This is a genomic window from Nocardioides fonticola, assembly GCF_039536805.1.
Taxonomy (GTDB): Bacteria; Actinomycetota; Actinomycetes; order Propionibacteriales; family Nocardioidaceae; genus Nocardioides; species Nocardioides fonticola.
The window spans coordinates 115,344-171,792 of sequence record NZ_BAAAZH010000036.1; the positions used below are offsets into that span (position 1 = coordinate 115,344).

The 56,449-nt window shown below is 73.2% G+C and carries 53 protein-coding genes and 1 tRNA gene (2 of these 54 only partly in view); 39 read left to right on the forward strand and 15 right to left on the reverse strand.

Annotated elements, in window-relative coordinates; all coding sequences use genetic code 11:
- On the forward strand, positions 1-493 hold the end of the coding sequence (locus tag ABD671_RS21570) for an immune inhibitor A domain-containing protein (protein ID WP_344735577.1). It extends 3,269 nt beyond the left edge of the window; only the last 493 of its 3,762 coding nucleotides appear in the window; its start codon lies beyond the left edge, outside the window; it ends in the stop codon at positions 491-493.
- A 233-nt stretch (positions 494-726) separates the two neighbouring features.
- Positions 727-4,182 carry a GH116 family glycosyl hydrolase gene (locus tag ABD671_RS21575; protein WP_344735578.1) on the forward strand — a complete coding sequence of 1,152 codons (3,456 nt, stop codon included), beginning with the start codon at positions 727-729 and terminating at the stop codon, positions 4,180-4,182.
- 107 nt (positions 4,183-4,289) lie between these two features.
- Here the strand turns inward: ABD671_RS21575 and ABD671_RS21580 are convergent, their stop codons facing one another.
- The 5 genes from ABD671_RS21580 to ABD671_RS21600 form a co-directional block, all read right to left on the reverse strand.
- Positions 4,290-4,985, reverse strand: a complete 696-nt coding sequence (locus tag ABD671_RS21580; RefSeq protein WP_344735579.1) for a helical backbone metal receptor — start codon at positions 4,983-4,985, stop codon at positions 4,290-4,292.
- Positions 4,986-5,034: 49 nt separating this feature from the next.
- The gene (locus ABD671_RS21585) at positions 5,035-5,613 is read right to left on the reverse strand and encodes a dihydrofolate reductase family protein (RefSeq protein ID WP_344735580.1); all 579 of its coding nucleotides are present in this window, start codon (positions 5,611-5,613) and stop codon (positions 5,035-5,037) included.
- Positions 5,614-5,714: 101 nt separating this feature from the next.
- Entirely contained in the window at positions 5,715-6,215 is a 501-nt protein-coding gene (locus ABD671_RS21590) for a thioesterase family protein (RefSeq protein ID WP_344735581.1), read from the reverse strand.
- A gap of 18 nt (positions 6,216-6,233) precedes the next feature.
- A complete protein-coding gene (gene icmF / locus ABD671_RS21595) occupies positions 6,234-9,365 on the reverse strand; it encodes a fused isobutyryl-CoA mutase/GTPase IcmF (RefSeq protein WP_344735582.1) in 3,132 nt (1,043 codons plus the stop codon).
- A 194-nt stretch (positions 9,366-9,559) separates the two neighbouring features.
- The gene (locus ABD671_RS21600; RefSeq protein WP_344735583.1) at positions 9,560-10,069 is read right to left on the reverse strand and encodes a MarR family winged helix-turn-helix transcriptional regulator; all 510 of its coding nucleotides are present in this window, start codon (positions 10,067-10,069) and stop codon (positions 9,560-9,562) included.
- Positions 10,070-10,196: 127 nt separating this feature from the next.
- Between ABD671_RS21600 and ABD671_RS21605 the strand changes: the two genes are divergently transcribed.
- Positions 10,197-12,332 (forward strand): acyltransferase family protein, encoded by a 2,136-nt coding sequence (locus ABD671_RS21605; RefSeq protein ID WP_344735585.1) that lies wholly within the window; start codon positions 10,197-10,199, stop codon positions 12,330-12,332.
- On the opposite strand, the gene ABD671_RS21610 is transcribed toward ABD671_RS21605, so the two are convergent.
- Entirely contained in the window at positions 12,320-13,102 is a 783-nt protein-coding gene (locus ABD671_RS21610) for a putative protein N(5)-glutamine methyltransferase (RefSeq protein ID WP_344735587.1), read from the reverse strand. The genes ABD671_RS21605 and ABD671_RS21610 overlap by 13 nt on opposite strands.
- A gap of 62 nt (positions 13,103-13,164) precedes the next feature.
- Here ABD671_RS21610 and ABD671_RS21615 point away from each other — a divergent pair, with 62 nt between their 5' ends.
- From ABD671_RS21615 to ABD671_RS21635, 5 genes are all read left to right on the forward strand, one after another.
- Positions 13,165-14,388: an NADH:flavin oxidoreductase gene (locus tag ABD671_RS21615; protein ID WP_344735589.1), complete on the forward strand. Its 1,224-nt coding sequence runs from the start codon at positions 13,165-13,167 to the stop codon at positions 14,386-14,388.
- 137 nt (positions 14,389-14,525) lie between these two features.
- The gene (locus ABD671_RS21620) at positions 14,526-15,635 is read left to right on the forward strand and encodes an NAD(P)H-dependent amine dehydrogenase family protein (RefSeq protein WP_344735590.1); all 1,110 of its coding nucleotides are present in this window, start codon (positions 14,526-14,528) and stop codon (positions 15,633-15,635) included.
- Positions 15,632-16,453: an SDR family oxidoreductase gene (locus ABD671_RS21625; RefSeq protein WP_344735592.1), complete on the forward strand. Its 822-nt coding sequence runs from the start codon at positions 15,632-15,634 to the stop codon at positions 16,451-16,453. Before ABD671_RS21620 ends, ABD671_RS21625 begins: the two co-directional genes overlap by 4 nt.
- A gap of 10 nt (positions 16,454-16,463) precedes the next feature.
- On the forward strand, positions 16,464-17,558 hold the full coding sequence (locus ABD671_RS21630; protein WP_344735593.1) for an MBL fold metallo-hydrolase: 1,095 nt from the start codon (positions 16,464-16,466) through the stop codon (positions 17,556-17,558).
- A 77-nt stretch (positions 17,559-17,635) separates the two neighbouring features.
- Complete coding sequence (locus tag ABD671_RS21635; protein ID WP_344735594.1) at positions 17,636-18,751, forward strand: glycoside hydrolase family 6 protein; 1,116 nt, start codon at positions 17,636-17,638, stop codon at positions 18,749-18,751.
- Positions 18,752-18,776: 25 nt separating this feature from the next.
- Here the strand turns inward: ABD671_RS21635 and ABD671_RS21640 are convergent, their stop codons facing one another.
- Complete coding sequence (locus ABD671_RS21640) at positions 18,777-19,688, reverse strand: alpha/beta hydrolase fold domain-containing protein (RefSeq protein ID WP_344735595.1); 912 nt, start codon at positions 19,686-19,688, stop codon at positions 18,777-18,779.
- Positions 19,689-19,720: 32 nt separating this feature from the next.
- On the opposite strand from ABD671_RS21640, the gene ABD671_RS21645 reads away from it, so the two are divergent.
- From ABD671_RS21645 to ABD671_RS21670, 6 genes are read left to right on the forward strand one after another with little or no spacing between them, the layout of a single operon-like run.
- Entirely contained in the window at positions 19,721-20,260 is a 540-nt protein-coding gene (locus ABD671_RS21645; protein WP_344735596.1) for a gluconokinase, read from the forward strand.
- A gap of 9 nt (positions 20,261-20,269) precedes the next feature.
- Positions 20,270-20,926, forward strand: coding sequence for a TetR/AcrR family transcriptional regulator (locus ABD671_RS21650; RefSeq protein ID WP_344735597.1), 657 nt, complete (start codon positions 20,270-20,272; stop codon positions 20,924-20,926).
- Positions 20,927-20,981: 55 nt separating this feature from the next.
- On the forward strand, positions 20,982-22,202 hold the full coding sequence (locus ABD671_RS21655; protein ID WP_344735598.1) for an acyl-CoA dehydrogenase family protein: 1,221 nt from the start codon (positions 20,982-20,984) through the stop codon (positions 22,200-22,202).
- Positions 22,202-23,245: a phosphotransferase family protein gene (locus ABD671_RS21660; RefSeq protein WP_344735599.1), complete on the forward strand. Its 1,044-nt coding sequence runs from the start codon at positions 22,202-22,204 to the stop codon at positions 23,243-23,245. The genes ABD671_RS21655 and ABD671_RS21660 overlap by 1 nt, the downstream gene beginning before the upstream one ends.
- 58 nt (positions 23,246-23,303) lie before the next feature.
- Positions 23,304-24,074, forward strand: coding sequence for a crotonase/enoyl-CoA hydratase family protein (locus tag ABD671_RS21665; protein ID WP_344735600.1), 771 nt, complete (start codon positions 23,304-23,306; stop codon positions 24,072-24,074).
- Positions 24,075-24,078: 4 nt separating this feature from the next.
- A complete protein-coding gene (locus tag ABD671_RS21670; RefSeq protein ID WP_344735601.1) occupies positions 24,079-24,549 on the forward strand; it encodes a DUF4334 domain-containing protein in 471 nt (156 codons plus the stop codon).
- Positions 24,550-24,697: 148 nt separating this feature from the next.
- Here ABD671_RS21670 and ABD671_RS21675 read toward each other — a convergent pair whose 3' ends face one another.
- On the reverse strand, positions 24,698-26,050 hold the full coding sequence (locus ABD671_RS21675) for an MFS transporter (protein WP_344735602.1): 1,353 nt from the start codon (positions 26,048-26,050) through the stop codon (positions 24,698-24,700).
- Between the two features lie 82 nt (positions 26,051-26,132).
- On the opposite strand from ABD671_RS21675, the gene ABD671_RS21680 reads away from it, so the two are divergent.
- Complete coding sequence (locus ABD671_RS21680) at positions 26,133-26,897, forward strand: enoyl-CoA hydratase/isomerase family protein (protein ID WP_344735603.1); 765 nt, start codon at positions 26,133-26,135, stop codon at positions 26,895-26,897.
- Between the two features lie 78 nt (positions 26,898-26,975).
- Here ABD671_RS21680 and ABD671_RS21685 read toward each other — a convergent pair.
- Together ABD671_RS21685 and ABD671_RS21690 are read right to left on the reverse strand one after the other, a co-directional pair.
- Positions 26,976-27,048, reverse strand: a tRNA-Lys gene (locus tag ABD671_RS21685).
- A 9-nt stretch (positions 27,049-27,057) separates the two neighbouring features.
- Entirely contained in the window at positions 27,058-27,726 is a 669-nt protein-coding gene (locus ABD671_RS21690) for a winged helix-turn-helix transcriptional regulator (protein WP_344735604.1), read from the reverse strand.
- A gap of 77 nt (positions 27,727-27,803) precedes the next feature.
- Between ABD671_RS21690 and ABD671_RS21695 the strand changes: the two genes are divergently transcribed.
- The 8 genes from ABD671_RS21695 to ABD671_RS21730 all read left to right on the forward strand — a co-directional run bounded on the left by ABD671_RS21695 (position 27,804) and on the right by ABD671_RS21730 (position 35,235).
- On the forward strand, positions 27,804-29,189 hold the full coding sequence (locus tag ABD671_RS21695; protein WP_344735606.1) for an MFS transporter: 1,386 nt from the start codon (positions 27,804-27,806) through the stop codon (positions 29,187-29,189).
- Positions 29,186-29,986 carry a thioesterase family protein gene (locus tag ABD671_RS21700; RefSeq protein WP_344735607.1) on the forward strand — a complete coding sequence of 267 codons (801 nt, stop codon included), beginning with the start codon at positions 29,186-29,188 and terminating at the stop codon, positions 29,984-29,986. Before ABD671_RS21695 ends, ABD671_RS21700 begins: the two co-directional genes overlap by 4 nt.
- Before the next feature lie 41 nt (positions 29,987-30,027).
- Positions 30,028-31,248, forward strand: a complete 1,221-nt coding sequence (gene lhgO, locus ABD671_RS21705; protein WP_344735608.1) for an L-2-hydroxyglutarate oxidase — start codon at positions 30,028-30,030, stop codon at positions 31,246-31,248.
- A 198-nt stretch (positions 31,249-31,446) separates the two neighbouring features.
- Complete coding sequence (locus tag ABD671_RS21710; protein WP_344735609.1) at positions 31,447-31,650, forward strand: cold-shock protein; 204 nt, start codon at positions 31,447-31,449, stop codon at positions 31,648-31,650.
- A 218-nt stretch (positions 31,651-31,868) separates the two neighbouring features.
- Positions 31,869-32,063 carry a hypothetical protein gene (locus tag ABD671_RS21715; protein ID WP_344735610.1) on the forward strand — a complete coding sequence of 65 codons (195 nt, stop codon included), beginning with the start codon at positions 31,869-31,871 and terminating at the stop codon, positions 32,061-32,063.
- A gap of 213 nt (positions 32,064-32,276) precedes the next feature.
- Positions 32,277-32,678, forward strand: coding sequence for a metal-sensitive transcriptional regulator (locus tag ABD671_RS21720; RefSeq protein WP_425574946.1), 402 nt, complete (start codon positions 32,277-32,279; stop codon positions 32,676-32,678).
- A gap of 55 nt (positions 32,679-32,733) precedes the next feature.
- Positions 32,734-32,934 (forward strand): heavy-metal-associated domain-containing protein, encoded by a 201-nt coding sequence (locus ABD671_RS21725; RefSeq protein ID WP_344735612.1) that lies wholly within the window; start codon positions 32,734-32,736, stop codon positions 32,932-32,934.
- A 3-nt stretch (positions 32,935-32,937) separates the two neighbouring features.
- The gene (locus ABD671_RS21730; RefSeq protein WP_344735613.1) at positions 32,938-35,235 is read left to right on the forward strand and encodes a heavy metal translocating P-type ATPase; all 2,298 of its coding nucleotides are present in this window, start codon (positions 32,938-32,940) and stop codon (positions 35,233-35,235) included.
- A 101-nt stretch (positions 35,236-35,336) separates the two neighbouring features.
- On the opposite strand, the gene ABD671_RS21735 is transcribed toward ABD671_RS21730, so the two are convergent.
- Entirely contained in the window at positions 35,337-36,431 is a 1,095-nt protein-coding gene (locus ABD671_RS21735) for a hypothetical protein (protein WP_344735614.1), read from the reverse strand.
- A 62-nt stretch (positions 36,432-36,493) separates the two neighbouring features.
- Here ABD671_RS21735 and ABD671_RS21740 point away from each other — a divergent pair, with 62 nt between their 5' ends.
- From ABD671_RS21740 to proC, 7 genes are all read left to right on the forward strand, one after another.
- Complete coding sequence (locus tag ABD671_RS21740) at positions 36,494-37,390, forward strand: NUDIX hydrolase (RefSeq protein ID WP_344735615.1); 897 nt, start codon at positions 36,494-36,496, stop codon at positions 37,388-37,390.
- Between the two features lie 231 nt (positions 37,391-37,621).
- Positions 37,622-38,722 carry a phosphate ABC transporter substrate-binding protein PstS gene (gene pstS, locus ABD671_RS21745; protein ID WP_344735616.1) on the forward strand — a complete coding sequence of 367 codons (1,101 nt, stop codon included), beginning with the start codon at positions 37,622-37,624 and terminating at the stop codon, positions 38,720-38,722.
- A 127-nt stretch (positions 38,723-38,849) separates the two neighbouring features.
- A complete protein-coding gene (pstC, locus tag ABD671_RS21750; protein WP_344735618.1) occupies positions 38,850-39,812 on the forward strand; it encodes a phosphate ABC transporter permease subunit PstC in 963 nt (320 codons plus the stop codon).
- Positions 39,809-40,861, forward strand: a complete 1,053-nt coding sequence (pstA, locus tag ABD671_RS21755) for a phosphate ABC transporter permease PstA (RefSeq protein WP_344735619.1) — start codon at positions 39,809-39,811, stop codon at positions 40,859-40,861. Before pstC ends, pstA begins: the two co-directional genes overlap by 4 nt.
- A gap of 32 nt (positions 40,862-40,893) precedes the next feature.
- Positions 40,894-41,673 (forward strand): phosphate ABC transporter ATP-binding protein PstB, encoded by a 780-nt coding sequence (pstB, locus tag ABD671_RS21760; protein ID WP_344735620.1) that lies wholly within the window; start codon positions 40,894-40,896, stop codon positions 41,671-41,673.
- Positions 41,674-41,744: 71 nt separating this feature from the next.
- Positions 41,745-42,680: a proline dehydrogenase family protein gene (locus ABD671_RS21765; RefSeq protein ID WP_425574947.1), complete on the forward strand. Its 936-nt coding sequence runs from the start codon at positions 41,745-41,747 to the stop codon at positions 42,678-42,680.
- Positions 42,681-42,689: 9 nt separating this feature from the next.
- Positions 42,690-43,499 (forward strand): pyrroline-5-carboxylate reductase, encoded by an 810-nt coding sequence (proC, locus tag ABD671_RS21770; protein WP_344735621.1) that lies wholly within the window; start codon positions 42,690-42,692, stop codon positions 43,497-43,499.
- 30 nt (positions 43,500-43,529) lie between these two features.
- On the opposite strand, the gene trpS is transcribed toward proC, so the two are convergent.
- Positions 43,530-44,510: a tryptophan--tRNA ligase gene (trpS, locus tag ABD671_RS21775; RefSeq protein WP_344735622.1), complete on the reverse strand. Its 981-nt coding sequence runs from the start codon at positions 44,508-44,510 to the stop codon at positions 43,530-43,532.
- 176 nt (positions 44,511-44,686) lie between these two features.
- Between trpS and ABD671_RS21780 the strand changes: the two genes are divergently transcribed.
- From ABD671_RS21780 to ABD671_RS21800, 5 genes are all read left to right on the forward strand, one after another.
- Complete coding sequence (locus ABD671_RS21780; protein WP_344735623.1) at positions 44,687-45,874, forward strand: acetoin utilization protein AcuC; 1,188 nt, start codon at positions 44,687-44,689, stop codon at positions 45,872-45,874.
- 210 nt (positions 45,875-46,084) lie between these two features.
- Positions 46,085-46,288, forward strand: a complete 204-nt coding sequence (locus ABD671_RS21785; RefSeq protein WP_344735624.1) for a helix-turn-helix domain-containing protein — start codon at positions 46,085-46,087, stop codon at positions 46,286-46,288.
- A 131-nt stretch (positions 46,289-46,419) separates the two neighbouring features.
- A complete protein-coding gene (locus ABD671_RS21790; protein ID WP_008356322.1) occupies positions 46,420-46,521 on the forward strand; it encodes a 30S ribosomal protein bS22 in 102 nt (33 codons plus the stop codon).
- Between the two features lie 42 nt (positions 46,522-46,563).
- Complete coding sequence (locus ABD671_RS21795) at positions 46,564-47,652, forward strand: NAD-dependent epimerase/dehydratase family protein (RefSeq protein ID WP_344735625.1); 1,089 nt, start codon at positions 46,564-46,566, stop codon at positions 47,650-47,652.
- A complete protein-coding gene (locus ABD671_RS21800) occupies positions 47,645-48,916 on the forward strand; it encodes a lysophospholipid acyltransferase family protein (protein ID WP_344735627.1) in 1,272 nt (423 codons plus the stop codon). The genes ABD671_RS21795 and ABD671_RS21800 overlap by 8 nt, the downstream gene beginning before the upstream one ends.
- An 82-nt stretch (positions 48,917-48,998) precedes the next feature.
- On the opposite strand, the gene ABD671_RS21805 is transcribed toward ABD671_RS21800, so the two are convergent.
- The 3 genes from ABD671_RS21805 to ABD671_RS21815 form a co-directional block, all read right to left on the reverse strand.
- On the reverse strand, positions 48,999-50,177 hold the full coding sequence (locus tag ABD671_RS21805; protein ID WP_344735628.1) for a DUF5667 domain-containing protein: 1,179 nt from the start codon (positions 50,175-50,177) through the stop codon (positions 48,999-49,001).
- Between the two features lie 121 nt (positions 50,178-50,298).
- On the reverse strand, positions 50,299-51,123 hold the full coding sequence (locus ABD671_RS21810) for a sigma-70 family RNA polymerase sigma factor (protein ID WP_344735630.1): 825 nt from the start codon (positions 51,121-51,123) through the stop codon (positions 50,299-50,301).
- 232 nt (positions 51,124-51,355) lie between these two features.
- On the reverse strand, positions 51,356-52,237 hold the full coding sequence (locus ABD671_RS21815) for an HAD family hydrolase (RefSeq protein WP_344735631.1): 882 nt from the start codon (positions 52,235-52,237) through the stop codon (positions 51,356-51,358).
- Between the two features lie 241 nt (positions 52,238-52,478).
- Between ABD671_RS21815 and ABD671_RS21820 the strand changes: the two genes are divergently transcribed.
- From ABD671_RS21820 to ABD671_RS21835, 4 genes are all read left to right on the forward strand, one after another.
- On the forward strand, positions 52,479-54,083 hold the full coding sequence (locus ABD671_RS21820) for a class I adenylate-forming enzyme family protein (protein WP_344735632.1): 1,605 nt from the start codon (positions 52,479-52,481) through the stop codon (positions 54,081-54,083).
- Between the two features lie 2 nt (positions 54,084-54,085).
- A complete protein-coding gene (locus ABD671_RS21825; protein ID WP_344735633.1) occupies positions 54,086-54,337 on the forward strand; it encodes a glutaredoxin family protein in 252 nt (83 codons plus the stop codon).
- Between the two features lie 254 nt (positions 54,338-54,591).
- The gene (locus tag ABD671_RS21830) at positions 54,592-55,290 is read left to right on the forward strand and encodes a redox-sensing transcriptional repressor Rex (RefSeq protein WP_344735634.1); all 699 of its coding nucleotides are present in this window, start codon (positions 54,592-54,594) and stop codon (positions 55,288-55,290) included.
- Positions 55,287-56,449: the 5' portion of a glutamyl-tRNA reductase gene (locus ABD671_RS21835; RefSeq protein ID WP_344735635.1), read on the forward strand. 121 nt of this gene lie beyond the right edge of the window; the window shows 1,163 of its 1,284 coding nt (coding positions 1-1,163); its start codon is at positions 55,287-55,289; its stop codon lies beyond the right edge, outside the window. Before ABD671_RS21830 ends, ABD671_RS21835 begins: the two co-directional genes overlap by 4 nt.

Here is a 56,449-nt window from a genome sequence, read left to right on the forward strand (position 1 = left end):
CGTCGTCCCGGCCGCCGACCAGCCCTACGTGGGCGTCGCGGTGACCGGCGACCGCAAGCACCGGTCGTTCCGCTCGCTCACGCTCGGCTGGAACCTCGGGGACGGCGCCCGCGCCGACCAGACCGTCGCCCTGCTCGGCAAGGCGATGCGGTTCTTCGGCGTACCCACCGGCCGCTACCGGGTCTCCTCGCGGACGCCGATCGTCTACACCGCCGCGGTGCGCGACGACGTCGCCGGCCGGGCCATCCCGGTGACCGCGGTCGTGCTCGGCGGCCGCTCGGCCGGACCGGTCGTGCTGCGCTACGCCGTCCACGGTCGCGCGTTCCGCTCGGTGCGCATGACCCCGACCGGCAACGGCACCTACCGCGCCGTCATCCCGGGTCGCTACGCCACCTTCCGCGGCGTCGACTACGCGATCGTCGCCGGCGGCGTCTCCGACCTGGCCGGCTACCCCGGGGCGCTCTACCACGGGGTCGGGATCGCGATCGGGTGATCGTCTGACGCCACGACGGCCCGCTCCCTGTCGGGGGCGGGCCGTCGGTCGTGGGGGGCGTCAGGAGTCACCGGGCGCCCGGTGACTCCTGCCATTGGTCAGCTCAAATTGAGCTGACCAACCGACAGACTCACCTGACCAATCCCCGCCAGTCGTGGTACGAGATAGTCAGATTCGTACCATTTCGGCCTGCTGAGGAGTAGCGTCCGGGCGACCTGCTCCCTGGAGGCGCCATGCTCCGCTCCCACCCCGCGCTCCTCCGCCGGCTCCTCGCGAGCCTGACGGCGTCGGTCGTCCTGCTCGCCACCGGCACCGCCCCGGCCTCGGCGGACGCCGTCGTCCCGGCGAAGTCCGCGCCGCGCGCCGCGGCCCTGACCGGCCCGATCCACTGGAGCTTCGAGGACGGCACCGACGGCTGGCGGGTCGCGGGCCTCTCGCTCCTCGGCACCTGGCGCACCACCCGTCCGCACTTCCACCTGCACACCTCGGTGCCGGTGAACCGCGAGGGCCGCGCGAGCATCACGACACTGGAGGGCCCGGCCGCCGACCTCTACACCGGCCTGCTCCCGGCCAACACCCGCGGCATGGACCTGCGGGCCACGCTGGGCCCCGGACCCTCGCCCTACCTCGGCCGCCTGCGCTCGCCCGACTTCGTGCTCGAACGGCCGGTGATCTCCGCCCTGGTGGCCGGCGGCGGCGACGGGACGTCGTCCTACCTCGGCGTGTACGACGCCGCCGACCACCTGCTCGCCACGCTCGTCGGCGGCGAGAGCGAGTGGTTCAGACGGCGCACCGTCGACCTCCGAGCGCATCTGGGCGAGGTGCTGCACCTCCAGGCCGTCGACGGCGGCGTGCTCGGCGCGTGGAACTGGATCGCGGTCGACGACGTGCGCGTCAACCTCCCGGCGATGCCGGAGAACACCACAGCACGCCGCGGCCCCGGCGGCGTCACCGTGAGCTGGGACGCCGTCCGCGAACCCGGGGTGCGCTACGTGGTCTCGCGCTCGCGCGACCCCGAGGCGATCGGGCGGGTGCTGGGTCGCACCGACGCGACGACGTGGCTCGACCCCGACCTTCCCGACGACGCCGACACCTACTATCGCGTGCGCGCGATCGCGCCCGGCGGCACCGTCTCGGAGTCGGGGCGCACCTTCCTGCGGCACGTGCTCGACCTGCGCTCGCGCGGCCGCACACCGGTCTACCGCGGCCGGCACGCGACCGCGATCGAGTTCCCGGTCGGGCCCATCGGCTCCGGCGGCATCCGCCTGTTCGGCGACGGCACCCGCAACCTGTCGTGGATCTTCAACATCGACGGCGAGTTCACGACCTTCTACCCCGACCGCCGCGAGGGCATGGTGCCCGACAGCTTCCTGGCCCTGCGGACGCAATCGGACGGCGGCCGGCCCGTCGTCCGCGCCCTGCAATCCACCCCGGTCGCGGGGTTCACCCCGATGCGCGACGTCGCCTTCCGCGGCGAGTTCCCGCTGGCCCGCTACGACTTCGACGACCCGGCGTTGCCGGTGCAGGTGCACGAGGAGGTGTTCTCCCCGACGATCCCCGGCGACCTCGAGAACTCCTCGATCCCGACGGCGATCACCACCGTCGTCGTCCGCAACCCCTCCGAGAGGCCGGTGCGGGTCTCGCTGCTGGCGAGCCAGCAGAACGCCGTGGGCCTCGACGGCCGCACCACGCCGTCCGGTCGCACGGCGCTGGGCTACGGCACCAACCGCAACGTGGTCACGCGCGACGCGAGCGGGGCGCACCTGGCGATGACCGGGTGCCTGGACGGCGTCCCGCTGCAGCTGCAGGTGCTGGTGCGCTGCCAGGGCGGCCTCCAGCTCTCCCTGCTGCGCCCCTCGGCCACCGGGACGGCGAGCTGGGTCGGCGCCGACGGCCTGCGGGAGCGCTTCATGGCCGACGGCACGGTGGCCGGACCGTCGCAGGCGAGCAGTCCGCTGCCGCTCACGACGGTGGACGGCGCGCTGGCCGACACGGTGCGGCTCGGGCCGGGGGAGACCGTGCGGTTCCCGATGACGTTCTCGTGGTGGCTGCCGAGCAGCGGTCCGCGGGAGTTCGGCGGCCAGGGCGAGTTCTACACGACCCGGTGGCCGAGCGCGGCCGCCGTCGACGCCGACGTCGTCGCGCACCTGCCCGCGCTCACGAGGGCGACCCGCCTCTTCCACGACACGATGTACGACTCCACGCTGCCCCAGTACGTGCTCGATCGGGTGACCGCGCCGCTGGGGATGCTGCGCTCGCCGACCGTCTTCTGGGCGCACAACGGGTTCTTCGGCGGCTGGGAGGGCACCGGCTGCTGCACCGGCATGCCGACCCACGTCTGGCAGTACGCCCAATCGGGACCGCGGCTGTGGCCCGAGGTCGGCCGGATGTGGCTCGACCAGTGGTTCCGCGCCCAGCAGGGCGACGGCACGATCCCCTACCGCTACACGGTGCCGACCTACTCCACCGACGGGCAGACCGGCGTCGTGCTGAGCGCCTACCGGCACCTGCTCGTCACCGGCGATCGCGGGTGGGCGCGCACGTCGTGGCCGTCGGTGGCCGCCGCCATGGACAACATCATCAGCCGCAACGACCCCGACGAGGACGGCCTGCTCACCGGCGACCAACCGACCACCGTCGACGAGGGCCTCACGACGACCAGCTCGTGGCTGGGCAGCATGTACATCGCGGCACTGCGGGCCTCCTCCCGGTTCGCCGACGCGGTGGGGGACGACGCTGCGTCGCGCCGCTACGCCCGGATCGCCGCGACGGCGTCCCGACGACAGAACAGGGTGCTCTGGAACGGCGACTACTTCGCCCAGGAGCCTTCCTCGGCGAGCAGCGGCGTGGCCTACGGGCAGGCGACCGCAGCCGACATGCTGCTCGGGCAGTGGTGGTCGGGGCAGCTCGACCTCGGGCGCGTCTACGACGAGGACCGCATGCGCTCCTCGCTGCGGGCGCTGTGGCGGTACAACTTCCACGAGGATCTCACCGGCGACGACCCCTTCGGTGTCGCCTCGGAGTGGCGGCGCGAGGTGGAACCCGAGGACGCCGGCCTCCAGATGTTCGCCTGGCCGCGCGGTGGCCGCCCCAGCAACGAGCCCCGCTACGTCGATGAGATGTGGACCGGGATCCAGTACGAGGTGGCCGCCACCTACCTGCAACGCGGGATGCTCGAGGAGGGTCTGCGCCTCGTGCACGCCGTCTCCGACACCGTCGACGGACGGCTGCGACGCGAGGTCTTCCTCGGCGGATGCGGCATGGGCGACGGCGGCGGCAACCCCTTCGGCGACGGCGAGTGCGGCACCTTCTACGCCCGCTCGATGGGCAGCTGGTCGATCCTGCTGGCGCTCCAAGGGTTCTCCTACGACGCCACTCAAGGCCGCATCGGCTTCGCCCCGCGCCTCACGCCGGACGACCATCGCTCGTTCTTCAGTGCGGGCTCGGCCTGGGGCACGTTCGCGCAACGCCGCACCGGCGGCTCGCAGGTCGACGAGCTGATCGTGCGCCACGGCCGACTTGCCCTGCGCCGCCTCGATCTCGCGACGCCGTCCGGCTACCGGCTCGTCGAGGTGCTCCTGGACGGCGTCCCGGTGCCGGCCCGTGGGTCCGGTGCCGGCGGCGTCGTCCTGGTGCGGCGGGTGGAGGTGGCCGCGGGGTCGCGGATCGTGGTGCGGTTCGGGGGGTGAGGGGGGCGTCAGGAGTCACCGGGCGCCCGGTGACTCCTGCCATTGGTCAGCTCAGATTGAGCTGACCAACCGACAGACTCACCTGACCAATCTGGCCGAACGGGCTGTCACCCGGCCAGGCCGGCGGCCTCCAGCAGACTCGGCCCGTACCACGTGAGCAGCCGCCCGCTCACGTGCTCGGTCGGCACACCGAAGGCCTCCGGGCCGTCGTCGGGGGTGAAGACGTAGGGCTCGTCGGGCAGCAGGACGACGTCGGGCCGGCGGGCCTCGATCTCGGCCACCTCGACCCGCGGGTAGCGCTCGGCGTCGGCGAACACGTTGGCCCAGCCGAGTCGGCGGCACAGGTCGGAGGTGAAGGTGTCGCCGCCGACGACCATCCACGGATCACGCCAGATCGGGATCGCCACCGTGCGGGTCACCGGCGGCAGCTCGCCGCACCAGAGCTCAGCCGCCCGCCCCAGCCAGGCGGGCCGCTCCACCCCGAGCACCGTGTCGCACAGCGACTCGTAGGTCGTGATCGCGTCGGGCACGGTCGCGATGTCGGTGACCTCGACCCGCACGCCGTCCGCGCGCAGGCGGCGCACGTCGAGCTCGCGGTTCTCCTCCTTGTTCGCGATCACCACATCGGGCGCGAGAGCGCGGATCGCCGCGAGGTCGGGGTTCTTCGTCCCCCGCACGCGGACGACGCCCCGCGCGTCGAGGTCGGCCGGGTGGGTGCACCAGTCGGTGGCCCCGACCAGCGCGACGCCCGGCAGATCGGCCAGCGCCTCGGTGATGGAGGGGACCAGGCTGACGACGCGCACACGACGACCGTAGTCGAGGGTCGAGGGTCGAGGGCCGAGGGCCGAGGGCTCAGGCCGCCACCAGGCGTTGCCGGACGACGCCGTCGTCGAACCGCTCGGACTCCGCCAGCTTCCACGCCCGCGCCTCGGCGATCGAGGGGTCGGGGCCGAAGAGCGGGATGCCCCGCCCGAACACGATCGGATTGATCTTGAGCACCAGCTCGTCGATCGCGGGCAGCAAGGCCCCGGCCAATCGCCCGCCCCCGCAGAGCCAGATGCCCGTGCCGGGCCCCGCCTTCAGGTCGCGGACGACGTCGAGCGGGTCGGCGTCGACGACCTCGACGCCGGCGCCCGCGTCGGCGGCGGCACGGGTGCGGGAGAAGACGATCTGCCGCAGATGCGGGTAGGGGGAGCGGGTGACGGCGAAGCCCGCCGCGTAGGTCGACCACCCCATGAGCACGGTGTCGAACTCCGCGCCGGTCGGCTCGATGCCGAGCACGCCGTGGGCGAACGCCGGGATCGTGTCGGGATGGTCGCGCACGTGGGCCGCGACGGAGTCGCCGTCGACCGGGAACGCTGAGAAATCACCGTCCGGTGCGGCGATGAAGCCGTCGAGACTGGTGGCGACGAGATAGGTCAGGGTGCGCACGAGACGACCTCCCGAGTCGGGTCCGTGGATGCCCCGACCCTAGGCGGCGGAGGGTGGGAGAGGCGAACGGGTTGCTCGGCCCGCCCGCTCCCCGACGGACCTCAGCGCAGCGCCAGGGCGCCCGAGGTGACCGGCTCCCAGGGCAGCGCGGCGTGCTCGGCGATGCGCTCGTCGATCGCCGCGGCGACCTCGGCGGGCCACGGGGCGGTGCGGCGGTCGCTGAGGTCGATGTGCAGGAAGATCTCCTCGAAGACGCACGCCACCCGCTCGTGGGTCTCGTCGAGGATGTAGACCAGCGCGTGCGCGGCCCGCTCCGAACGGCCCAGCAGCCGCACGCGCACCGACATGCGGTCGCCGGTGCGCAGCTCGGCGAGGTACCAGACGTGGTGCTCGGCGGAGAAGCACGCGTGCCCGGCGACCAGCGGCCAGTTCTGCGGGATGCCCAGGCTCACGAGCGACTCGTCGAGGCCCTCGCTGCCGATACCGAGGTAGTGGCGCACGTTGAGGTGGCCGTTGTTGTCCTCGAAGGCCACGGGCACGGGCTGCTGGGCGTAGGCGGGCAGGTCGACGAGCTGCTCGAAGCTCGGGTGCTGGTTCGTCACGGGGGTGACCTTAGGGGGTCAGACGTTGCGCCGGTAGGCGCCCCCGACCTCGAAGAACGCCTCGGTGACCTGACCCAGCGAGCACACCCGCGCGGCGTCCATGAGGACGGCGAAGACGTTCTCGCCCGAGGTGGCCGCGGCCTTGAGCCGGGCCAGCGCGGCCTCGGCGTCCTGGCGGTGGGTCTCCTGGAACGCCCGCACCCGACGCAGCTGCGAGGCCTTCTCCTCCTCGGTGGCGCGCGCGAGCTCGAGCTGCGCGGGGACGGCGTCGTCCGCATGCGGGTTGCGGAAGGTGTTGACGCCGATGATCGGCAGCGAGCCGTCGTGCTTGCGGTGCTCGTAGAGCATCGACTCGTCCTGGATGCGACCGCGCTGGTAGCCGGTCTCCATCGCCCCGAGGACGCCGCCGCGCTCGTTGATGCGCTCGAACTCCGCCAGCACCGCCTCCTCGACCAGGTCGGTGAGCTCGTCGATGATGAACGAGCCCTGGAGCGGGTTCTCGTTCATCGCCAGACCCCACTCGCGGTTGATGATGAGCTGGATCGCCAGCGCCCGCCGCACGGACTCCTCGGTCGGGGTGGTGACGGCCTCGTCGTAGGCGTTGGTGTGCAGGCTGTTGGCGTTGTCGTAGATCGCGATGAGCGCCTGGAGCGTGGTGCGGATGTCGTTGAAGTCCATCTCCTGGGCGTGCAGCGACCGGCCGCTGGTCTGCACGTGGTACTTCAGCTTCTGGCTGCGCTCGTTGGCGCCGTACTTCTCCTTCATCGCCACCGCCCAGATGCGCCGGGCCACCCGGCCGATGACGGAGTACTCGGGGTCCATGCCGTTGGAGAAGAAGAACGACAGGTTGGGCGCGAAGTCGTCGATGTCCATGCCGCGCGCCAGGTAGGACTCCACGTAGGTGAAGCCGTTGGCGAGGGTGAAGGCGAGCTGGCTGATGGGGTTCGCCCCGGCCTCGGCGATGTGATAGCCCGAGATCGAGACCGAGTAGAAGTTGCGGACGTCGTGCTCGATGAACCACTGCTGGATGTCGGCCATGCAGCGCAGCGAGAACTCGGTGGAGAACAGGCAGGTGTTCTGGCCCTGGTCCTCCTTGAGGATGTCGGCCTGCACGGTGCCGCGCACCGTGCGCAGCGCCTCGGCGGGCTCGATGCCGCGTTCGCGGGCCTGGTCGAGCACGGTGTTGAGGAAGAAGGCCAGGACGGTCGGCGCGGGGCCGTTGATCGTCATCGAGACGCTCGTCGTGGGCGCCAGCAGGTCGAAGCCGTCGTAGAGCTCCTTCATGTCGTCCAAGGTGGCGACGCTGACGCCGGAGGTGCCGACCTTGCCGTAGATGTCGGGCCGCTCGTCGGGGTCGCGGCCGTAGAGGGTGACGGAGTCGAAGGCCGTGGAGAGCCGGGTGGCCGGCTGGCCCTCGGAGAGCACCTTGAAGCGGCGGTTGGTGCGGGCCGGGTCGCCCTCGCCGGCGAACATGCGGGCGGGGTCCTCGCCCTCGCGCTTGAAGGGGAAGACGCCGGCGGTGAAGGGGTAGCGGCCGGGCACGTTCTCGGCGCGCCAGAACCGCACGAGCTCGCCGTGGTCCTCGTAGCGGGGCAGCGACACCTTCGGGATCAGCGAGCCCGAGAGCGATTCCCGCTTGGGGGCCGCGGCGTACTCGGCGACCAGCGCGGGCCAGCCGTCGATCTGGTCGCGGATCTCGCGGGGCAGGTCGGCGCGGGCGTCGGCCAGCAGGGCGTCGATCTCCTCGCGGGAGGTGAGCTCCTCGGCCACCGCCGCCAGGCGCTGCACGCGCCGGGCCGCGGCGGCGAGCTCCGCCGTCCGCGCGTGGTAGCCGCGCACGGTGTCGGCGATCTCGGCCAGGTAGCGCACGCGGGACGACGGCACGAGCTGGCGGATGCGGGTGGAGGTCTTGTGGCCGACCGGCGCCAGCGTGCCCTCGCCCGCGGGCAGGCCCTTCTCGACGAGCAGGTCGCGCAGGTGCTGGTAGAGCGCGGTGACGCCGTCGTCGTCGAAGGTGGCCGCCGAGGTGCCGAAGACCGGCATGTCGGAGGGCTGCTGGCCGAACGCCTCGCGGTTGCGCACGAGCTGGCGGCCGACGTCGCGCAGGGCGTCCTCGGAGCCGCGGCGCTCGAACTTGTTGATCGCCACCGCGTCGGCGAAGTCGAGCATGTCGATCTTCTCCAGCTGCGAGGCGGCGCCGAACTCCGGCGTCATCACGTAGAGCGAGGTGTCGACGAACGGCACGATCGCGGCGTCGCCCTGGCCGATGCCGGGCGTCTCGACGATCACCAGGTCGAAGCCGGCGGCCCGCATCACGGTGAGGACGTCGTCGAGGTGGTCGGGCAGCTCGTGCGCGCCGCGGGTGGCCAGCGAGCGGAAGAACACGCGGTCGCCGTCGAGGCTGTTCATGCGGATGCGGTCGCCGAGCAGGGCGCCGCCGCCGCGGCGGCGGGTGGGGTCGACGGCGATGACCGCCACGCGCAGCTTGTCCTGCTGGTCGACGCGCAGCCGCCGCACGAGCTCGTCGGTGAGCGAGGACTTGCCCGAGCCGCCGGTGCCGGTGATGCCGAGCACCGGCCGGTGGCCGCGTGCGGCGCGCAGGGTCTCGAGCATGGACGCCGGCAGGGTGCCGGCCTCCGCACCGGTGATGGCGCGGGCGATCGCGACGCGGTCGCCGGCGAGCACGCGGTCGGCGTCGACCGGGCCGAGCTCCCACAGGTCGGCGTCGCAGTCGCGGACGACGGTGTTGACCATGCCCGCGAGGCCCAGGCGCTGGCCGTCCTCGGGGGAGAAGATCGTGACGCCGGACTCGCGCAGCCGGGCGATCTCCTCGGGCACGATGACCCCGCCCCCGCCGCCGACCACCTTCACGTGGCCCGCGCCGGCCTCGCGCAGCCGCTGCACGAGGTACTCGAAGTACTCCACGTGGCCGCCCTGGTAGGAGCTGACCGCCACCCCGTGCACGTCCTCCTCGAGCGCGGCGTCGACGACTTCCTGCACCGAGCGGTTGTGACCGAGGTGGATCACCTCCGCGCCCTGGCTCTGGAAGATGCGCCGCATGATGTTGATCGAGGCGTCGTGCCCGTCGAACAGGCTGGAGGCCGTGACCAGGCGCAGCGGGTGACGCGGGACGTACAGGGACTCGCTCATGGGGCTCCGTAGCTCGACTTACGTGGATGTCCAACCATCGGATACTAGGACGTCCAGGTATTCCGGGGGAAGGGGCCGTCCGCGGACGCCGTCCCGCGTGGTGTGACGTTCTGCAGGTGATCGGGGCCGATTCGCCTGCAGAACGTCACACCGGCGGCCAGTTTCACCGGCCGGCCGGTGAAACTGGCCCCCGGTCAGTCCACCAGATCCCCGCCCGCCGCCCGCAGATCCTGGAGCAGGGCGGTGAGGGCGACGACCTCGCCGGCGGGCAGGCCGGGGGCGCCGAAGACGTCGCGGTTGAGGCCGGCGGTGGCCTCGGCGACGATCGCGCGGCCGGCCTCGGTGATCGAGGCGAGGACGACGCGGCGGTCCTCCTCGCCGCGCAGCCGCTCGACGAAGCCCTGGCGTTCGAGGCGGTCGACGGCGCTGGTGACCGAGGTCGGGTGCACCTGCAGCAGCGAGCCGAGCCGCATCATCGGCATCCGCCCGGCTGAGGAGAACGAGAGCAGCTGGAGGATCTCGTAGCGGGCGAAGGAGAGGTCGAGCGGACGCAGGACGGCGTCGATGCGCTCCATGAGCAGCTGCTGCACCCGCACGACCGAGGTCACCATGGCCATGCCGTCGGCGGCGTCGTCCCAGCCGTGGGCCACCCACTGGCGGTGCGCCTCGCGGATCGGGTCGCGGCGTCGCTTCGATGCACTCATCGCGGCCCAGTCTGGCCCACCGGGCTGCCCGATAGGCGTCCGGCCGGCCCGGGACGCCGGGACACCTGTCCCGCAGAACGGACGGATACCCCTGCTGGTAGCGGTATCGAGGCCCTATCGTTCGCCCATGCCCTCCCTCCTCGAGCGGGCGACGGCCCCCCTCCGTCGCTCGGGCACCTCTGGTCGCGCCGACATCCAGGGCCTGCGCGCCCTGGCGGTCCTCGCCGTCCTCGCCGACCACGCCTGGGGCCGACCTGTGGGCGGCTTCGTGGGTGTCGACGTCTTCTTCGTGCTCTCCGGGTTCCTCATCACCGGCCTGCTGGTCGCCGAGCGCGACCGGAAGGGGCGCATCAGCTACCTCGCGTTCTACCGGCGCCGCGTGCGCCGGCTGCTGCCCGCCGCCTGTCTCGTGCTCGCCGCCACGATCGTGGCCAGTGCGCTGGTCTACCCGGCCGGGCGGGCCCGCACGATCACCGCGGACGCCGTGTGGGCGTTCTTCTTCGCCTCGAACTGGCACTTCGCCGCGGTCGGTACCGACTACTTCGCCACCGACGGCGTCACCTCGCCGCTCCAGCACTTCTGGTCGCTGGCCGTGGAGGAGCAGTTCTACCTGGTGTGGCCGACGCTGATCGTGCTGACGGTCGCCGCCTTCCGCCGCGAGCGCCGGGTCGCGTTGATCGCGCTCACCTCGGTGATCACCCTCGGCTCCTTCGCGTACTCGCTGCACCACACCTCGACCTCGCCGACCTGGGCCTACTTCTCGACCTTCGACCGCGCCTGGGAGCTCGGCGTCGGTGCGCTGCTGGCGCTGCTGACGCCGCAGCTGAAGCAGATCCCGATGAGCGTGCGCCCCGTCCTCGGATGGGCCGGCCTGATCGGCATCCTCGCCTCGCTCGTCGTCGTCAGCGACGGCCCCGGATTCCCCGCGCCGTGGGCAGCGCTGCCGGTGCTCAGCACGGCCGCGGTGCTCGCCGCCGGCACCGGCTCCGACCAGCCGTGGCTGGTACCGCTGACCAACCGGGTCGCCGGCTACGTGGGCGACATCTCCTACTCGCTCTACCTGTGGCACTTCCCGGTGATCATCCTGCTGGCCGAGAAGCTCGACCCGGGGTCGATCGCCTACGACGTCCTCGCGCCGCTGATCGCCCTGGTGTTCGCCATGCTCGGCTATCACCTGCTCGAGGACCCGATCCGTCGCTCCACCTGGCTCGAGCCCCGGTGGAAGCAGGCGCTGCGCGACGGCTGGCTGGACGCCGGCTCCCTCACCTCGCGCTGGCTGGCGATCGGCACCGTGGTGGCCGCCGCGATCGTGACGATCGCCCTCCAGCCCCGCGGCTCGGCGCCCGGCGAGGACCTGCTCCAGCCGATGGTGCCGGCGGCGAACAGCCGCAGCGAGACGCCCCAGGCCGACTACCTCGCGCGCCGCATCGACCAGTCGCTCGGACTCAAGCGGTTCCCGAGCCTGAGCCCCTCGGTCGACCAGCTCGGCATCGCCAACTTCTACGCCGCGATGGTGCGCCAGGGCTGCGCGTCGGTGACGCCGGACGACGCCGCGCGCTGCCGGTTCGGGCCGGCCGACGCCCGACGCACCGCCGTCGTGTTCGGCGACTCCTACGCCATGGCCTACATGCCCGCCGTCCGGGCCGCTCTCGACGGCCGCGGCTACCGCATCCACCAGCTCACGCTCCAGGACTGCCCCGCGTGGGCCTACGACCGCACCAAGTCCGACGGCAGCCTCTACCCCGAGTGCACGGCCTACCGGAAGTGGGCGATCGGCACGATCCGCGACCTGCGCCCCGACCTGCTGATCCTCGCCACCTCCGACAAGGACGCCGCCACGCTCGTCTCCGGCGCCACCGGTGCCGCCCAGGCGGCGGAGGTCGAGGCCGGGGTGAAGGCCACGCTCGACGCCGTGCAGGGCCTGGCCAAGCGCACCGTGGTGCTGGCGCCGCCCCCCGGCACCGGCAACCTCACGACCTGCGCCGGCCCCGGCGCGGCGCCGTCCGAGTGCGTGGGGCAGATCAGCTCCTACTGGTTCGCGACCCGCGATATCGAGCAGCGTCAGGCCACCCAGCACGGCGACGACTACCTCGACACCCAGGCGTGGTTCTGCCGCGGCAGCAGCTGCCCGGCGTTCGTCGGCGACACCCCGGTGGCCTACGAGGGCAACCACATCACCTACCGCTACTCCACCGAGCTCGGCCCGGTGCTGGCCGAGGCGCTCTTCGGCAAGGCGAAGGGCGGTGGCGGTCAGGCGGGCTGACCGCCGCTGACGACGACCGTGCCGTCGGCCTCGCTGTCGGCCTCGCTGTCGGCCTCGTGCCGACCGGGCACCAGCCCCGCCTCGTCGACGAGCGCGAGGAGTGTCGCGGCCTGGGTGTCGGCGCACTCGAACAGCAGGACGCCGTCCGATCGCAGCCACCCACCCGCCTCAGCGAGCACCCGGCGGTGCACCTCGTGACCGTCGGCGCCGCCGTCGAGGGCGTGCCGGGCCTCGTGGTCGCGGGCCTCCGGCGGCATGGCGCCGATCGCCGCGGTCGGCACGTAGGGGGCGTTGCAGATCAGCACCCCGACCCGGCTCCGCAGGTCGGGCGGCAGCGGCGCGAAGAGGTCGCCGTGCAGCACCCGCTCGGGCGGCAGGTGTCGGCGGGCGCAGGCCACGGCCGCGGCATCGAGGTCTGCGGCCCACACCTCGACATCGGGACGCCGTCCGCTCACCGCGGCCGCCAACGCCCCGGTGCCGCAGCACAGGTCGAGGACGACGTCGCCGGGCCGCGCGAGGGTCGCGGCGACCTCCACGAGCAGCAGCGAGCGGCGCCGCGGCACGAACACCCCGGGCGCCACCGGCACCCGCAGGCCGTCGAACCCGGCCCAGCCCAGCACGACCTCCAGGGGCTCGCCCGCCACCCGGCGGGCGAGCCGGGCATCGAGGTCGGCGGGGTCGCGGCACTCGGCCCGCAGCAGCGCGGCCTCCTCCTCGGCGAACACGCAGCCCGCCGACCGCAGCGCGGCGGTGAGCGGGTCGTCGTCCATGCCCGGCATCCTCTCGCGCGGACGGCTAGAACAGGTTCTCGTTTCGGTCTACCCTGCGGAGCGTGACCGCTCCCGACGCCGACTCCGCCCGCGCCGTCCCGGATGTCTTCGCCCCTGCGCACCTCGGCCCGGTGCCCGTGCGCAACCGCACCGTCAAGGCCGCGACCTTCGAGGGCGCCACGCCCGAGGGGCAGGTGACCCAGCAGCTCATCGACTACCACCTCGCCGTGGCGCGCGGCGGCATCGGCATCACGACGGTGGCTTACCTCGCCGTCGCACCCGAGGGCCGCACCCACCGCGAGGTGATCGTGCTCGGCGAGGACACCCTGCCCGGCCTGGCCCGCATGGCCGAGGCGATCCATGAGACCGGCGCCCGGATCGCCGGCCAGGTCGGCCACGCCGGACCTGTCGCCAACGGCCGCTCCAACGGCGTCAAGGCGATCGCGGCCTCGCGGATGCCGAGTCCGCTGTCGATGCAGATGATCCGCTCGGCCACCGAGGCCGACCTCGCCCGCGTCACCCGCGCCTACGTCGACGGCGCGCGGGTGCTCGTGCGCGCCGGGTTCGACGTCCTCGAGCTGCACATGGCGCACAGCTACCTCATCTCCTCCTTCCTGGCGCCGGGCCTCAACCGCCGCAAGGACGGTTGGGGCGGGCCGCTGGAGAACCGCGCGAAGCTCGCGCGCCAGGTCGCCCGCGCCGTCCGCGAGGAGGTGGGGGACGCCGTCGCCGTCACCGCGAAGGTCTCGCTCTCCGACGGCTTCAAGGGCGGGGTGACCACGGCCGAGGCGGTGGAGTTCGCCCAGATGCTGGAGTCCGACGGCACGCTCGACGCCCTCCAGCTCAGCGGCGGCTCGTCGCTGATGAACCCGATGTACCTCTTCCGCGGCGAGGCGCCGGTCAAGGAGTTCGCGGCCTCGATGCCGTGGCTGGTGCGCACCGGCATGAAGACCCCGGTCGGCCGCTCGTTCCTCAAGGTCTATCCCTACGAGGAGGCCTACTTCCTGGAGAAGGCCCAGCAGGTGCGGGCCGCGGTGTCGATGCCGCTCATGCTGCTCGGCGGCATCACCACCACCGAGACGATGGAGCGGGCGATGGAGCTCGGCTTCGACTTCGTGGCGATGGGCCGCGCGGTGCTGCGCGAGCCCGACCTGGTCAACAAGCTCGCCGCCGGCCGCGCGACGTCCGGGGTGTGCGTGCACTGCAACCGCTGCATGCCCACCATCTACTCCGACCGCGGCACCCACTGCCCGGTGATCGCCGGGCCGGATCTGGCCGTGCGCTGACCCGCTCGCTTGTAACGCGGGGTTACCCACCACTACCCGACCCTTACAAGGGGTGCCTAGAGGTGGGTAACCCCGCGTTACAAGCCCCGGGCGCCCGCACCCTGGCGCATTTCTAGAACGTGTTCTAGGTTGTCGCCATGTCCCAGGTCGTCCCCCAGAAGCCCCTGCGCGTCGTCGTCTGGTCCACCGGAACCATCGGTCGGCACGCCATCGCCGGCGTCGACGCCCACCCCGATCTCGAACTGGTCGGCGTGTGGGTCTCCAACCCCGACAAGCACGGCAAGGACGCCGGCGTGCTGGCCGAGCTGGGCCGCGAGCTCGGCATCGCGGCCACCACCGACCGCGACGAGCTGATCGCCCTGCGCCCCGACGCGATCATCCACACCGCGATGACCGACGACCGTCCGTTCGAGGCCATCGAGGACCTCATCTGGATGATCGAGAGCGGCGTCGACGTCGTCAGCTCCGGCCCGGTGCTGCTCCAGTGGCCCGAGAAGATCCTCCCGCCGGAGATGCTCGAGCGCATCGAGGACGCCGGCCGCCGCGGCAACGCCTCGCTGCACGTCAACGGCATCGATCCCGGCTTCGCCAACGACATCCTGCCGCTGGTGATGACCAGCCTCTCCCAGCGCATCGACGAGGTGCGCGTCATGGAGATCTGCGACTACTCCACCTACTACCAGCCGGTCGTCATGGGCGACCTGTTCGGCTTCGGCAAGCCGATGGACTTCGTCGGCATGCTCTGGCAGCCCGGCATCCTCACCATGGCGTGGGGCAGCGTCGTGCGCCAGATCGCCGCCGGCCTCGGCGTCACCCTCGACGAGCCGCTCATCGAGGACGTCGAGCGGCGCCCCGCCGAGCGCGACACCCCCAGCGTGTCGGGCGACGTCGCCGCCGGCACCATGGGCGCGGTCCGCTTCCAGCTCATCGGCACCGTGGACGGCGTCCCGCGCGTCGTCCTCGAGCACATCACCCGCACCGACGCCGAGGCCCACCCCGACTGGGAGAAGCCGCCCGCCGGCACCGACGGCTGCTACCGCGTCAAGATCACCGGCGAGCCGATGATGCAGGTCGACTTCACCCACCACGGCGAGTTCGGCGACCACAACGTCAGCGGCATGATCACCACCGCCCAGCGCCTGGTGAACGCCCTGCCCGCTGTCGTCGCCGCCAAGCCCGGTCTGGTCACCGCCATCGACCTGCCGCTGGTCACCGGCCGCGGCCTCGTGACGGGGAGCCGCGCATGAGCATCCTCGACCGGTTCACCCTCACCGACCACGTCGCTGTCGTGACCGGCGCCGGACGTGGCATCGGCGCCGCCACCGCCGTCGCCCTGGCCCAGGCCGGCGCCGACGTGCTCATCTCCAGCCGCACCGAGAAGCAGCTGCTCAAGGTCGCCGAAGCCATCGAGGCCACCGGACGCCGCGCGCTCGTCGTCCCCGCCGACCTCGCCGACACCGACGCCGTGGCCGGTCTCGCGCAGGCCGCCTTCGACGCCTTCGGTCGCCTCGACACGGTGGTCAACAACGTCGGCGGCACGATCCCGAACACGTTCCTCGACACCGACGTCGCCTACCTCGAGGAGGCGTTCCACTTCAACGTCTCCACCGCCCACGCGCTCAGTCGCGCCGCCGTCCCGCTCATGCTGGCCGCGGCGCCGGAGGGCTCGAAATCGATCGTCGGGATCTCCTCGATGATGGGCCGCGCGGCCGGTCGCGGCTACCTCGCCTACGGCACGGCGAAGGCCGCGCTCGCGCACTGGACCCGGCTCGCCGCCGAGGATCTCGCCCCCCGCATCCGCGTCAACGGCATCTACGTCGGCTCGGTGATGACCTCCGCGCTGGAGTTCGTCGCCGGCGTCCCGGAGATGATGGACCAGATGGAGACCAAGACCCCGCTGGGTCGGGTCGGGGAGGCCGAGGACATCGCCGCCGGCGTCCTCTACCTCGCCAGTCGGGCCGGGCAGTACGTCACCGGCAAGCTGCTCGAGATCGACGGCGGCATCCAGCAGCCCAACCTCGACCTGGCGCTGCCCGACGTCCAGCCCGCAGGCGCCCCCTCGTAGGGTCGCCAGCGTGATCCCGGACAACCAGCAGTCCTTCCGCACCACCCCCACCTCGGTCGCGGTCTCGCCCGACTCGGGGCGGCACTGGAGCGAGGAGGGCGCGTGGGAGGTCGAGCCGGGCATCCACCGCATCCCACTGCCGTTGCCGATGGACGGCCTGAAGGCCATCAACGTCTACGTCATCGAGACCGACGAGGGCCTCACCCTCGTCGATGGCGGCTGGGCGATCCCGCAGGCCCGCGAGCTGCTCGACCGCTGCCTGCGCGACATCGGTGCCGGCTTCGGCGACATCCGCCGCTTCCTGGTCACCCACATCCACCGCGACCACTACACGATGGCGCGGGTGCTCGGCACCGAGCTCGGCGTCGACGTCGCGCTGGGCCGCGATGAGGAGCCCGGGCTGCACCTGCTCAACCACGTCGACGACCTCACCGAGAACCCCTTCGCGCGCGTGCTCATCTCGGCCGGCGCCTACGACCTCGCCGAGATGTGGTCGCGCATGGACGACGACCGCGAGCCGCCCGACCCGATGCTGTGGGCCTACCCCGACACCTGGCTCGCGGGCGACCAGCGCATCGCGGTCGGCGCCCGCACCCTCGACGCCGTGCACACCCCGGGCCACACGCCGGGCCACTACGTCTTCGCCGAGCAGGACGCCGGGCTGCTGTTCTCCGGCGACCACGTGCTGCCCACCATCACGCCGTCCATCGGGTTCACGGTGCCGCCCGTCGAGCAGCCCCTCGGCGACTTCCTGGCCTCGCTGGCCCGCGTGCGCGACCTGCCCGACCTGCGCATCCTGCCCGCCCACGGTCCGGTCGCGCCGTCGTCCCATGCCCGCGTCGACGAACTGCTGACCCACCACGAGAGCCGCCTGGAGCAGAGCCTCGCCGCCCTCGGCGCCCAGGGGCACCGGCTCACCAGCCAGGACGTCGCCGTCCAGCTCGGGTGGACCCGCCACGAGACCCCCTTCGACGAGCTCGACCCCTTCGCCCAGGGCATGGCCGCCATGGAGACCAAGGCGCACCTCGACCTGCTGGTCGCGCGCGGCCAGGTCGGCCGCGACGCGAGCGGCGACGCCGTGGAGTACTGGGCGATCCCCGGCTGATCCCCGGCTGATCCCCGGCCGACCGCTCAGGTCCGGCCGCGCGCGGCCGTTGCCAGGGGACGACGGAAGGACGTCCCGTGGCTCTCGGATCCCGGCGGCTCGCCGCCCTCGTGCTGGCCCTCGTGCTGGCCCTCGCCCTCGCGGCGGGGACGACCGCGCCCTCGCGCTCGGCGCCGGCGGAGTCTGCCGCGCGCGCCGGCGGCAACCCCTTCACGACCTACCGCTGGGGTACCTACGCCGGTCCGCTCGACTTCACCTGGCTGCCTTACCAGCACGCGAGCGGACGACGCCGCGCGATCCTGCAGTACCTGATCGACCAGCCGAAGGCGAAGTGGTTCGGGCACTGGATGCCTGACGGCGTCCTGGCCCGCAAGGTGGCGGACTACATCGCCGGCACCCAGCAGGGCGACCCCGACCGGCTCGTGCAGTTCACGCTCTTCCGCATGGTGCCGTGGGAGCAGGACGCCTGCCGCCGGCTGCCGACCGCCGCCGAGCAGCGCGCCTACCGCCGCTGGATCGGCATCTTCGCCGACGCCGTCGGCGACACCCCGGCCGCGATCGTGCTCCAGCCCGACGGGCCCTTCGCCCAGTGCGCGCCGGGCGGCTCCTCGGTGCTCTCCGACCTCCTCGCCTGGACGACGCGCCGCCTCGGCGCCCTGCCGCGCACCAGCGTCTACCTCGAGGCCGGCGCCTCCGATTGGCCCGCGCCCGGCCAGGGCGGCGTCGAGCGCGCCGCCGACCTGCTGATCGCCGGCGGTGTGGCCGACGCCCGCGGCTTCGCGCTCAACGGCACCCACTACGCCTCGACCGCCGACCAGGTGCGCCGGGCCGCGGCGATCGCCGCCGAGCTCGCCCGTCGTGGCGTGCCGGGCAAGCGCGCGGTCGTCAACACCTCCGGCAACGGCCACCCCTTCGACTTCGGCGACTACCGCGGGCCGGACCCGCTCAACGCCCAGGTGTGCCGGACGCCGTCCGACTCCCGCACCTGCATCAGCCTCGGCATCCCGCCGACCGCCGACGTCGGCGCCGCCCGCTGGGGCCTGCCGGACGACGTCGCACGCCAGGCGCGGCGGGTGGTCGACGCCTACGTGTGGTTCGGCCGCCCGTGGCTCTACCGGCAGAACGAGCCGTTCATGATGAGCCGCGCGCTGCCGTTGGTGACGAGCTCGCCGTTCTGGCCGGGCCTGGACTGAGCGCCGGGCTCCGGGCGAGCCGCCGTCAGCCGAACGACCGGCCCAGGAACCCCTCGGTCGTGCGCCAGGCCCGCGCCGCCTCGGGGATCGCCGGCAGCAGCGGGTAGACGTGGATGAGGCCGGGCTCCTCGACGTATCGCAGCGGCCAACCGGCCTCGGCCGCCCGGCCGGCGAGCAGGCGGCAGCCGGGCAGCAGGAGGTCGCGGGTGCCGCAGAACATCAGCGCCGGCGGCAGACCGGCGAGGTCGGCGAGGGCGGGGGAGACCTCCGGCCGCGCGAGGTCCTCGGGCGAGCCGGCCCACCACTCGGCGTAGGCCTTCAGCTTGCCCAGGTGCAGCCAGGGGTCGCGGGCGTTGAACCACGCCGTCGACGGCGTCGAGGTGGTCAGATCGACCCACGGAGCGAGCAGCAGCATCCCGGTGGCCTGCTCGTGCCCGCGGTCGCGCAGGCTCTGGGCCACGGCCACCGCGATGCCGCCGCCGGCGGAGTCGCCGCCGAGCAGGGTGGGGCCGGACGCCGTCCACCGGGCGGTGATCTCGACCAACGCGTCATGGGAGTCGGCCCAGGTGTGCTCGGGAGCCAGCGGGTAGTCGGGCAGGACGACGCGGGCGCGCAGCTGCTGGGCGAGCCGGTCGGCGTACCGCACGTGGAAGGCGTCGATCGGGGCGACGAAACCGCCGCCGTGCATCCACACGACGGTGGCCTCGACATCGTGCGTGCGCGGGGTCAGCACGTGCGTCGGGAAGTCGCCGGTGCGGTCGACCTCGACCTCGTAGCGCTGGTGGAGGTGGCGCACGAGCCGCGTCGGCAGCGACCGGTCGAGCCCGGAGTGCCAGCGCTCCAGGCGCCCGCGCTCCCGCTCGGCGTCGTCGAGCTCGCGCGAGCGGCGCACGCGAGGGACGGCGTAGGCGAGGAGTTCGTGGCGCAGGCTCGGCATGCCTCGCATCCTCTCAGGGCGATGATGGTGGGGTGTCCCAGCCCGGTGGTCCCGCGTCGGTGGTCGTCATGGGTGTCGCCGGCTCCGGCAAGTCGACCGTCGGCGCGGCGCTCGCCGACCGGCTCGGCCTGCCCTATCTCGACGGCGACGACCTGCATCCGCCGGCGAACCTCGCCCGCATGCGCGCCGGGCTGCCGCTGCGCGACGACGACCGTTGGCCCTGGCTGGACGCCGTCGGCGCCTGGCTCGCCGGACGCAGCGGGGGAGGTGTCGTCGCCTGCTCGGCCCTGCGCCGCCGCTACCGCGACCGCCTGCGCGCCGTCGTCCCGGACCTCGTGATCGTGCACCTGCACACGACCGACCCCGACCTGCTGCGCCGGCGCCTGGCCGCCCGCCGCGGCCACTTCCTCCCGCCCGCGCTGCTCGACTCCCAGCTCGCGACGCTCGAGCCCCTCGAGGCCGACGAGCGGGGCGTCGTCCTCGACCTCGCCCTGCCGGTCGACGACCTCGTGCGGCAGGCCTGCGCGGCCATCGCGCCCTCGTCGGACGCTCCTGCGGGCGCGGACGACTAGAGTCCGCCCATGACCGTGGACGCCCCCGACGCCGACACCCCCGAGGCCGGCGACACCGCCGCCTGGGACGACTGGCGCACCTACGGCGAGCCCGACCTCCCGCGCATCCTCGCGGCCGCGCTCGAGGCGTTCGTCGAGCACGGCTACCACGGCACCTCGATCCGCGACATCGCCGCGGCCAGCGGCCTGTCGGTGCCCGGCGTCTACCACCACTACCGCTCCAAGCAGGAGATCCTGGCGGCGCTCATGTCGGCCACGATGGACGAGCTGCTGGGCCGCAGCCGGGCCGCGCTCGCCTCGGCCGGCGACGACCCGGTGGCGCGGTTCGAGGCGGTCGTGGAGTCGATGCTGCGCTTCCACATGGCCCGCCGCGGCCAGGCGTTCGTGGGCTCCTCGGAGATGCGCAGCCTCGATCCCGACGAGCGTGCCGCGCACATCGCGCTGCGCGATGAGCAGCAGGCGATGCTGCGAGTGCTGCTGGAGGAGGGGGTGGCGGCCGGGGTGTTCGCCACGCCCTACCCCGCCGACGTCGCGCGGGCGATCTCCTCGCTGTGCGTGGGCATGGCCTCGTGGTACCGCGAGGACGGTCCGCAGAGCGCCGACGAGCTCGTCGTCCGCGAGCTGGCGATGGCCCGGGCGCTGGCGGACTCCGGCGCCACGGGCTAGCATCCGCCTCAGGCCGACCGAGCGATCGCTCGGTCGCGAGGAGAGCGAGGCAGTCGTGAGTCGAACCACCACCCCCGAGGAGCTGGCGTCGCTGGTCGCCCGCACCCGCGCGTTCGTGCGCGAGCACGTGCTGCCGATCGAGGACGCCGCCGACGGCGACATCGAGGCGGCCGGTGGTGAGGACGTCCGTCTCCAGCTCCAGAAGCTCGCCCGGGACGCCGGCATCCTGGCCCCGCACGCGCCCGTCGAGTACGGCGGCCACGGCCTGAACATGGTCGACCGCGCGGCGGTCTTCGAGGAGGCCGGCTACGGCCTGTTCGGCCCGCTCGCCACCCACATCGCGGCGCCCGACGAGGGCAACATCCACATGCTCGACCACATCGCCAGCGCCGCGCAGAAGGAGAAGTACCTGCGCCCGCTGGCCACCGGCGAGGTGCGCTCGGCCTTCGCGATGACCGAGCCCGCCCCGGGCGCCGGCGCCGATCCCTCGATGCTCACCACCCGTGCCACCAAGGTCGACGGCGGCTGGGTCATCGACGGTCGCAAGTGGTTCATCACCGGCGCCGACGGCGCGGGCTTCTTCATCACCATGGCCCGCACCTCCGGCGAGCCCGGCTCGGCCGGCGGCGCCACGATGTTCCTCATGCCCGCCGACACCGAGGGCATCGAGGTCGTGCGCCACGTCGGAACTGTCGACAAAGCGATGTTGGGCGGGCACTGCGAGGTCGCCTTCACCGGCGCCTTCGTGCCCGACGACGACGTCCTCGGCGGCGTCGACGAGGGCTTCCGCTACGCCCAGGTGCGCCTCGGGCCGGCCCGCATGACCCACGTGATGCGCTGGACCGGCGCCGTGCGCCGCGCCCACGAGATCGCGGTCAACCACGTCGCCCACCGCGAGGCCTTCGGCTCCCGCCTGGCCGACCTCGGCCTCATGCAGCAGCTCATCGCCGACAACGAGATCGACCTCGCCGCCACCCGCGCCCTGCTGCTCGAGGCCTGCCGGGTGCTCGACGACGGCGGCCGCGCCGCCAAGGAGACCTCGATCGCCAAGACCTTCGCGGCCGAGGCGCTCCACCGCGTCGCCGACCGCGCCCAGCAGATGTGCGGCGGCCTCGGCGTCTCCACCGAGCTGCCGGTGGCCCGCATCGCCCGCGAGGTGCGGCCCTTCCGCATCTACGACGGCCCCTCGGAGGTGCACCGCTGGTCGATCGCCAAGCGCGCGGTCAAGGCGATCACGTCGGAGTTCGCCGCCGGAGCCGACGGGGCCGGCGCCTGATGGCCGACCTCACCGCGGCGGAGCTGGCCGCCGTCGCCGGGGTCATGGCCACCGCCGGCGTCCCGACCACCGGCGAGCTGCACGCGAAGCTGCTCACCGCCGGACGCTCCAACCTCACCTACAAGCTGTGGGACGACGCCGACGCCGCCTGGGTCATGCGCACCCCGCCGCGGGTCGGCCGCACGCCGTCCGCCCACGACGTCGCCCGGGAGTACCGCGTCACGAAGGGGCTGGCGACCGCCGGCGTCCCCGTGCCGCAGGCCGTGCTCGCCCACGACGACGAGGAGCTCATCGGCGTCCCGTTCGCGATCGCGGGCTTCGTCGAGGGCGCGACCGTGCAGTCGCGCGCGCAGTTCGAGGCGCTCGGCCCCGAGCTGCGCGCCGCGTCGCTGGAGGCCCTGTTCGGTGCGCTCGCCGCCCTCCACCGCGTCGACCACGTCGCCGCCGGCCTCGAGCGGTTCGGCCGACCCGACGGCTATGCCGCCCGCCAGACCAAGCGCTGGGCCGGCCAGTGGGAGATCGTCGGCGAGGCGTTCCCCGACGCCGTCCGCGCCGACGCGCAGCGTCTCGCCGCCGGTCTGGCCGACCGGCTGCCGACGCTGGAACAGCGCAGCACCGGCGTCGTCCACGGCGACTACCGCATCGACAACACCCTGCTGCGGCTGGACGCCGAGGCCGGCACCGCCGAGGTCGCCGCCATCGTCGACTGGGAGCTCTCCACCATCGGCGACCCCGTGGCCGACGTCGCGATGATGTGCGTCTACCGCCACCCCGTCTTCGACCTCACCCTCGGCGGCTCCTCGGCGTGGGCCAGCGACCTCATGCCCGACGTCGACGCTCTCGCCGCCGGCTACGAGCGGCACGGCGGGGTGCCGCTGGACTCCTGGGAGTTCCACCTCGCCCTGGGCTACTTCAAGATCGCGGTCATCGCCGCCGGCATCGACCACCGCCACCGCGCGGGCGCCAGCCACGGCGAGGGCTTCGACACCGCGGGCGAATCCGTCGGACCGTTCCTGGCCGAGGGGCTGGCACTCCTGGGCTGAGGCCGCCACGATGTGACGGCCATCTCTCCCCGACGTCCCCGAGCCCCGAGAGGCCCGCATGACCGAGCAGCCCGCCGTCCTCGTCGAAGTGCGCGACGGCGTCCAGATCATCACCATCAACCGCCCCGAGGCGAAGAACGCGCTCAACGGCGCGGTCGCCCGCGGCATCGCCGCCGCCGTCGACGAGCTCGACGCCAACGACGAGCTGCGGGTCGCGGTGCTCACCGGCGCCGGCGGCACCTTCTCCTCCGGCATGGACCTCAAGGCGTTCCTCACCGGCGACGTGCCGCTCGTCGAGGGCCGCGGCTTCGCCGGCATCGCGCAGGCACCGCCGCGCAAGCCGCTCATCGCCGCGGTCGAGGGCTGGGCCGTCGCAGGCGGGTTCGAGCTGCTGCTCGCCTGCGACCTCGTCGTGGCCTCGGAGGAGGCGCGCTTCGGCGTCCCCGAGGTGAAGCGGGCGCTGGTGGCCGGCGGCGGTGCCGCCCTCGAGCTGCCGCGGCGTCTGCCGCGCGCCATCGCCATGGAACTGCTGCTCACCGGCGACCCCATCAGCGCCGCCCGGGCCGCCGAGCTCGGCCTGGTCAACCGGCTCACGCCCGCGGGCGGTGCGCTGGACGGCGCCCTCGCGCTCGCCGCCACCATCGCCGCGAACGGTCCGCTCGCCGTGCGCATCAGCAAGGAGATCGCCGTCGGCGCCTCCGACTGGACCACCGCCGAGGGCTGGGAGCAGCAGTCGCGCATCGTCGCCCCGGTCTTCGTCTCCGAGGACGCCTCGGAGGGTGCGCGGGCCTTCGCCGAGAAGCGTCCGCCGGTCTGGAAGGGGCGCTGAGCCGATGGGTGAGTGGAGCGAGCTGCGCGGCCGCGTCGCCGTCCTGCAGGGGCAGGACGCCGTCGACCCCGACGACCTCGACCTCGTGTGGTCGCAGTGCCGCACGGTGCGGCCCGAGGAGATCCTCGGCAGCTGGCGCGGCTCGGACTTCGCCACCGGCCACCCCGTCAGCAGCCTGCTCGTCGGCTCGCGCTGGCACGGCAAGCGGTTCGACTCCGTCGAGGAGGCGCACCCGCTGATCTGCCGCGACGAGGCCGGGGAGCTGTTCTCCAACGCCGAGCTCGGCAAGGGGCTCGCGAGCCTGTGGTCGGTGGAGTTCCGCGGCGAGACCACCGCCACGATGGTCTACGACGGCCAGCCGGTCTTCGACCACTTCAAGGCCGTCGACGACGACACCCTGCTCGGGATCATGAACGGCAAGGGCGTGCTCGTCGGCGGACGGCACTACTACTTCCTGCTCGAGCGGGAGCGCTGAGGTCGCGGTCGCGGTCTCGCCGGCCTGAGCCCAACGTCCGATTATCGGAGCCACTTCTCAGGGGAAACTGTCACTTATCGGGTGAAGTTTTCCCTGAGAAGCGCAGGAGTCACCGGTGCACCGGTGATTCCGACGCGCTGCCCGCGCCCTACCCGGCCGTCCGCCGCCCCACCACGACCCCGGCGCCGGCGCACACCGCGCAGAACGCGAACACCGTCGCGAACCCGGTGGCGGCAGGCCCGTCGGCGGCGGCGAAGAGGATGCCGGTGATCGCGATCGAGGTCGCGCCCGCGACGGTGTCGCACATGGTGAGGGCGGCGCTGTTGCGGCCGCGCTCCTCCTCGGCCGAGGCGCCGAGCACGGCGACGGTGGTGCGCGGGAAGGCCAGGCCCATGCCGGCGCCCGCGCACATCCAGCAGATCGCCACCAGGACGCCGTTCGGGTGCAGGGCGGCGTTGAGGAACTGTCCCGCGATGCCGAGGGTGAGCAGTGCCGCTCCGGCGCCGAAGGCCTGGGCGTGGCTGAGCCGTTCGCCGAGTCGGCCCTGTACCTGCGCCGCGCCGGCCCAGGTCAGCGCGCTGCCGGTCAGCGCGAGTCCGGCCTGCCAGGGCGGCAGGTCGTAGCACGCCTGGAGCAGGTAGGGCACGTAGATCTCGGCGGCCAGGTAGCCGGCGCTCAACGTGCCGCGCATGGCGATGATCGCCGGCAGCCCGCGCGCGACCCGCAACGCGCCGGGGGGCAGCAGCGGTCGCAGGGCGGCCAGGGTGGCGATGACGCCGAGCCCGGCGAGCACGTGTCCGGGGATCGATTCGCTGCGCCCGGCCAGGTCGACGCTCACCACGGCGGCGGCGACGAGGACGGCGAGCACGAGGCGTCGTCGTCCGTCGGGATCGCGGGCGCGGTCGACCTGCGCAGAGGTGCGCAGCGCCGGGAGGATCAGGGCGGTCGCACCCCCGGCCACGACCAGGACCCCGAGGAACACCCACCGCCAGCCGACCGTGTCGGCCACGACGCCGGCGAGCAGCGGACCCACCATCGACGGCACGATCCAGGCGGCCGAGAAGAGGCCGAACAGGCGCGGTTGGTCGACGCCGTCGAACACCTCGCCGACGAGCACATAGATCGCCACCGTCACCGCGCCGCCGCCCATGCCCTGGAGGAACCGGGCGAGCACGAACACCTCGATGGTCGGCGCGAGACCCGCCATCAGCAGGCCGCTCGCGAACACCCCGACCGCCAGCAGCAGCGGCAGCGCCGCGCCGCGACGGTCGGCCAGCAGGCCGCCGGCCACGGTGCCGACGACGCTCGAGGCCAGGGTCAGGGAGAACGCGACGGAGTACCAGGCGCGGCCGTCGAGCTCGCGGGTCACCGTGGCCATCACGGTGGTCACGGCCATCGTCTCGAAGGCGTAGAGGAAGATCAGCGCGGTGCCGCCGAGGGTGGTCGCGCGGTAGCGCGGTGCCAGCAACGGGGTCGTCGTGCTCTGCTCCCCGATCGCCACAGCGTCAGCCTGCCACGCCCATGTTTCGGCCACCCACCGGACGCCGTCCCGGCCTCGGCGCCGGATGCCTAGGGTCGGTCGCGTGAGCATCGACTACTCCTTCGCCGACGGCTGCGCCCGCATCACCCTCGCGGACGGCGACCGCGGCAACGCCATCAACACTGCGTCGGTCGCCGAGCTGTTCACCGCGCTGCGTCGTGCCGACACCGACGGTGCGCGGGTCATCGTGCTGGCCGCCGAGGGCCGGTTCTTCAGCGTCGGCGGCGACCTCGCCTCCTTCGGCGGCGCTGACGACATGGCCGTCTACATCGACGACCTCGCCGAGGCACTGCACCGGTGCGTCAGCGAACTACTGCGCAGCGACGCCGTCGTCGTCTCCGCCGTGCAGGGCATGGCCGCCGGCGCGGGCTTCCCGCTGGCCGCGGCCGCCGACATCGTCCTCGCCGCCGACACCGCGAAGTTCACCCTCGGCTACACCAAGATCGGGCTCTCGGTCGACGGCGGCACCTCGCTGCTCGTGCACACCCTCGGCCTGCACCGCACCCTGCGGCTCGCGCTGCTCAACGACGTCCTCACCGCCGAGGAGGCGGCCGCCGCCGGCCTGGTCGCGCGCGTCGTCCCGGCTGCGGAGCTCGCCGGCGCCGTCGACGACGTCGTCGCCACCCTGCTCGCTGGCGCCGCCGGCTCGTTCGCGGCCACCAAGCGCCTCCTGCGCGCCGCCGCCGAGGAGTCCCCCGAGGGCCGGCTGCGGGCCGAGTCGCTCGCGATCCGCGCCAACGCCGGTTCGCCCGACGGACGCGAGGGCGTGACCGCGTTCCTGGAGAAGCGGCCGCCGTCCTTCTCGTGAGGGCGGCCGCTGCTGTAACGCGGAGTTAGGGGGACTGGGATCCCCTCAGGAGGGGTGGGCAGTTCCCGTAACCCCGCGTAGGCCCTGTCGGGCTCGAACCGACGACCCTCGGATTAAAAGTCCGGTGCTCTACCGACTGAGCTAAGGGCCCGCGGTCATCCTAGGAGCGCTCGGCGGCGTCCGTGCGGCGGGGCACCGCGACCCGGACGTCGGCCAACTCGACCTCGTGTCCCTCGGCGCACCGCACCTCGATGCGGATCTCCGCGCCGCAGTCGGCGTGGGTGAGGTCGAGCGGCGGTCGTCCGCTGCGGGTGAGATGGCGCCCGCCCCACTGGAAGAGGCCGAGGACGACGGGGGCGAGGTCGAGGCCGCTCGCGGTGAGCCGGTACTCGTAGCGGGTGCGCTGCCCGGGCTCGCGGTACGGCGTCCGTGCGAGGACGCCGGCGGCGGTGAGCTCCTTGAGCCGTGCCGAGGCCACCGCGGGGGTGATGCCGACGCGGTCGGCGAAGTCGTCGAAGCGGGTGGTGCCGTAGAGGGCCTCGCGGATGATCAGCATCGCCGAGCGGGTGCCGACGACCTCGAGGCTGCGTGCGATGGGGCAGCGATCGCCGGGCCGGAAGACCTCGCGGTCGGCGAGCGGCCCGACGAGGGTGACGGCATCACCGGCGGGGTGATCCCCGGCGGTCCCGGCGACCCCGGCGGCCCCGGCGACCTCGGCAACCTCGGCGACCTCGGCGACCTCGGCGACCTCGGCGACCTCGGCGACCTCAGCGACCTCAGCGACCTCAGCGACCTCAGCGACCTCAGCGTCCGATGTGTCCTGCGTCATACGTCCCCCTCACTTGCGTGAAGCATAGCCAGACCCCTACGGTCCTGACTATGCCAGACCAAAGTCAGAGCCGGGCGGTGACCGGACGCCCCGCCGTCCTCGCCGTGCTCTCGGCGGCCGCGTTCGTCGCGAGCCTCGACCTCTTCATCGTCAACGTCGCCTTCGAGCAGATCGGCGCCGACCTCGGTGCCTCGATCACCGACCTCTCCTGGGTGCTCAACGCCTACGCGATCCTCTACGCCGCCCTGCTCGTCCCCGCCGGTCGCCTGGCCGACCGGTACGGCCGCAAGGGCGCCTTCCTCGCCGGTCTGGCCCTCTTCACCCTCGCCAGCGTCGCCTGCGCGGCGGCCGGCGACGTGTGGACGCTGGTCGCCGCCCGCGCCGTCCAGGCCGTCGGCGCCGCGATCCTCACCCCGGCCAGCCTCGGTCTGGTCGTCGCCGCGGCGCCGCCCGAGCGCCGCGCCACCTGGATCCGCATCTGGGCCGCCACCGGCGCGGTGGCCGCCGCCTTCGGCCCCGCCGTCGGCGGCGTGCTGGTCGAGGCCTCGTGGCAGTGGGTCTTCCTGGTCAACCTGCCCATCGGCCTGGCCGCCCTGGCCGTCGCCGCGGTCGTCGTCGAGCCCAGCCGGGACGACGCCGCCACCCGCCTGCCCGACCTGCTCGGCGCGAGCGCCCTCGCGCTGGCCGTCGGCGCCCTCACCCTCGCGCTCGTCGAGGGCGACGCGTGGGGCTGGACGTCGGGCCGCGTGCTGGGCGCGTTCGTCGTCAGCGCCCTGGCCACGCTCGGCTTCCTCGTCTCCTCCCGCCGCCACGCCGAGCCGGTCATCTCGCCCGATCTGCTGCGGGTGCGGGCCTTCCGCTGGGCCAATCTGACCTCGCTGCTCTTCGCCGTCCCGTTCGCGGCGGCCCTGCTCGTCACCGTGCTGTGGCTGCAGACCGTGTGGGGCTACTCGCCGATCCGCACCGGTCTCGCGGTGGCGCCCGGACCGCTGATGGTGCCGTTCTGTGCCGCGCTGGCCCACCGGTTCCTCGCCCGCGTGCCGGTCGGCTGGGTCGTCGCGCTGGGCTGCGTGCTCTTCGCGGCCGGCACCCTGCTCACCGCGAGCACCGTCGGCGTCGAGCCCGCCTACGTCACCGACCTCCTGCCGGGCTGGCTCATCGGCGGCGCCGGCGTCGGTCTCGCGCTGCCGAACATCCTCTCCTCGGCCACCGCCGACCTGCCGCCCACCCGGGCCGCCACCGGCAGCGCCGTCGTCACGATGACCCGCCAGCTCGGCACCGCCTTCGGCGTCACCCTCGTCGTGGTCGTGCTCGGCACCCCCGCTCCCGCCGAGGTGCTCGACTCCTTCCAGCGCGTGTGGTGGTCGTTGGCCGGCGTCATGGTGCTGGCCGCGCTCTCCGCCCCGCTGCTCACCCCCGCCCGCCGCCCGGTCGACCTGCCGCTGGCCGAGGTGGTCGCATGAGCGGGTTCGGCGCGGTCAGCGCCGTGCAGCCGCTGGGCGAGGGCCGCTTCGCCGTCGACCTCCACCCGGGCTGGACCATCGGCGGCCACCCCAACGGCGGCTACCTGCTCGCCCTGCTCGGACGCGCGGCCAGCGAGACGACCAGCCACGCCCACCCCGTCGCCGCCAGCGCCGCCTTCCTGGCCTCGCCCGACCCCGGCCCCGCGGTCGTGGTGGCCGAGCTCCTGCGCGAAGGTCGCGGCACCGCGGTCGTCCGCGCCCGACTCGAGCAGGAGGGCCGCCCGTGCGTCGAGGCGCTGCTCACGCTGGCGCCGCTGCCCGGCGACGACGTCCCCGTGCGATGGGACGACGCCGTCCCCGAGCGCAGCACCGCGCGGCTTCAGGACGCCGTCCCGCTGCGCATCCCCGAGGGCTTCATCGACGTGCGCCTCTTCGACGAGGTCGCGGTCGCCATCGAGCCCGAGAGCGCCGCCTTCCTGGCCGGTGTGCCGCGGGGGAGGGGTGAGATCCGCGGCTGGCTCGACCTCGGACCCGACGAGGTGGTCGACCCCTACGCGCTGCTCTTCGCCGTCGACTCCTTCCCGCCCGCCACCCTCGACATCGCGATCACCGGCTGGGTGCCCACCCTCCAGATGTCGGCCTACGTGCGGGCGCTCCCGGCACCCGGCCCGCTCCAGGTGCTCCACCGCGCCCACCTCGTGCACGGTGACCGCGTCGACGAGACCTGCACGGTGTGGGATTCCCGCGGCGTCCTGGTCGCCCAGGGGCACCAGCTGGCCGGCGTCCGGCTGCCGTGACGCGGGCCGGGAGGGCCCGGCGGCCCCGGTAGGTTCGGGGCATGTCCGCACCCGCCGATCTCGTCGTCGTCGGGGCCGGCCTCGTCGGCCTCGCGGTGGCACGCGAGTACCTCCGGCGCCACCCCGGCGCCGAGGTCGTCGTGATCGAGAAGGAGGCTGACGTCGCTGCGCACCAGAGCGGCCACAACTCCGGCGTCGTGCACGGCGGCATCTACTACCAGCCCGGCTCGCTGAAGGCGCGGCTGTGCGTCGAGGGCGCGCGGCTGATGTACGAGTACTGCGAGGAGCACGGCATCGCGCACGAGCGGTGCGGCAAGCTCATCGTCGCCCTCGACGACTCCGAGATGGGCCGCTTCGAGGAGCTCGAACGCCGTGGCCACGCCAACGGCGTCCCGGGGCTGCGGCGCCTCGACGGCCTCGCCGCACTGCGCGAGATCGAACCGCGCGCCACCGGCGTCGCCGCGCTGCATGCCCCGAACACCGGCATCGTCGACTACCCCGCGGTCGCGCGAACGGTGCTCGCCGAGCTGCGCCGCGACGGCGTCCGGGTGCTGCTCGGCACCGAGGTGCACGGCATCCGTACGTGGGGGGACGTCGCCGAGGTGCGCGCGGCCGGCGAGGTCGTGCGGGCCCGCACGGTCGTCGTCTGCGCCGGGCTGTGGTCCGACCGCCTCGCCCGGGCGGCCGGTGCGCCCGCCGACCCGCGCATCGTGCCGTTCCGCGGCGCCTACCTCGCGCTGCGGCACGATCCGGACGCCGAGCCCGTGGTGCGCGGCATGGTCTACCCGGTGCCCGACCCCGACCTGCCCTTCCTCGGCGTGCACGTCACCAAGCACGTCGACGGCCGCGTGCTGCTCGGCCCCACCGCCATGCTGGTGCCCGCCCGCGACTCCTACTCCCTGCGCACCTGGCGAGGTCGCGACGCCTGGGAGACCGCCGCCTGGCCGGGCACCTGGAGCGTGGCGCGACGCTTCTGGCGCACGGGGCTGACCGAGCTCCACCTCGCAGCCAGCCGCCGCGCCTTCGTCGAGGCCGCCGCCCGCTACGTGCCCGGCCTCACCGTCGACGACCTGGACGACGGCGTGGCCACCGCGGGCGTGCGCGCCCAGGCGGTCGGTCGCGACGGCACCCTCGTCGACGACTTCGTGCTCTCGCGCACCGGGCCCGTCACCTACGTGCGCAACGCGCCGTCGCCCGCCGCGACGTCCTGCTTCGCGCTCGCCGCCGAACTGCTCGATCGCGCCCTCGCGCCGTCGTCCTGAGGCCTGCGGCGAGGGTCGCCCGGACCTGTTGGTCCGCCTGTCACACCCGCGTTGCAGAACCTTCATGGCGATGACCCGAAAACCCGTCTCCGGGCGGTGGCAGGGGTCCTCGCCGCCGGTACTGTGATCGGCACCCGGGCGACCGGGTGACACGCATGAGGGCGGAGATCCCGCCCCGACGAAGGAGATTCGAGCAGCATGGCTCAGGGCACCGTGAAGTGGTTCAACGCCGAGAAGGGCTTCGGCTTCATCGCGCAGGAGGGTGGCGGCGACGACGTCTTCGTGCACTTCTCCGCGATCCAGACCCAGGGGTACAAGACGCTGGAGGAGAACCAGGCCGTCGAGTTCGACGTGACCCAGGGCCCCAAGGGTCCGCAGGCGGAGAACGTCCGCCCCCTCTGACCCGGCGACGTCGGCCGGTCCGCACCCGGCCCGACCCGCCCCGACGACCCCGTTCCGCACCTGCGGAGCGGGGTCGTCGCCGTTTAGGACGGCGTCGGGGGCGCCCCAGGTGGTGCGATCCACCGGTGGTCATGCCGGGCCAGGCCGACACCACCCGAAATGACCAGATTTACCCGGTGCCCGTTTCGCGGCGGTGCGGCTCGGGCACGCTCGTCGCAATGGACATCACGAGCATGACGGGAGGCGCAGTGCAGGACCAGTTCGACGTGTCACTCGAGGACGCCGACCTGTTGGGCGAGGTCGAGCTGACCACCAATCTGATCATCGCGGCCAGCGAGGTCGACGAGCACCTCTCGCAGGCCCAGATCGACGAGATCCTCGGCCTCATCACCCTCGAGGCCGACGAGGACTGACGCCGCTGCCGCGTCCGCGCCGGGTGTCCGGTGTGTGGACGCGATCCGCGGCCGCCGGCTGTCGGAATCACCGGTGCACCGGTGACTCCCGCACTTCTCAGGCGATGTTTCCCCTGAGAAGTGACAGTTTCCCCTGAGGAGTCCGCCCGGATGGCGGACGCCGGCGCGCGCCCCAGTCCTTGAACAGGTACCCCAGGGGGGTACCCTGGAGGCATGAGCGCCGAGACGGACGCCGTCCACCCCGCCGACCCGCAGCCCGGGTCCGTGACCGACGAGAGCCACGAGCCGGGCGGGCACGACCATGCCGGCCATGCCGGCCATGCCGGCCATGCCGGCCACGGCTACATGCGCCGCAAGGACGACTACCTCAAGCGGCTGCGCCGTATCGAGGGCCAGACCCGCGGGCTGCAGCGGATGGTCGAGGACGACACCTACTGCATCGACATCCTCACCCAGGTCGCCGCGGTCACCAAGGCGCTCCAGGCCGTCTCGCTGGCGCTCGTCGAAGACCACCTCCACCACTGCGTCGTCGACGCCGCCCGTGCGGGCGAGGCCGAGGGGGAGGCGAAGGTCGCCGAGGCCGTCGCCGCGATCTCCCGCCTCGTGCGCTCCTGACCGCCCGGCACCGACCACCGACCGACGCCGAGAACGAACGATCGAAGGAGATCCCATGGACACCACCTGGACCGTCGAGGGCATGACCTGCGGCCACTGCGCCGCCTCGGTGCGCGAGGAGATCGAGGAGATCCCGGGCGTCACCTCCGTCGAGGTCGACCACGCCAGCGGTGCGGTCGTCGTCACCAGCGAGGCTCCGATCAGCCGCGACGACGTCGCCGCCGCGGTCGCCGAGGCCGGCTACAGCCTCGTCTGAGCGATGAGCACCGAGACCGGAGCACTACCTGCCCCCCTCCGCGAGGTCGACCTCGCGATCACCGGCATGACCTGCGCCTCCTGCGCGAACCGCATCGAACGCAAGCTGAACAAACTCGACGGCGTCCGGGCCACGGTCAACTACGCCACCGAGAAGGCGCATGTCGTGCTCGAGGCCCCGGTCGCCGACGACGTCCTGCTGCGCACCGTGGCCGACGCCGGGTACGGCGCAGCGCTCCCGCAGGCCGCCGATCGGGACGCGGCCGCCGACGCCGACCACGGCGCCGAGCTCGCCGCCCTGCGCCGCCGGCTGGTTATCGCCGCGGTGCTGAGCGTGCCCGTCATCGCCGCGGCGATGGTGCCCGCCTGGCAGTACGACGGCTGGCAGTGGGTGTCGCTGGTGCTCGCGACCCCGGTCGTCGCCTGGGCGGCCTGGCCGTTCCACCGCGCCGCCGCGATCAACCTGCGCCACGGCGCGGCGACGATGGACACCCTGGTCTCCCTCGGCGTCCTGGCCGCCTACGGCTGGTCCCTCGTCGCCCTGACCGTGGGCGACGCCGGGATGATCGGCATGACCCACGGCTTCTCGCTGCGGCTCCAGCGCGACGACGGGCTGGGCGACATCTACCTGGAGGCCGCCACCGGCGTCACCACCTTCCTCCTCGCCGGGCGCCTCCTCGAACGCCTCGCGCGCCGCCGGGCCGGCAGTGCTCTGCGGGCGCTGCTCGACCTCGGCGTCCGCGAGGTCACCCTGCTGCCCGACGGTCCGGACGCCGAGGCCACCGCGGTCGTCGCGGCCGACCGCGTCGCGGTCGGCGACCACCTGCTCGTGCGCCCCGGCGAACGCATCCCGACCGACGGCATCGTCGTGCGCGGCACCTCCGCCGTCGACGCCTCGATGCTCACCGGCGAGTCCGTGCCGGTCGAGGTCGCCCCGGGGGACGCCGTCGTCGGCGCGTGCGTCAACGCCGGCGGCCGGCTCGTCGTCCGTGCGACGCGGGTCGGCGCCGACACCCAGCTGGCCCGGATGGCCCGCCTGGTCGAGGAGGCCCAGACCCGCAAGGCCGCGGTGCAGCAGCTCGCCGACCGGGTGTCGGGCGTCTTCGTGCCGGTGGTCGTCGGGCTCGCCGCGCTGACGTTCCTGGGCTGGCTGGTGGCCGGCGCGGGCGCCGGGTTCGCGATGAGCGCGGCCGTGGCGGTCCTCGTGGTCGCCTGCCCATGCGCTCTCGGCCTGGCCACGCCGACGGCGCTCATGGTCGGCACCGGCCGCGGCGCCCAACTCGGTCTGCTCATCCGCGGACCGCAGGCCCTCGAATCGGCCCGTCGCATCGACACCGTCGTGCTCGACAAGACCGGCACCCTCACCACCGGTGTCATGGAGGTGCGCGGCATCCACCCCGCGGCCGGCGTCGGCCCGACCGACCTGCTCGAGCGGGCGGGCGCGCTCGAGGCCGCCAGCGAGCACCCGATCGGGCGGGCGGTGGCCGCGGCCGCCGGCGCCCGGGCCGGCAGCGCGCTGCGCGAGTTCGCGAACAGTCCGGGACGCGGGGTCGAGGGGGTGCTGGACGGCGTCGCGATCCTGGCCGGCCGGGCCGCGTTCGTCGCCGAGCGCCTCGGCTCGCTGCCCGAGGACGTCGCCCGCCTGGCCGCCGAGGTCGAGCAGCGGGCGGCCGTGCCCGTCGTCGTGGCCTGGGACGGCGTCGCGCGCGGCGTCCTCGAGGTGGGGGACGCCGTCCGCGCGACCTCCGCGCTCGCCGTCCGGCGGCTGCGCGAGCTCGGTCTCGAGCCGGTGCTCCTCACCGGCGACCACGCCCGGGCGGCGGAGACCGTCGCAGCCGCGGTGGGCATCGACCGGGTGATCGCCGGGGTGCTGCCGGAGGGCAAGCTCGCCGCGATCCGCGACCTCCAGGAGTCGGGGCGCACCGTCGCGATGGTCGGCGACGGCGTCAACGACGCTGCCGCGCTGGCCGGCGCCGACCTCGGCATCGCGTTGGGCACCGGTGCCGACGTCGCGCTCGAGGCGGCCGACCTCACCGTCGTGCGCGGCGACCTGCTGCCCGTCGTCGATGCGCTGCGGCTCTCGCGCCGCACGCTGGCCACGATCCGCTCGAACCTGGTCTGGGCGTTCGGCTACAACGTGGCCGCCCTGCCGCTGGCGGCGGCGGGTCTGCTCAGCCCGATGATCGCGGGCGGGGCGATGGCGCTCTCCTCGGTGTTCGTCGTCGCGAACAGCCTGCGGTTGCGCGGGTTCCGGCCGCTCGCGGCGCCGGAGGGGCTGTCGGAATCACCGGTGCACCGGTGACTCCCTCGCTTCTCAGGGAAAGTTTCCCCTGAGAAGCGACAGTTTCCCCTGAGAAGTGCCTGGCGCATAGCGGACGAACAAGGGGCCGCCGGTCCCACCGCTCAACAGGTCGCGAACAGCACCGGACCGGTCGAGAGGTCGGAGAGCACGAAGGTGTCCGGTTGCGGGCGCAGCACCATCGTCACGAGCTTCCCGGTCGCCTCGACCGGTCCCAGGGTGAACCGGTCGGCGAAGTCGCCGCCCTGGCCCGGGGCCGGGCCCGAGGCGAGGGCGGCACGGCTGTCGGCGTTCTCGCGCGCCTGGTCGTCGCGCTCGAAGCCCATGACGACCCGCACTGAGCGGTCGGCCTCGAGCCCCATCGCGAAGGACGTCACCGGCGTCACCGTGCCGGCGGCGGCGATGAGCTGGTCGGCCTGACGCTGGCTCTGCTCGTCGGCCTGCGCCATCGCCAGCGTGCGGCAGGTGTAGTCGCCCGAGTACACGACGGCGGCGAGCGGGTCGGCGCCGGCGGCGTCGACGAGCCCGGCCGCGGCATCGTCGACGGGCGTCGCCGCGGTGTCGTCGAGGCCCTTCAGCACCGTGCGCAGGTAGTCGGCGCTGTCGCTGACCAGCAGCAGGTGCCGATCGCGCAGGAAGGCGATGTTCTCCAGGGTGGGTGCCGCGGTGCCGTCGCTGTCGGTGCCCTGGGCGGCGGCGGCGAGCCGCTCCTCGCCGCCCTCCCAGACGCCGTCGGGCGAGGACGGCGGCGTGTAGCCCAGCGCGCGCACCTGGTCGGCGAGCTCGTCGATGTCGAGATCGGCGGGCAGCCCGACGATCTCGACGGCGCCCGAGGTCGACTGCGCCAGCAGCTCCCAGTCGATCGAGGCCGGCGACCAGCCGAACTTCTCCTGGAGCATCGGGGTGGAGTCGATGAGGCCGGAGCTGGAGGAGAGGTCGGCGGTGAAGGCGTCGTCGAGGAACGCTCCGACCTCACGGGGCGTGGAGTCGGCGTCGACCCGCGCGCCGAGCTCGCGGCGCGCGCCTGCCCAGTCGGTCCAGGCGTAGCGCTGGCTCTCGGCCGGCGCCATCCGCACGGCCCGCTCGAAGGTCGTGGACTCCGAGCCGCCCCAGACGCCCGCCACGCGGGTGCCGAGGACGACGGCCGCGACGACCACCGCCACCGCGGTGGCCCCGATCAGCGCCGTGCGCGTGCGCATCGCCGATGGCCTCCCCGGGGTCTGCTTGCCGCACGAGCGGCCGGAGGTGTGAGACTAACGCCATGGTCCCAGCCGGTGAGATCCGTGCCGCCGGCGCGGTGGTGCTGAGGCCGCGCCAGGTCCTGCTCGTGCATCGCGCCCGGTACGACGACTGGTCCTTCCCCAAGGGCAAGCTCGACCGTGGCGAGCACCGCACCGCCGCCGCCGTGCGGGAGGTCGAGGAGGAGACCGGCGTCCGGATCCGGCTCGGCGTGCCGCTGACGCGGCAGCGGTACCTGGTCGGCGATCGGCCCAAGACCGTCGACTACTGGGTGGCCCGGCCGACCGGCCCCGACGGCGTCGAGGGCTACGTGCCGAACGCCGAGATCGACCGGGTCGCGTGGGTCGACCGCGAGGAGGCCCCCGGCCTGCTGAGCTACGACCGCGACCGCAGCGTGCTCGAGGAGGCCCTCAGCCCGGCGCGCCGCAAGCGCACCGACGCCCTGGTGGTGGTGCGGCATGCGGCCGCGCGGGCGCGGCGCACCTGGCGCGCCGACGACCGGGTGCGCCCCCTGCTCGCCTCCGGGCGTCTGGACGCCGCGCGGATGGTGCCGACCCTCCAGGCCTTCGGCGTCGCCGACATCCTGACCTCGCCGAGCACCCGGTGCGTCGAGACCGTCGCTCCACTGGCGGCCGCCCTCGATCTGGTGCCACGGCGCAAGCCGGTGCTCGCCGAGGAGGACGCCACCCCGCGGGCCGTGCGCTCGCTGGTGCGTGCCGAGGTCGACGCGCTGAGCGGCACCGGTCGCGTCGCTCTGCTGTGCTCGCACCGCCCCGTGCTCCCGGTCGTCTTCGACGCGCTCGGCCTGGACGACCCGCGCTTGGACCCGGGCGACATCATGGTCGTGCACCTGCGCAAGGGACGGGTGGTGGCGGCCGAACGGCATGCGGCGCACCCGGGCAGCGAGCCCGCCGTCTGAGGATCGCCGGTGAGTGTGACGCGGAGCGCATCGTCAAGGGTGCGATAGCCGGCGACAGGCGAGTTCACCTGATGTACGCCGTCCGCCCGCTCGTCCGACATCGATTGGGCATATCGAGTTCATCGTCCGTTCACCCGCGACCCCGGATCAGGTCACCTGACCTCCTTAGCGTCACCGGCGTTCCCGGAATCTGTCCGGGTCTGACCCACGCCACGAACCTTTGGAGAGAACGTGATCCGCACTTCCATCCGCCGCGGCCTCATCCCCGGTGTCGCCGCCCTGGCCCTCGTGCTCTCGGCCTGCGGTGCCGGCAACGAGGACTCCGGATCGTCCGACGGCGGAAGCGACTCCGGCCTGTCCGGCGAGCTCGCCGGCGGCGGCGCCACCTCGCAGGAGAAGGCCCAGGCCGCCTGGCGTGCCGGCTTCCAGACCGAGAACCCCGGCGTCACGATCACCTACGACGGCGTCGGCTCGGGCACCGGCCGCGAGAACTTCATCAACAAGGCCTACCTCTTCGCCGGCACCGACTCGGCGATCAACGACGACGAGGGTGAGCTGACCGCGGCCAACGAGCGCTGCGGCGGCGACGTCATCCAGGTCCCGGCCTACGTGAGCCCCATCGCGGTCGCCTTCAACCTGCCCGGCATCGACTCCCTCAACCTGAGCGCCGACGTCATCACCGACATCTTCGAGGGCACCATCACGAAGTGGAACGACCCGAAGATCGCCGCCGAGAACGACGGCGTCGACCTGCCCGACACCACCATCGTGCCGGTGCACCGCTCCGACGACTCGGGCACCACCGCCAACTTCACCGACTACCTGAGCAAGGCGGGCGGCTGGAAGGCTCCGGCCGACGACACCTGGCCCGCCGACATCAAGGGCGGCGAGTCCGCCGAGGGCACCTCGGGCGTCGTCGGTCTGGTGACCGACAACGAGGGCTACATCGGCTACGCCGACGAGTCGGCCGTGGGCGACCTCGGCCAGGCCTCCATCAAGGCCGGTGCCGCCTACGTCGCCCCGAGCGAGGAGGCCGCCGCCAAGGCGCTCGCGGTCTCGAAGCTGGCCGAGGGCAACTCGGCCTCCAACATGGCCTACGACATCGACCGCACCACCACCGAGGCCGACACCTACCCGCTGATCCTGGTGTCCTACCTCCTGGCGTGCCCGACCTACCCGGCCGACCAGGCCGACGCGGTCAAGGCGTTCCTCGAGTACGTCGTCTCCGACGCCGGCCAGCAGGCCGCCGCCGACGAGGCCGGCTCCGCGCCGCTCGACCCCGCCGTCTCGGAGCAGGCCACCACGATCCTCGAGGGCATCACCGCCGAGTGATCCGCGAGGCGGGTCGTCGGTGTCCGACCGACGTCGCACGGCCCGCCTCTCGCCCGTTCCAGCACGAGCCCCGGCGCGATAGCCTCGCCGCCGGGGCCGTGCTGCGAGACACCATGACAGGAGACCCGTGACCGCCACTTCGACGCCGCCCGAGGCGTCCTCCGCCGACGGCCTGGAGGGGCCGCGCCGCTCGGCGCTCGGCGACCGCGTCTTCCGCGGGCTGAGCCTCGGCTCCGGTCTGGTCATCATGCTGGCGCTGGCGGGCGTGTTCGTCTTCCTCGCCATCGAGGGCGCGCCCGGCCTCAACGTCGACCCGTCGTTCTACAACCCCTCGACATCGTTCTGGGGCTACGTCGGGCCGCTCATCTACGGCACGATCCTGGCCGCGGTCATCGCGCTGATCTTCGCGGTGCCGCTCGCCATCGGCATCGCTCTGTTCATCTCGCACTACGCGCCGCGCCGCATCGCGACCCCGGTCGCGTACCTCATCGACCTGCTCGCCGCCGTCCCCTCGGTCGTCTACGGCCTCTGGGGCGGTCGCGAACTGGCGCGCCACGTCGGCGACGTGCAGGTCTGGCTGAACGACTGGTTCGGCTGGCTGCCCTTCTTCGAGGGTCCGCCCTCGGAGTCGGGTCGCACCATCCTCACCGCCGGCCTCGTGCTGGCGATCATGGTGCTGCCGATCGTCACGGCGATCTGCCGCGAGATCTTCGCCCGCACCCCGCGGCTGCACGAGGAGGCCGCCCTGGCCCTCGGCGCGACCCGCTGGGAGACCGTCCGCTACGCCGTCTTCCCCTATGCCCGCTCCGGCATGGTCTCGGCCGTGATGCTGGGCCTGGGCCGGGCGCTCGGCGAGACGATGGCGGTGGCGATGGTGCTCTCGGCCTCGCCGCTGGTCACTCTCAACCTGATCTCGGGCAGCAACCCGGCCACCATCGCCTCGAACATCGCGGTGAACTACAAGGAGGCCACCCCCGACAAGCAGGCGGTGCTCATCGCCACCGGTCTGGTGCTCTTCGCCTTCACCTTCGCCGTCAACTTCCTGGCCCGCTACATCGCCGGCCGCAGCGAGCGGAGGCTCGCCCGATGACGACCGTGCATACCCGCCCGAGCATGCCGACCCTCACCGAGACCCGGCTGCCGTCCTGGGCGCCCGGACTCGTGGCCGTCGGCGCCGCCGGCATCGGCGCCCTGCTGTGGCTCTTCGGTGTCGGCCTCGCGCTCAGCGTCTTCCTCGCCGCCGTCCTGTTCATCGTGATCGTGCCGGTCTGGTCGGCCGCGGTCGAGAGCCGCCGCGCGGCCGCCGACCGACTCGCCACCACCCTGGTCTGGACGGCGTTCCTCGTCGCGATGCTGCCGCTGATCTGGCTCGTGGTCACCGTGCTGCGCGAGGGTCTCTCGACGGTCAACATCGACTTCCTCACCTACTCGATGCGCAACGTCATCGGCGACGAGCAGGGCGGTCTCTACCACGCCCTGATCGGCACGCTCCTCGTCACCGGCATGGCGTCGCTCATCTCGGTGCCCATCGGCATCTTCGCCGCGATCTACCTCATCGAGTACGGCAAGGGCACCCGCATCGCGCGGGTGCTCACCTTCCTCGTCGACGTGATGACCGGCATCCCCTCGATCGTGGCCGGCCTCTTCGCGCTCTCGTTGTTCGTGCTGATCCTCGGCCCGTCGATCCGCTTCGGCTTCGGCGGCTCGGTGGCCCTCTCGCTGCTCATGATCCCCACGGTCGTGCGCTCGACCGAGGAGATGCTGCGCCTCGTGCCCGACGATCTGCGCGAGGCCTCCTACGCCCTGGGCGTCCCGAAGTGGCGCACCATCGCCAAGGTCGTGCTCCCGACCGCGCTCGGCGGCATCGTCACCGGCGTCGTCCTCGCGATCTCGCGCATCATCGGCGAGACCGCGCCGCTGCTGGTGGTCGCCGGTGCCACCGACAGCGTCAACACCAACCTGTTCGACGGACGCATGGCGACGCTGCCGGTGTTCATCTACCAGCAGTACAGCGTCGCCACCCCCAAGGGCCTCAGCTACGCCTGGGGCGGCGCGCTCGTGCTGATCGCGATCGTCATGATCCTCAACATCGTCGCCCGGATCATCGGCCGCGTCTTCGCGCCCAAGACCGGTCGCTGAGCGACGTCACCCAGACCCCGGAGAATCCCACCATGGCCAAGAGCATCGACGTCTCGGACCTCAACATCTACTACGGCGACTTCCTCGCGGTCGAGGGCGTCAGCATGACGATCCGGGCGAAGGCGGTGACCGCGTTCATCGGTCCGTCCGGCTGCGGCAAGTCGACCTTCCTGCGCTCGCTCAACCGCATGCACGAGGTCATCCCCGGCGCGCGCGTCGAGGGCAAGGTCGTCGTCGACGGCCAGTCCCTCTACGACCCGGCCGTCGACCCGGTGGCCGTGCGCCGCCAGATCGGCATGGTCTTCCAGCGGCCCAACCCGTTCCCGACGATGTCGATCTACGAGAACGTGCTGGCCGGCAACCGCCTCAACTCCAAGAAGCTCAAGAAGGCCGAGGCCGACGAGATCGTCGAGCGCTCCCTCAAGGGCGCCAACCTCTGGAACGAGGTCAAGGACCGTCTCGGCAAGCCCGGCATGGGCCTCTCGGGCGGTCAGCAGCAGCGTCTGTGCATCGCCCGCGCGATCGCCGTCGAGCCGCAGGTGCTGCTCATGGACGAGCCGTGCTCGGCGCTCGACCCCATCTCGACGTCGGCCATCGAGGACCTCATCCACGAGCTGAAGTCCGAGTACACGATCGTGATCGTCACCCACAACATGCAGCAGGCGGCACGAGTCTCCGACGACACCGGCTTCTTCAACCTCAAGGCCGCCGGCAAGCCCGGTCACCTGGTGGAGTTCAACCCCACGAAGAAGATGTTCACCAACCCCGACAACGAGGCCACCGAGGCCTACATCTCGGGTCGCTTCGGCTGATCCGCACCGCTCCGCGCCACCCGGGTGGGGCGGAGGGCGGCCGGTCGGCGCCGCAGGGTTACCGTGGCGCCATGTCGTTGCTCCGCCAACCCCTGCTCCTGCTCGCCCGCAGCGGCGGCGTCCGCCGGCTGGTGAGCACCATGCCCGTCAGTGCGGGCATCGTCGCCAGCTACGTCCCCGGCGAGAGCACGGCAGCGGCGGTGGGGGCCACCCGCCGTCTCCAGGACGACGGCCTGCTGGTCACCCTCGACCACCTCGGTGAGGACACCACCGAGATCGCCCAGGCCGAGGCCACCGTGCAGGCCTACCTCGACCTGCTCGCCGAGCTGAGCCGCGAGGGGCTCGCGCACGGAGCCGAGGTGTCGGTGAAGCTGAGCGCCGTCGGCCAGTACCTGCCCGACGGCGGCGCGGAGATCGCGCTGGAGAACGCCCGCCGCATCTGCCGCGCCGCCCGCAACGCCGGCACCACGGTCACCCTCGACATGGAGGACCACACCACCACCGACGCCACGCTCGCCACGCTGCGGGAGCTGCGCAAGGACTTCCCCGAGACCGGCGCCGTCCTGCAGGCCTACCTGCACCGCACCGAGGCCGACTGTCGCCACCTGGCCTCCGAGGGGTCGCGGGTGCGGCTGTGCAAGGGCGCCTACGCCGAGCCCGAGACCGTCGCCTACACCGACCGGCTCGAGGTCGACCGCAGCTACGTGCGCTGCCTCAAGATCCTGCTCGCCGGCCAGGGCTACCCGATGATCGCGACCCACGACCCGCGGATGATCGAGATCGCCCGTTCGCTCGCCAGCCGCTTCGACCGGCGTCCGGGCAGCTACGAGTTCCAGATGCTCTACGGCATCCGCCCTGAGGAGCAGCGTCGGCTGGCCCGCGCCGGCGAGCGGGTGCGCGTGTACGTGCCCTACGGCCAGGAGTGGTACGGGTACCTCATGCGCCGGCTCGCCGAGCGCCCGCAGAACCTGTCATTCTTCGTGAAGTCCCTGATCTCGAAGAAGTAGCGAGCGCGCATGACCTCCTCCCAGACCGCCATCCTCGGCGCCGGCGTGATGGGCGAGACCCTGCTGTCGGGGCTCGTCCGTGCCGGACGCCGTGTCGACCACCTGCTGGTGGGGGAGAAGCGGGCCGAGCGCGCCGCCGAGCTGACCGACCGGTACGGCGTCGCCGTGCTCGACAACGTGGAGGCCGCCCGCCGCGCCGACACGATCGCCCTGGTCGTCAAGCCGCAGGACATGGCCGACCTGCTCGCCGAGATCGCGCCGGTGCTCGGTCCCGGCAAGCTGCTGGTCTCCCTCGCGGCCGGCATCACCACCGCCTTCATCGAGTCGTGCGTGCCGGCCGGCGTCGCCGTCGTCCGGGTCATGCCGAACACCCCCGCGCTCGTCGACGAGGGCATGGCGGGCATCTCGCCCGGGTCGAGCGTCACCGACGACCAGCTCGCCGAGGCCGAGGGCCTGCTGGCGAGCGTGGGGCGCGTCGTCCGCATCCCCGAGCGCCAGCAGGACGCCGTCACCGCGATCTCCGGCTCGGGTCCGGCCTACATCTTCTACGTGGTCGAGTCGATGATCGAGGCGGGCGTGCACCTCGGCCTGCCGCGCACGACCGCCACCGAGCTGGTAATCCAGACCCTCGTCGGCTCGGCGAAGATGCTGCGCGAGACCGGCACCCACCCGACCGTGCTGCGCGAGCAGGTCACCAGCCCCGCCGGCACCACCGCGGCCGCGCTGCGCGAGCTCGAGGTGCACAAGGTGCGCGCCGCGTTCCTCGCCGCCATGGAATCGGCCCGCGACCGCTCGCGCGAGCTCGCCGAGGGCAGCTGAGCCCCGAGCTGATCCCCGCTCCCGGGGGCCTCACAGCCCGATCGCGGTGGACGCCGCCGCGAGCACCGGAGCGGTCACCTCACGGCAGCGTGCCTCGCCCGCTGCGAACACGGCCTCCACGTGCCCAGGGTCGGCCGCGAGCTCCGCGTAGCGACGCTGCACGGGCTCCAGAGTGGCCACCACCGCATCGGTCACCGACCGCTTGAGGGCGCCGTAGGTGGTGATGCCCGCGGCGTCCCCGCCGCACGCGGCCAGGATCTCCAGCAGGTTGGTCACGCCGGGCTTGGTCGCGCGGTCGGCACGGACGGCGTCCGGCCCGACGTCCCCGTCGGTCACCGCCCGCGCGATCGTGCGACGCACCACCTCGGGCGGATCGAGCAGGCCGATCACGCCGGCCCCGCGCCCGTGCGCGGCGTCGCTCTTGCTCATCTTCCGCGTCGGGTCGGCCAGGTCCATCACGCGCGCCCCGGCCTTCGGCACGACGAGCTCCGGCACCGTGAAGACCGGGCCGTACCGCGCGTTGAACCGCAGTGCCAGATCGCGGGTCAGCTCCACGTGCTGGCGCTGGTCGTCGCCCACCGGCACCCGGTCGGGCCGGTAGAGCAGGATGTCGGCGGCCATGAGCACCGGATAGGTGAACAGCGAGGCCCGGGCCACCGGCAGGCCGTCGCCGCGGTGGGCGCGGGCCTTCTCGCGGAACTGGATCATCCGCCCCAGCTCGCCCGTGCCCGCCACCGACTCCAGCAGCTGCGCGAGGACGGCGTGGGCCGGCACCCGCGACTGCCGGAAGAGTGTGGCGCCGTCGAGGCCGGCGGCGAGCAGACAGGTCGCCAGCTCCCGGGTCCGTTCGCGCAGGACGGCCGGATCGTGCTCGACGGTCAGGGCATGCAGGTCGGCGACGCCGTAGAAGCAGTCGGCCCCCGCGACGGCGTCCCGCATCGGACGCAGAGCGCCGAGCAGGTTGCCCAGGGTGAGCGAGCCGCTGGGGGTGAGCAGGGAGAGGGAACGCATCGGAACTCCTGAGGACGGGCCGCTCAGGGCGGACCGGTCGTGGTCCCGACATGCGTCGGCCGCCCTGGGGGCGGCCGATGGATGGGTGGTGTGATCCGGGCAGGGGCCGCCGTCAGGCGGGCCACCAGCACATGGACGAACGTCGCAGGATCACGCGAGCAGGTTAGCGTCATCACGTGAACGCGTGCACGGGGCCGGCGGCGGTCGTCTTCGATCCGGCCCTCACCGAGTACGACCTCGGTCCGCAGCACCCGATGTCGCCGGTGCGCATCGCGCTCACGATGCGTCTGGCCGACGCCCTGGGGGTGACCGGGGTCGGTGCACTGCCGATCATCGCCGCCCCCATGGCCGACGACGACCTGGTCGCCACCGTGCACCGCCCCCAGCTCATCGAGGCGGTCGCGCGCGCCGGGCGCGGGGGAGTCGCCGATCTCGGCTTCGGCATCGGCTCCGAGGACACCCCGGTCTTCCCCCGCATGCACGAGGCGTCGGCGCACGTCGTGGGCGCCACCGTCGAGGCGTGCCGTCGCGTGTGGAGCGGCGAGGTCCAGCACGCCGCCAACATCACCGGCGGCCTGCACCACGCGATGCCCGATCGCGTGAGCGGCTTCTGCGTCTACAACGACGTCGCCGTCGGCATCCGGTGGCTGCTCGACCACGGGGCGCAGCGGGTGGCCTACGTCGACGTCGACGTGCACCACGGCGACGGCGTCGAGCGGGTCTTCTGGGACGACCCCCGCGTGCTCACGATCAGCCTGCACGAGACCGGCCAGCTGCTCTTCCCGGGCACCGGGTTCCCCGCCGACCTCGGCGGCCCCGACGCGCTCGGCTCGGCGGTCAACGTCGCGCTCCCGCCCGGCACCGGGGACGCCGGGTGGCTGCGCGCGTTCCATGCCGTCGTCCCGCCCCTGCTGCGCGAGTTCGCGCCCGACGTCCTGGTCACCCAGCACGGCTGCGACTCCCACGCCGACGACCCGCTGGCCCACCTCTCCCTGACCGTCGACGGCCAGCGCGCCGCCCAGGTCGCCCTCCACGACCTCGCGCACGAGGTCGCCGGCGGCCGGTGGGTCGCCACCGGGGGCGGGGGCTACGAGATCGTCGGCGTCGTCCCCCGCACGTGGGCGCACCTGCTCGCGATCGTCGGCGGCGCCCCGGTCGATCCGGCGGCCGCCGTGCCCGAGGAGTGGCGCGAGCACGTGCAGCGCGCCTACGCGCGGGTCGCCCCGCTGCGGATGGGCGACGGCCGCACCCCGGAGCACCGCCCGTGGGAGGACGGCTTCGACGACTCCTCGTGGCTGGATCGGATGATCCACGAGACCCGGATGGCCGTCTTCCCGCTGCACGGGCTCGATCCGTGGCCCTGAGCCGTGGCCTTGAGCCTGGCTATCCAGCCACCGCTCTAGGCCACTGCACTCTCGTCGGGGGAAAATCAAGGGGACACGCCGGGTACTAGGACTGAAGTTCTGTTCACCTCTTCCCCATCCGTCACACCAGGCCCTATTCTCACGACTACGTGGCCGCTGGCGCGTCGGTGGGGAAGCCGATGCACGTGCCGCACAGAAAGTCGGTGCCCCATGGCGAACCCTCCCGGAGACATCTCCGACGCGAAGTTCCTCACCATCGCGGAGGTCGCGGCGATGATGCGTGTCTCCAAGATGACCGTCTACCGCCTGGTGCACGGCGGCGACCTGCCGGCCGTGCGCGTCGGCCGCTCCTTCCGCGTCCGCGAGGAGGACGCCAACGAGTACATCCGGCGCAGCTTCTACAACGCCGGCTGAGCTCCGCGTCCGCTCCCTGAGCGCACCCGCCCCGATTCTCCGCGCCCCGCTGCGGCCGGATAGGCTGACCCGAGCCCTGCAGAGGGGCGTCCGGTCCGCACCCGGCGGTACCGTGCTTGGAAAGGTTCATCGTGGGTTCTGTCATCAAGAAGCGCCGCAAGCGCATGGCGAAGAAGAAGCACCGCAAGCTGCTGAAGAAGACGCGCGTGCAGCGTCGCAAGCTCGGCAAGTGAGCCTGCTCCGCCGCTGACGGATTCCGCATTGGGGAGCGCGTTATGGGCAGGGTCGTCCTCGTCACCGGGGTCTCCCGTGACCTCGGCCGGAAGTTCGCGCGCTCACTCGCTGCCGATCCGGGTGTCTCCCGGGTCATCGGCGTCGACGTCGTCCCCCCGCGGGGAGACGTCGGCGACGTCTCCTTCGTGCGTGCGGACATCCGCACGCCCGTCATCGCGAAGATCATCGCGAAGGAGGACGTCGACACCGTCGTCCACATGAGCATCATCGCCACCCCCGGCTCGGCCGGCGGGCGGAACACGATGAAGGAGCTCAACGTCATCGGCACCATGCAGCTCCTCGCGGCCTGCCAGCGTGCCGAGAGCGTGCAGCACCTGGTGGTGAAGTCGACCACCACGGTCTACGGCGCCAGCAACCGCGACCCCGCCATGTTCCGCGAGGACATGGAGCCGCGCCGCGCTCCGCGCAGCGGCTACGCCAAGGACATCGCCGAGATCGAGGGCTACGTGCGCGGCTTCGACCGCCGCCGTCCCGACGTCCGGGTCACCACGCTGCGCTGCGCGAACGTCATCGGGCCCAACGTGGTCAGCCCGATGACCTCCTACTTCCGCCTGCCGGTGCTGCCCACCGTGCTCGGCTACGACGCGCGGCTGCAGTTCCTCCACGAGCGCGACCTGTACGGCGTCCTCACCCACGCCGTCACCCACGACGTCCCCGGCACGTTCAACGTCGCCGGCGACGGCATCCTCATGCTCTCCCAGGCCGTCCGCCGCCTGCAGCGCCCTTCCGTGGCGCTCCCCGGTGTCGCGGTCGGCCGGGTGGGATCGCTGCTGAAGTCCGCCCGACTGGCCGACTTCAGCCCCGAGCAGTTGGCCTTCCTCACCTACGGGCGCGGCGTCGACACCACCCGCATGCGTCGCGTGCTGGGCTTCGAGCCGGCCCACGACACCGCCAGCGCCTTCGCCGACTTCGCCGCGCTGCTGCCGCCGACCGGCGGCCGCACCGAGCGTGCCCTGGGCCGTCTCGCGGCGGCCCTGCCCGACCCCGACGCCGTCGACGCCGCCGGCCAGCTCCTCGGGGGTCCGTCGTCCGCCGAGATCCGCGCCGAGGTGGGAGCAGACCATGGGTGACGCCGAGATCATCCCGATCGGCACGCGGGGGCGGCCCGGCCGCGGCACCGGCAAGGCGCCGTCCTCGGCCGCGCGCAGCCTGGCGCCGGGCGGCGCCGCCCGTCCGGCGCGCAAGGCCGCCGCACCCCAGAAGTCGCAGAAGCCGGCCGCCCGACCCGCTGCCGACCCGGTCGACCCGGTCGACTCGGGCGACCCGGTCCAGCAGCCCGGGTCGGTGGAGCCGACGACGGCGTCCGCCGAGCAGCGCGAGCCCGGTCCCGCGTCGGCGCCCCTGCTCGAGGCGGTCGGCTCCCCGGCTCCCGGCCCGTCGCACGCCGGCGCGGCGGGTGAGCGCCCGCCCGTGCTGACCACCGAGCGCGAGCCCCGCGGCGGCATCCCCACCGCCGACCTCCTGCACGCCTTCCAGGTGGCCGCACGCGAGCTCTTCGGCGAGGAGTGGGAGGTGCAGCTCGCCCGGTTCCTGGCGTTCCTGCGCCGCCGCATCACCGGCGACTACGAGGTCGACGAGTACGGCTTCGACGCCGAGGTGACCCAGCGGTTCTTCATGGCCGCCCTGCGTCCTCTCGCCCAGAAGTGGTTCCGCATCGAGGTGCGCGGCATCGAGAACATCCCCACCGACGGCGGCGCGCTGGTGGTCTCCAACCACTCCGGCACGATCCCGGTCGACGGCGTGATGACGATGGTGACCATCCACGACCACACCGGGCGGTTCCTGCGCCCGCTCGGCGCCGACCTCGTCTTCCGGATGCCCGTGGTCAGCACGCTGGCCCGCAAGGGCGGCGCCACGCTGGCCTGCAACGAGGACGCCGAACGCATGCTCACCGGCGGCGAGCTCGTCGGGGTGTGGCCCGAGGGGTTCAAGGGCATCGGCAAGCCGTACTCCCAGCGCTACAAGCTCCAGCGCTTCGGCCGCGGCGGCTTCGTCTCGGCCGCGATCCGCACCGGCGTCCCGATCATCCCGTTGTCGGTCGTCGGGGCCGAGGAGATCTACCCGCTGGTCGGCAACATCCCGTCGCTGGCGCGGCTGCTCGGCGTCCCCTACATCCCGATCACGCCGACGTTCCCGCTGCTCGGCCCGCTCGGCCTGGTGCCGCTGCCCTCGAAGTGGCTGATGGAGTTCGGCGAGCCGATCCGCACCGACGAGTTCGACGCCGGCGCCGCTGACGACCCCATGCTCGTCTTCAATGTCACCGACCAGGTGCGCGAGACGATCCAGCAGACCCTCTACAAGCTGCTGATGGACCGCGAGTCGGTCTTCCGCTGACCGGCTGGCGGCGCGGCCGAGCCGCCAGTGCCATCGGGGGCGTCGCCGCCGCCGATGATCATCGGGCCCGAGGGCCCTGCGATCACTTGCCCGAGCTGCCCTTCGCCGGCTGACCACCCAGGGTGCCGTCACCGTCGGGGTCGAGCAGGGTGCTGACGTCGTCGAGGACGCCGGTGAGCAGGTCGTCGTCGCTGCCGTTGCTCGCACCCGTGTGGCTGCCCGTGGTGCCGCCGTTGCCGAGCAGGGCGTCGCCGAGCTGGGTGAGGGCGTCGTCGGAGGACGGGGACGGCGTCGAGCTGCCCGAGGAGCCGCTCGAGGGGTCGAGGGCGCCCGGGTCGATGATCGGGGACGGCGTCGGCGTCGTGGCGGGCTCGTGGCGACGGCCCTTGCCGCCGACGCGGGTCACCGAGGCGCCGGAGTCGATGCTGTCGCTGCGCACGAGGGGGTCGACCTCGTCGGCGGCGCGGAGCATCCACTGCGGGAACCGGTCGATGCCGGCACCGTCGCAGGTCGGGCAGGCGCGGTGCGCGGCGGCGTCGATGCCGGCGAGCACGTTGGCGGCCTGGATGAGGGCCGCCCGGGCGCCTGCGGGGATCTCCGAGGCGAGCTGGTCGAGCAGGCCGAGGCTGCGCGCGGCGAAGGCCCGCAGCTCGAGGACCGAGGACTGGTCGCCGTCGGCGCCGAAGTCGGCCAGGAGCAGGTCGGAGGCCTGCGACGCCTGGGCGGCGAAGTCGGCCAGCGTCTGGGCGATCGTGTCGGGGTCGGCGTCGCCGGCACGGGCGAGGGCGTCGACCTCCTGGAGGCGGCCGGCCGCGTTGTGCAGCAGGGTCGAGCCCTTGTGGTCCTGGCCGAGGGAGACGGTCGTGTGGGCGTTCTCGATGACCCGCTTCAGCGGGTAGAGGACGTCGCCGGGCAGCGCGGACTGGGCGGCGACCGCCATCGAGGTGGTGGCGCCGACGATGGCCAGGCCGCCGATCGCGGCGGCGAGCCGACGGTCGCGGGCGGTGCGGCGCTGCGGGACGGTGAGTCGCTCGGCGAGGGAGGCCTCGACCGGGGACAGCTCGGTGGCCGCTGCGGCCATGAGCTGCGTGCGCAGCGAGGAGACGAACTCGGGACGGGCCTGGACGGGAGCGACCGAGCGCAGGGCGCCGACCAGGTCGAGGAGCTCGGCGTGACGACCGGCGGCGGCCGCGTCGGCGGCCCCGTTCACCAGGGCGTCGAACTCGTCGGCACGCTTGCGTGCCGAGTACACCGGGCTCATCGGGCGATCCTCCTGCTTCGAGCCGGACGTTCCGGCGTCATGGAGGAGAACGACCGGACGCGCGGGGAGGTTACGGCCTGACGCGGATCGAACATCCACATCTCGGTAACGGCGGTCGCGGTCATCGCAGGCCCTCCGGCATCAGCTTGGCCAGGTTGCGCACGCCGCGGAGCTGGAGCTGCTTGACCGCCCCGTCGGAGCGACCCAGCACGGTGGCGGTCTCGGCGATGCTCATGCCCTGGAGGAAGCGCATGACCAGGCAGTCGCGCTGCTCCTCGGGGAGCTGGGTGAGCGCCTGGAGGAGGATCTCGTTGGTCAGCCCCGCGAGGACGGCGGACTCGGGGCCCTCCGTCGCGTCGTCATGCTGGCCCATGTCCTCGGTGGTGAACTCCAGACGGGTGCGGCCGGCCTTGAAGTGGTCGGTCGCGAGGTTGCGGGCGATCGTCATCAGCCAGGCGCCGAAGTCCTTGCCCTGCCACCGGAAGCCCTGCATCGAGCGCAGCGCCCGGAAGAAGGTCTCGGAGGTGAGGTCCTCGGCCAGCACCGCGGAGCGGGTGCGGTAGAAGAGGAACCGGTAGACCGCGCCCTGGTAGTGGTCGTAGAGGAGACCGAACGCCTCGGCGTCGCCCTTGCGGGCCAGCTCGACCAGGGCGATCAGGCGGGTGCGCTCGGCCTCGGAGACCTCCGAGGACGCCGCGAGGTCGGCGTCGTCGAAGCCGTCGGGGCCCGGGGCACCGGGGTCGTCGAGGCTGGTCGGACCGGATCCGGTGGCGCCGCCCAGGCGGCCGCTGCTGTCGACGCCGCCCGGCGCCATCGCCTCGGTGAGCAGCCAGGAGCCGCGGGCGGACGTGGTGAGCCCCGCGGGCAGACCCGCGAGCTGGGGGCCGGCGACCTGCGGAAGGACCGAGGCGACAGCGACACGGAGGGCGTCCAGCCCGCGTGTCAAGCCCGTCGCACGGTCGTGCATCGTCGGCCCTCCCCCTTCGGCCCGGGCCCAGGTGTGGCCCGTAGCGCCCCATGCTAGGCCGGGGGGTGCCCCGCTGACCAAGAAACGTGGGAATTCCCTGTGCGAGCGGTCTGGAGGTCTGCGCGTCGGAGTGGACGACGCGGTGTCGGATGTGGAAGAGGGGGAGCCCGAGCCGTCGGGCACGAACTCGGAGCGCCCGCAGGGCCGGACCTCAGAGCCGGCGGCGTACGGCGACCCCGGCCGCGACCGCGCCCGAGACCGCTCCCGCCGCCGCGCTGGCCACCAGGCCGGCGCGGGCAGCCTTGCGGCCGGTGCGGTAGTCGCGGACCCGCCAGCCCTGCTCGCGGGCGTAGGCCCGGAGTTTGGCGTCGGGGTTGATCGCGCAGGGGTCGCCGACCAGGCCGAGCATCGGCAGGTCGTTGGCGGAGTCGGAGTAGGCCGAGCACTTGGCCAGGTCGAGTCCCTCGCGCGCTGCGAGCGCCTTGATCGCCTCGGCCTTCGCCGGCCCGTGGAGCATGTCGCCGACCAGACGACCGGTGTAGACGCCGTCGACGTGCTCGGAGACCGTGCCCATCGCCCCGGTGAGCCCGAGGCGGCGGGCGATGATCTGGGCGATCTCGATCGGGGCGGCCGTGACCAGCCAGACCCGCTGCCCCTGGTCAAGATGCAGCTGGGCGAGGGCGCGGGTGCCCGGCCAGATGCGGTGGGCCATGCCCTCGTCGAAGATCTCCTCGCCGAGCTCCTGGAGTTCGGTGACGGTGTGCCCGGCGATGAAGGCCAGGGCGGAGTTGCGCGCCTCGGCGACGTGCTCGGGGTCCTCGACCCCGACGATGCGGAAGTAGGCCTGCTTCCAGGCCGCGCCGAGGATGTCGCGGGTCGTGAAGAACTGCCGGCGGTGCAGGCCGCGGGCCAGATGGAAGATGCTCGCGCCCTGCATGATCGTGTTGTCGACGTCGAAGAACGCCGCCGACTCCGGGTCGACCGGATGGTCGAGCGCCGTCTCCACCTCGGCAGCGGCGGCCGCGGCCTCGCCGGCGAGTCGGGAGCGCTGGCGGAGGTCGGGCAGGCGGCGCCGCTCGGCCGGAGGTGTCACGCGTCTCACCCTAGTGGCGTGTGCACGAAATCTTTGGATGGTTGGCGCCGCCATGGCACGCACCTCGCAGCGTTGGCATCGCTCGCGTTACGCCCGGTAGCCCTTCGCGACGCCGCCTTGCGATGCACGCACCCTGACGACGCGAACCATCCCAGAACTTCGCACACACGCCACTAGTGCCCCGGCCGGACGCCGTCCCGGTCCCGCCACGCGGTCCGGGGCCGTGTGGAAGGATCCCGACATGGCCGGACCCGACGGCACCCTGACCAACCTCGCCGACCTCCTCGCGGTCGCCGCCCAGGAGGCGCCCGACGACGTCGCCCTGCTCGAGGTGGCCACCGCGACGCCGTCCGAACCGGTCCGCGCGATCACGTGGGCGCAGCTGGAGTCCGAGGTCGGCCGGGTCGCCACGGGCCTCGGCACCGCCGGCGTCGTGGCCGGCTACCGCGTGCTGGTGCTGCTCGGCAACCGTCCGGAGTTCGTCACGACCTATCTCGGGGTGCTGCGGGCCCAGGCGGTGGCCGTGCCGGTCAACCCGCGTGCCACGCCTGTCGAGGTCGCCCGGGTGCTGGCCGACTGCACGCCGCGCCTGGCGGTGGCCGAGGCCGCCACCGCGCCACTGCTGCGGGCCGCGATCGCCGAGCTCGAGCGCGACTACCCCGACGCCGTCCGGCCCCGCATCGTGCTCGTCGACGGCGCGCTCGAACCGGGGGAGCGGGCCTACGAGCAGCTGCGGGCCGACCCCGCGCGCGTCGTCCCGGCGATCGCCGACCCCGAGCGCACCGCCGCCCTGCTCTACACCAGCGGCACGACGGGCCGCCCGCGCGGCGCGATGCTGAGCCACCGTGCGCTGCTGGCCAACGTCGAGCAGCTCGCCTCGGCCGAGCCGCCGATGATCCGCTCCGACGACGTCGTCCTCGGCGTGCTCCCGCTCTTCCACGTCTACGGCCTCAACGCCGTGCTCGGCACCGTCATCCGGCTGCGGGCCCGGCTCGTGCTCGTCGACCGCTTCGACCCCGTCGGCACCCTCGACGTCGTCGCGGCGCACGGCTGCACGGTGCTGCCGCTCGCGCCGCCGGTCTTCGCCCAGTGGCGCGAGGTGCCCGATCTCGCCGCCCGCCTCGACGGCGTCCGTCTGGTGCTGTCGGGCTCGGCGCCCCTCTCGGCCGAGGTCGTCGCGGAGTTCACCGGCCGCACCGGGCTCGCGGTCCATCAGGGCTACGGCCTGACCGAGGCCTCGCCGGTGGTCACCAGCACGCTGTGCAGCGCCGACCCGGTGCCCGGGTCGGTGGGCGCGGCGCTCCCCGGCATCGAGGTCCGCCTCGTCGACGACACCGGCCGCGTGCTCGACCCGCGCGGCGAGGAGGCCGGCGAGGTGCAGGTGCGCGGGGCCAACCTCTTCAGCGGCTACTGGCCCACCGGCGCCGACGGCCCCGACGCCGAGGGCTGGTGGGGCACCGGCGACGTCGGCTTCCTCGACGACGGCGACCTCACCCTCGTCGACCGGCTCGGCGAGCTGATCATCGTCTCGGGCTTCAACGTCTATCCCGCCGAGGTCGAGGACGTCGTCCGCGAGGTGCCCGGGGTGGCCGAGGTGGCCGTCATCGGCGTGCCCGACGAGCAGACGGGCGAGGCCGTCGTGGCCTACGTGCGGCCGCTCGCCGGCAATGCGCCCTACGCCGTGGAGTCGGCGGTGCTCGCGCGCTGCGCGATCCGCCTGGCGCGGTTCAAGCGGCCCACCCGGGTCGAGGTGGTCGACGAGCTGCCGCTCACCGTCACCGGCAAGGTGCAGCGCGGGCGGCTGCGCGCCTACGAGCGGCGCCGTGCCACGGGGCTGTTGGAGTGAGCATGCCGGACGACGCGGCTCCCCGCGTGACCCTCTACTCCCGCCCCGGCTGCCACCTGTGCGAGGACGCGCGGGCGGTGATCGAGGCGGTGTGCGCGGAGCTGGGGGAGTCGTTCACCGAGATCTCGATCGACGACGACCCGGCGCTCACCGAGCGGTTCGGCCACGAGATCCCGGTGACCTTCGTCGACGGGCGCCAGCACGACTTCTGGCGGGTCAGCGCCGACCGCCTGCGGGCAGCGCTCCGCGGCTGAGCGGCAGCCCCGGCGGCCACCGCACCGCCCGCCCACCGGCGTCACCTCGATCGCGGCGGCGGCGGCCGTCACGTGGAACCCACCCCGCGGGACCCCCGCTCCACGTGGCGATGATCACGTGTGCTAGCGCTCCCGCGGCGGCCCCTCCGCCTCGGTTTGTTCTCACGTTCACAAACTCCTACAGTGAACGGCGCCGCGCGGCGATCCCGGGCCTTTCGGTCCCCGCCTGCCCGGCTGGTTATGGAGACGACGCAGTGACCGCACGGACTTCCGCCGAGACCGCCCGGGACATCCCCGAGGCCACGGTCGCGCGGCTTCCCGTGTACCTGCGAGCGCTCACCGGACTCTCCGAGGCCGGCACCCGCACCTGCTCGAGCGAGGACCTCGCCACCGCCGCCGGCGTGAACTCCGCGAAGCTGCGCAAGGACCTCTCCTACCTCGGCAGCTACGGCACCCGCGGCGTCGGCTACGACGTCGAGTACCTGCGCTACCAGATCGCCCGCGAGATCGGCGTGACCCAGGACTGGCCGGTCGTCATCGTCGGCATCGGCAACCTCGGTCACGCGCTCGCCAACTTCTCCGGCTTCCGCAGCCGCGGCTTCCGGGTCGTCGCGCTCCTGGACGCCGACCCGAGCCGCCATGCCGAGCAGGTCGCCGGCATCGATGTGCGCCCCTTCGACGACCTCGACGCGATCGTCCGCGAGCACGCGGTCGCCATCGGCGTCATCTCCACGCCCGCCCATGCGGCCCAGGACGTCGCCGACGCGATGGTCGCCGCCGGCATCCGCAGCATCCTCAACTTCGCGCCCACCGTGCTCGCGGTGCCCGAGGGCGTCGACGTCCGCAAGGTCGACCTGTCGATCGAGCTGCAGATCCTCGCCTACCACGAGTCGCGCAAGGCGCTGGGCGACCAGCCGGAGCCGGGGCGCCAGGAGCAGGAGGTCCGTTCGTGAGCGTCTTGGTGGTGGGTCTCTCCCACAACTCCGCGCCGGTGAGCCTGCTCGAGCGGGTCGCGCTCGACAGCGACGGCGTGCAGAAGATGATCCACGACGCCTCGGCCTGCGCCCACGTCACCGAGGCCACGGTGATCGCCACCTGCAACCGCATCGAGCTCTACGCCGAGGTCGACCGCTTCCACGGCAGCGTCGAGGACCTCTCCCGGCTGCTGGTCGACAAGGCCGGCGAATCGACCGAGGCGATGCTGCCCCACCTCTACGTGCACTACGACGACGGCGCGGTCTCCCACCTGTTCAAGGTCGCGGCCGGCCTGGACTCCATGGCCCTCGGCGAGGGCCAGATCCTCGGCCAGACCCGCGAGGCGCTGCGGCTGGGCCAGGAGCTCGGCACCGTCGGGCCGGCCCTCAACGTGCTCTTCCAGCAGGCGCTGCGCGTCGGCAAGCGCTCGCGCGCCGAGACCGGCATCGACCGGGCGGCGCCGTCCCTCGTGAGCGCCGCCCTCGAGCGGGTCGGCGGCGATCTGTCCGGACGCCGGGTCGTCGTCCTGGGTGCCGGCGCGATGGCCGGCCTCGCGGTCGCCACCGTCACCCGGCGCGGTGCCGCCGAGGTCGTCGTGGTGAACCGCACCCCCGAGCGCGCCGAGCACCTGGCCCGCGAGTACGCCGGCCGTGCGGCCCTGCTCGAGGATCTCGACGCCGAGCTGGCGGCGGCCGATCTGCTCGTCTCCTGCACCGGCTCCACCGGCATCGTCGTGCGCGCCGAGCAGATGCGCGCCGCCACCGCCGACGGCCGTCCTTTCGGCGTCATCGACCTCGCCCTGCCCCACGACGTCGACCCGGCGGCCGCCGCGATCGACAACGTGACCCTGGTGAACCTCACCGAGCTGGCCGCCGACGTCCACGGCACCGAGGCCGCGGTCGAGGTGGAGGCCGTCCGCGAGATCGTCAGCCAGGAGGTCGCGGCCTTCCTGGCCGCGCGCCGCCAGGCCAGCGTCACCCCCACCGTCGTCGCTCTGCGCTCGATGGCCACCTCGGTCGTCGACGCCGAGATGGCCCGCCTCGAGGGCCGTCTGCCCGACCTCGATCCGCGGGCCCGCGCCGAGATCCTCCAGACCGTGCGCCGCGTGGCCGACAAGCTGCTGCACGAGCCGACCGT

Excerpts from the sequence above, each read along its gene's own strand:
- ABD671_RS21575 (WP_344735578.1), top strand. The coding sequence starts at position 727 with ATGCTCCGCTCCCACCCCGCGCTCCTCCGCCGGCTCCTCGCGAGCCTG.
- icmF (WP_344735582.1), bottom strand. The coding sequence starts at position 9,365 with ATGAGCGAGTCCCTGTACGTCCCGCGTCACCCGCTGCGCCTGGTCACG.
- ABD671_RS21600 (WP_344735583.1), bottom strand. The coding sequence starts at position 10,069 with ATGAGTGCATCGAAGCGACGCCGCGACCCGATCCGCGAGGCGCACCGC.
- ABD671_RS21605 (WP_344735585.1), top strand. The coding sequence starts at position 10,197 with ATGCCCTCCCTCCTCGAGCGGGCGACGGCCCCCCTCCGTCGCTCGGGC.
- ABD671_RS21610 (WP_344735587.1), bottom strand. The coding sequence starts at position 13,102 with ATGGACGACGACCCGCTCACCGCCGCGCTGCGGTCGGCGGGCTGCGTG.
- ABD671_RS21620 (WP_344735590.1), top strand. The coding sequence starts at position 14,526 with ATGTCCCAGGTCGTCCCCCAGAAGCCCCTGCGCGTCGTCGTCTGGTCC.
- ABD671_RS21625 (WP_344735592.1), top strand. The coding sequence starts at position 15,632 with ATGAGCATCCTCGACCGGTTCACCCTCACCGACCACGTCGCTGTCGTG.
- ABD671_RS21640 (WP_344735595.1), bottom strand. The coding sequence starts at position 19,688 with ATGCCGAGCCTGCGCCACGAACTCCTCGCCTACGCCGTCCCTCGCGTG.
- ABD671_RS21650 (WP_344735597.1), top strand. The coding sequence starts at position 20,270 with ATGACCGTGGACGCCCCCGACGCCGACACCCCCGAGGCCGGCGACACC.
- ABD671_RS21660 (WP_344735599.1), top strand. The coding sequence starts at position 22,202 with ATGGCCGACCTCACCGCGGCGGAGCTGGCCGCCGTCGCCGGGGTCATG.
- ABD671_RS21665 (WP_344735600.1), top strand. The coding sequence starts at position 23,304 with ATGACCGAGCAGCCCGCCGTCCTCGTCGAAGTGCGCGACGGCGTCCAG.
- ABD671_RS21670 (WP_344735601.1), top strand. The coding sequence starts at position 24,079 with ATGGGTGAGTGGAGCGAGCTGCGCGGCCGCGTCGCCGTCCTGCAGGGG.
- ABD671_RS21690 (WP_344735604.1), bottom strand. The coding sequence starts at position 27,726 with ATGACGCAGGACACATCGGACGCTGAGGTCGCTGAGGTCGCTGAGGTC.
- ABD671_RS21700 (WP_344735607.1), top strand. The coding sequence starts at position 29,186 with ATGAGCGGGTTCGGCGCGGTCAGCGCCGTGCAGCCGCTGGGCGAGGGC.
- lhgO (WP_344735608.1), top strand. The coding sequence starts at position 30,028 with ATGTCCGCACCCGCCGATCTCGTCGTCGTCGGGGCCGGCCTCGTCGGC.
- ABD671_RS21710 (WP_344735609.1), top strand. The coding sequence starts at position 31,447 with ATGGCTCAGGGCACCGTGAAGTGGTTCAACGCCGAGAAGGGCTTCGGC.
- ABD671_RS21715 (WP_344735610.1), top strand. The coding sequence starts at position 31,869 with ATGGACATCACGAGCATGACGGGAGGCGCAGTGCAGGACCAGTTCGAC.
- ABD671_RS21720 (WP_425574946.1), top strand. The coding sequence starts at position 32,277 with ATGAGCGCCGAGACGGACGCCGTCCACCCCGCCGACCCGCAGCCCGGG.
- ABD671_RS21725 (WP_344735612.1), top strand. The coding sequence starts at position 32,734 with ATGGACACCACCTGGACCGTCGAGGGCATGACCTGCGGCCACTGCGCC.
- ABD671_RS21730 (WP_344735613.1), top strand. The coding sequence starts at position 32,938 with ATGAGCACCGAGACCGGAGCACTACCTGCCCCCCTCCGCGAGGTCGAC.
- ABD671_RS21735 (WP_344735614.1), bottom strand. The coding sequence starts at position 36,431 with ATGCGCACGCGCACGGCGCTGATCGGGGCCACCGCGGTGGCGGTGGTC.
- ABD671_RS21740 (WP_344735615.1), top strand. The coding sequence starts at position 36,494 with ATGGTCCCAGCCGGTGAGATCCGTGCCGCCGGCGCGGTGGTGCTGAGG.
- pstA (WP_344735619.1), top strand. The coding sequence starts at position 39,809 with ATGACGACCGTGCATACCCGCCCGAGCATGCCGACCCTCACCGAGACC.
- pstB (WP_344735620.1), top strand. The coding sequence starts at position 40,894 with ATGGCCAAGAGCATCGACGTCTCGGACCTCAACATCTACTACGGCGAC.
- ABD671_RS21765 (WP_425574947.1), top strand. The coding sequence starts at position 41,745 with ATGTCGTTGCTCCGCCAACCCCTGCTCCTGCTCGCCCGCAGCGGCGGC.
- proC (WP_344735621.1), top strand. The coding sequence starts at position 42,690 with ATGACCTCCTCCCAGACCGCCATCCTCGGCGCCGGCGTGATGGGCGAG.
- trpS (WP_344735622.1), bottom strand. The coding sequence starts at position 44,510 with ATGCGTTCCCTCTCCCTGCTCACCCCCAGCGGCTCGCTCACCCTGGGC.
- ABD671_RS21785 (WP_344735624.1), top strand. The coding sequence starts at position 46,085 with ATGGCGAACCCTCCCGGAGACATCTCCGACGCGAAGTTCCTCACCATC.
- ABD671_RS21795 (WP_344735625.1), top strand. The coding sequence starts at position 46,564 with ATGGGCAGGGTCGTCCTCGTCACCGGGGTCTCCCGTGACCTCGGCCGG.
- ABD671_RS21800 (WP_344735627.1), top strand. The coding sequence starts at position 47,645 with ATGGGTGACGCCGAGATCATCCCGATCGGCACGCGGGGGCGGCCCGGC.
- ABD671_RS21805 (WP_344735628.1), bottom strand. The coding sequence starts at position 50,177 with ATGAGCCCGGTGTACTCGGCACGCAAGCGTGCCGACGAGTTCGACGCC.
- ABD671_RS21820 (WP_344735632.1), top strand. The coding sequence starts at position 52,479 with ATGGCCGGACCCGACGGCACCCTGACCAACCTCGCCGACCTCCTCGCG.
- ABD671_RS21825 (WP_344735633.1), top strand. The coding sequence starts at position 54,086 with ATGCCGGACGACGCGGCTCCCCGCGTGACCCTCTACTCCCGCCCCGGC.